A 55,439-nucleotide genomic window follows, 5' to 3' on the forward strand; every position below is an offset into this window, starting at 1 on the left:
CGGCGGCACGCGCACCGTCTGGCCGGGCTGCACGCGCGCATCCGATTTGACACGTCCGCCGTCGACGCGCACCTGGCCGGAGCGCAATAGCTTCTGCAGCGGACCGAAGCCGAGCCCCGGAAAGTGCACCTTGAACCAGCGATCGAGCCGCATGCCCGCTTCGTCAGGTTCAATCTTGATATGTTCTATGCCAGCCATTAGGAAATCTTTCGGAAATTGCAGCGCAGGCCGAGCCGGCGTTCTTGCCGCAGCCTTTAGAGCATTTTCACGCAAAACGGAAACCGGAATCGAAATCAGGCCAAAGCGCGCATGGTGGCGAGCCCCGCGATGACGGCCGCCATCGAAAATCCGACGCTCGCAGCGATATAAATACCCCCGGCGACGGTCTCGCCGCGCTCGAACAGCGAGATGGCATCCAGCGAGAACGCCGAGAAGGTGGTGAAGCCGCCAAGGAAGCCGGTGATCAACAAGAGGCGCAATTCCACCGAGGCGTTGAACTTGCGCGCGATCAGCTCGGCGAAGACGCCGATGACGAAGCAGCCGACGACATTGACGGCAAGCGTGCCCCAGGGGAATGCCGGCCCCATCAGTTTCAGCGCCCACCGGCCGACATAATACCTGAGAACGGAACCGATAGCGCCGCCGAAGGCGACAAGGAGAGCCTGGATCATGAGCCGGATTTACCGCGTTGCGAAAGTGATTCCAATCGAGCTCATATGAATTCTTACCATTTTGTAAAATGCCAATGATTTTCTTATGAGGGCACCAAGATCATGCCGATACGGTGACTGGCATGACCCAGCTCCTGTCCGTATCGGCCAATACCGCCGCCATTGCTTTCGAGTCGCTGCGAATCCCGCAGCGTGTCGCGACGAGCACTGCGGCGCGCGACGCACGGCGCGTTGCCGACCGGCAGTTGAAGGCCGAAGGCACTGAGGAAATAGACGAGCCCTCCAGCATCATCCAGTCGACCGAAGTGGCACTCGACCTGATGGCCAAGGGCAACCGCCAGCCGCAGGCCGGCCTGAAACAGGCGCTGCGATCCTACGAAGATTTCTGAGGCGATCGCCTTCCAAACGAAAGCCCGCGACCGCGATGGCAGTCGCGGGCTGTTCTGTTTTATCGACAGCGCCGCGCGTCCTTTAAGACGCGCGGCGCTGTAGCACTTTGAATCGCTGCTCTCACTTGCCCTGGCCGGAGAGCACCTGCAGGACCAGATCGACTTTGCCGGCCTTTTCGAAGGTCAGCGTCACAGGCACCGTGTCGCCCTGCTTGAACGGCGTCTTCACCTTCTGGAACATCAGATGCAGGTTGCCGGGCTCAAGCTTGATCGTCTCGCCCGCGGCGATGACGATACCGTCCTTCAGCTGGCGCATCCGCATGACGTTATCCTTGGTCTCCATCTCGTGGATCTGAACCTCGCCTGATACAGGCGACGTCACGGACAGTAAGCGATCGTCCGTCTTGCCGTTGTTTTTCACCGTGAAAAAGCCGCCGCCGACCGGCTGGCCGGGCAGCATTGCCTTGGCGAACCCGCCGGAGATTTCGAGATCGCCGGCCTTGACCGTTTCGCCAGCCGGTGTAGCAGCGCCCGTCGTCCCGTTCATGTTCATACCGGACATGTCCATGCCGGCCATATCCTCATGGTCGTGACCGTGGTCTTCGCCGGCCACGACCTTCAAAAGCGGTGCCGGGCTTTTCAGCCCATGCGCATCGCCGCCTTCTTTTGCCACTTGGTCCCAGGCCGTGACCATATCGCCGCACATCTGCGTCACCGGAAAGGCGAGCGAGGTGCCGGCCTCGACGCCTGATACTTTACCCTGGATGACGAAAGTGTCGTAGAAATCGTCGGCGAGATTGCCGTTCTTCCAGCGCACTTCGATCGCGCCCTTGTTCACCTTGTCGCCGTGATTGTCGTAGGTCTTCTGATAGTCGCCCTTGATCACCTCGAGCTCCCAGCCGGCTTTCGGTTGCGGTTTGGCGAAGACGAAGCCTTCCGGCAGCTTGACCCGCACTTCCGTGGTCGCCTTGCCGTCGCAGCCGTGCGGCACCTGCAGCGTGGCGAGAATGGTGCTGTCCTGCGTCGCTTGCTTGTCGAGGAAGCTCACATGGGCCTCGGCGCCGGCAATGGCGGTTGCGGAAAGAAGGGCGGCAAGCCCTAGCGTTTTGCCGAATGTCTTGCCAAAAGTCTTGATGGTCTTCATCGGATATCTCCTCGCCGGCCGCCGTATTTTCTCGGGCGGACCGGCATGCTGAATCATAGGCGGTGGAGGAAGATCAGACGAGAATGGGAGGCGCGCGCGAATTCGGCCGCCAGACGGCGCTTGCGCCTGAAACGGCCGATGTTTCGATCGGCGCGTTGATCAGCGCAGCGAGTTCGCGCTCAAGCCAAGAGTCCGCATCCGGCGTCGGCAGGATGGTGGAGGCCGACAGCCGGCAGGCTTCGCAATTCGGCTTGAAGGCGATGGTCTTGCCGTCGGCATCCTTGACGGTGACGCAGAGCGAGGCGAAGGTGCCGTCGGGCAGCACATAGGCCGCGGCATCGTAGCCTTCGGCAGCGACAGCCTGCGGCGCCTGATGGGCAAGGCCGAGCAAAAGCAGGCTCAATGCGCAAAGCATGCGCAGGAAGAGCGTCGCTTTCAGTCCGGTCTGCCGCATGAGATCCCCTTCAACAGAAGGCCGCGATAGCCGGTTTTAGCACGGAATGCAAAAGCAGATTTGCCTGAGATCAACGCTTGCTGGGAATAAGACGACAAAAATTTGCCCGGTCACGACATTTGGTCTTGCCAAGTGCTGCACCCACCGGATAATTGCGCCAACCTTGTTGGGAGAAGCCGGTGCGTTTTTTGCCGGTGCCGAAGGAGCAACCGCCCCGGAAACTCTCAGGCAAAAGGACCAGCAAGGGGCAGACGGAACTCTGGAGAGAAGCGTTCTCGAAACGCTCGCCGAAGGGATAACAATCTCAGGCACAGGGACAGAGGGGGCTCAGGAGAGAAGTGCGCAACCGCGCCTTCAGATTTGAGCCCGCGCCTTCTGGGGAAGGCGCAAACCCCGGAGGCGTCTTTTGGACGATACTGCTGCCCTGAAGAAAACCCCGCTGCATGCCCTGCATCTTTCGCTTGGCGCCCGCATGGTGCCGTTCGCGGGCTATGACATGCCGGTGCAATATCCCGCCGGCGTGATGAAGGAACATCTTCACACCCGCGCCGAAGCCGGTCTCTTCGATGTCTCCCATATGGGCCAGGTCATCGTGAAGGCGAAATCGGGCAGCTACGAAGATGCGGCGCTAGCGCTCGAAAGCCTGGTGCCGGTCGATATCCTTGGCCTTGCCGAAGGCCGCCAGCGCTACGGCTTCTTCACCGACGATACCGGCTGCATTCTCGACGACCTGATGATCACCCATCTCGACGACCACCTTTTCGTCGTCGTAAATGCCGCCTGCAAGGAAGCCGATGTAGCCCATCTCAAGGCCCATATCGGCGACCAGTGCGATGTCACCGTCCTCGACCGCGCCTTGATCGCGCTGCAGGGACCACGCGCGGTCGAGGTTCTTGCCGAACTCTGGGCCGATGTCGCGGCAATGAAATTCATGGACGTGCGCCACTGCCGCCTGCACGATGTTTCCTGTCTGGTCTCGCGCTCCGGCTATAGCGGCGAGGACGGCTTCGAGATCTCGATTCCATCAGACAAGGCCGAAGATGTCACCATGCGGTTGCTCGAACATCCCGATGTCCAGCCGATCGGCCTCGGCGCCCGCGATTCGCTGCGCCTCGAAGCCGGTCTCTGCCTCTATGGCAACGACATCGATACGACCACCTCGCCGGTCGAGGCAGCGCTGGAATGGGCCATGCAGAAGGCAAGGCGCGGCAACGGTGCGCGCGCCGGCGGCTTCCCGGGCTCCGGCCGCATCCTGTCCGAACTCGAAAACGGCGCCGCGCGCCGCCGCGTCGGCCTGAAGCCGGAAGGCAAGGCGCCGGTGCGCGGCCATGCCAAGCTCTATGCCGATGCTGAGGGCAAGGTCGAAATCGGCGAAGTCACTTCGGGCGGCTTCGGTCCCAGCGTCGAAGGCCCCGTCGCCATGGGATACGTGCCGGTCTCCCACGCTGCGCCAGGCACGCTCGTCTACGCCGAGGTGCGCGGCAAATATCTGCCGATCACCGTCAGCGCCCTGCCCTTCGTCACACCGACCTACAAACGCTAAACCTTTTCCAGAGAGGACGAACAATGCTGAAATTTACCGAAGAACACGAATGGCTGAAGATCGAAGGCGGCGTTGCGACGGTCGGCATCACCAACTATGCCGTCGATCAGCTCGGCGACCTGGTTTTCGTCGAGTTGCCGGAAGTCGGAGCGACCTTCTCGAAGAACGGCAATGCCGCGACCGTTGAATCCGTCAAGGCTGCTTCCGACGTCTATTGTCCGCTTGATGGCGAGATCACCGAGGTCAATCCGGCCATCGTTGCAGATCCGTCGCTGGTCAATTCCGATCCTCAGGGCGCCGGCTGGTTCTTCAAGCTGAAGCTTGCAAATGCTGCCGACGCCGATGGCCTGCTCGACGAGGCGGCCTACAAGGAGCTCACTGCGTAATGACGACGCCGACAGAATTCCAGTTCACCGACTACCAGCCTTACGATTTCGCCAATCGCCGTCATATCGGCCCCTCGCCGGCCGAGATGACCGACATGCTGAAGGTGATCGGCTATAACAGCCTCGACGGCCTGATCGACGCGACGCTGCCGCCCTCGATCCGCCAGAAGGAGCCGCTCGTCTGGGGCGCGCCGATGACCGAGCGCGAGGCGCTCGACAAGCTGCGCGAGACCGCCAACAAAAACAAGGTTCTGGTCTCGCTGATCGGCCAGGGTTACTACGGCACCATCACGCCGCCGGTCATCCAGCGCAACATCCTGGAAAACCCCGCCTGGTACACCGCCTATACGCCTTATCAGCCGGAGATCAGCCAGGGCCGCCTGGAAGCGCTCCTGAACTACCAGACGATGATCTGCGACTTGACCGGCTTGGACGTCGCCAACGCCTCGCTGCTCGACGAGGCAACCGCCGCCGCCGAAGGCATGGCGATCGCCGAGCGCGTCGCCAAGTCGAAAGCGAAGGCCTTCTTCGTCGATGCAGACTGCCATCCGCAGACCATCGCCCTCATCCGCACCCGCGCCGAGCCGCTCGGCTGGAGCGTCATCGTCGGCAATCCCTTCACCGATCTCGATCCCGTCGACGTCTTCGGCGCGATCTTCCAGTATCCCGGCACGCACGGTCACGTGCATGATTTCACCGGCCTGATCTCGCGCCTGCACCAGACCGGCGCCATCGCCGTGGTCGCCGCCGATATCCTGGCGCTGACGCTGCTGAAATCGCCCGGCGAAATGGGCGCCGATATCGCCGTCGGCTCCTCGCAGCGCTTCGGTGTCCCGGTCGGCTACGGCGGCCCGCATGCAGCCTATATGTCGGTCAAGGATGCCATCAAGCGCTCCATGCCCGGCCGCCTCGTCGGCGTTTCCGTCGATGCCCGCGGCAATCGCGCCTATCGCCTGTCGCTGCAGACCCGCGAACAGCATATCCGCCGCGAGAAGGCGACGTCGAACATCTGCACCGCCCAGGTGCTGCTTGCCGTCATGGCCTCGATGTATGCCGTCTTCCACGGCCCGAAGGGCATCAAGGCGATTGCCCAGCAGGTGCACCAGAAGGCCGTGCTGATGGCCAAGGGGCTGGAGAAGCTCGGTTACAAGGTCGAACCCGACACCTTCTTCGACACCATCACCGTCGACGTCGGCCACATGCAGGGTCTGATCATGCGTGCCGCCGTCGCCGAAGGCGTCAATCTGCGCAAGGTCGGCGAAACGAAAATCGGCATGAGCCTCGACGAACGCACCCGGCCGGCGACGCTCGAAGCCGTCTGGCGCGCCTTCGGCGGCAATTTCACCATTGCCGATTTCGAGCCCTCCTATCGCCTGCCGAAGGGCCTGCTCAGAACCAGCGATTACCTCGCCCATCCGATCTTCCACATGAACCGCGCCGAAAGCGAGATGACGCGTTATATCCGCCGGCTTTCCGATCGCGACTTGGCGCTCGACCGCTCGATGATCCCGCTCGGCTCCTGCACGATGAAACTCAACGCGACGGCGGAAATGCTGCCGATCACCTGGCCGGAATTCTCGGATATCCATCCCTTCGTGCCGGCCGACCAGGCGCTCGGCTACCGCGAGATGATCGACGACCTGATCGAAAAGCTCTGCGCCGTCACCGGCTACGATGCCTTCTCCATGCAGCCGAATTCGGGCGCTCAGGGTGAATATGCTGGCCTGCTGACCATCCGCAACTATCATATCGCCAATGGCGATACCCATCGCGACGTCTGCCTGATCCCGACCTCGGCACACGGCACCAACCCGGCCTCGGCCCAGATGGTCGGCATGAAGGTGGTCGTCGTCAAGGTGCGCGAAAACGGCGATATCGATCTTGACGATTTCCGCGCCAAGGCTGAGCAGCATGCGGCAAACCTCTCTTGCTGCATGATCACCTACCCTTCGACGCACGGCGTCTTCGAGGAGACCGTCAAGGAAATCTGCGATCTCGTGCATGAGCATGGCGGGCAGGTCTATCTCGACGGCGCCAACATGAACGCCATGGTCGGCCTGTCCCGCCCCGGTGACATCGGTTCCGACGTTTCGCATCTCAACCTGCACAAGACCTTTTGCATTCCGCATGGCGGCGGCGGACCCGGCATGGGCCCGATCGGCGTCAAGGCGCATCTGGCACCCTATCTGCCCGGCCATCCCGAAACCGACGGCCGTTCGGGTGCGGTTTCAGCCGCCGCCTTCGGCTCGGCCTCGATCCTGCCGATCTCCTGGAGCTATTGCCTGATGATGGGCGGCGAAGGCCTGACGCAGGCAACCAAGGTGGCGATCCTCAACGCCAACTATATCGCCGCCCGGTTGAAGGGCGCCTATGACGTGCTCTACAAATCGGAAACCGGCCGCGTCGCGCATGAATGCATCATCGACACCCGTCCGCTGGTCGATAGCTCGGGCGTCACGGTCGACGACGTCGCCAAGCGCCTGATCGACTGCGGCTTCCATGCCCCGACCATGAGCTGGCCGGTCGCCGGCACGCTGATGATCGAGCCGACGGAAAGCGAGACCAAGGCCGAACTCGACCGTTTCTGCGAGGCGATGCTGGCGATCCGCGAGGAAGCCCGCGCCATCGAGGATGGCCGCATGGACAAGGTCAACAACCCGCTGAAGAACGCCCCGCACACGGTGGAAGATCTCGTCGGCGAATGGGATCGTCCCTACAGCCGAGAACAGGCCTGCTTCCCGCCCGGCGCCTTCCGCGTCGACAAATACTGGTCGCCGGTCAACCGCGTCGACAACGTCTACGGCGACCGCAACCTGATCTGCACCTGCCCGCCGGTGGAAAGCTACGCCGAGGCGGCGGAATAGCGGTTAAGCCTGGTGAAGCGAAGAGCCGAGCAACCCGAGCCCCTTCCATCATGGGAGGGGCTTTTCTAATCCGATAGAAATGTGCGGCTAACCTTGCTCTCTAAGCGTCTATCGAAGCTCCGTTCGTCTGCGAGGGTAATTTCTCGAATAACACGCTACGCCCGGCGTAGCTCAACGTAAGAGCAGCTGTCTGGTTAGCAGCCGATCCAGGTCCAATTCCTCGGCAGGGGCACCAGTTTCCCAATTCCCCTGCTCTATCAGCGTCGAAGCGTGCGGATTTACGGTCTAGAAGCGCTCGCCGACCATATCCTCGCTTTTGGCCCACAATGCCCTAGCCGTCTCGGGGTCGAGCGCGTAGGTGCGCACGCCTTCGGAAATCGGACTGATCTCCGCATCCGTCACTTCGGAGACGTGGCAATTCTCACAATATCTGCCGCCGACCGCCTCTGCCGGGGCGACGAAACCTGCCCAGACCGAGGTAGCCGCACCCTGAGGAATCGTCTTCCACTGGAAGGGTGGCTTGCCGTCGGCGGTGAGTGCTGCGTTGATCTGCGCTATCATGCCTTCAATCATCTCAGGGTCGAGATGACGGCCGAGCTCGGTCTGGATGCCGCCGGGATGCAGTGCCGTTGCACGGATGCCGCGCTCCTTGAGGCGCCGGTCGAGTTCCACTGTGAACAGGATATTTGCAGTTTTCGACTGGGCATAGGCCGCCCAGGGCTCGTAGGTCTTGCTCTCGAAATTGAGGTCGTCGAGGCTGAAAGGTGCCATGCGATGGCCCGAGGATGCGACGATCACCACTCGGCCGCCCGATTTGACGAGCGGTACGATGCGGTTGACCAGCACGAAATGACCGAGATGATTGGTGCCGAACTGCGTTTCGAAGCCATCGGCGGTGCGGCCGAAGGGAGCGGCCATTACGCCGGCATTGGCAATGACGACATCGAAGGGGCGACCATCCGAGGTGAGCGCATCGGCGCAGGCGCGCACGCTTGTCAAAGAGGCAAGATCAAGCTCGACGATATCCAGGCTGCCGCCTGGCCGCACCGGCGCGCACGGCTTCCGTTGCCGCTCTCGCCTTTGCAAGGTCACGTGCCGTACCCGTCACCTGCGCTCCATGGGCCGCCAGCACGTGCGCGGTTTCCACGCCGAGACCGGCCGAAATACCCGTCACCAGAACGCGCTTGCCCTTGAGATCGACGCCGGCAAGCACCTCATCCGTGGTTGATGTCGCGCCAAAAAGTCCACTCATAATTATCTCCTTGATCATGGACGCACCGCTCCAGGCTGGTGGACCATTGCCCGCCGGCCTCAAATGAAATAAGAGGAGGGTGCCTCCGCTTATCAAGGAGACCTCTCGGAAATGGCCAAAAAAAGTGACGAGCTCACCGTCCGAAAGCCGCGTGCGGATGCCGAACGCAATCGTCTGCTGCTGATGGAAACGGCAAAGACCGTCTTTGCCGACAAGGGTTCCAGCGCCAACCTGGAGGAAATCGCCCGCATCGCTGGCGTCGGCATCGGCACACTCTATCGCCATTTCCCGACGCGCGATGCACTGGTTTCCGCCATCTACCGCAACGAAACGACGCAGCTTGCCGCTGCCGCCAAAAGCCTTGCCGAGACACATCCGCCTGTCGAAGCGCTCCGCCTGTGGCTAGTGCAGTTCGTGGATTATGTCGTGACGAAACACGGCATGTCCGAGGTGCTGGAATCTTTGGTCGGCGGCACCTCCGAGCTCTATGCCGATTCAGCCAGTTTGATCATAGGCGCCGTCAATCAGCTGGTGGATCGCGCAGTCGCCACCGGTGAAATCCATCTGGCGATGGACCCGCTCGATATCCTGCGCGCCCTGGCGGGCGGCGCGAGCATCAGCTGTGGCCCTGCCTGGCGGGATGCGGCAAGGCAACTCATCGATATTCTGATTGCGGGTATGAGAGCCAGTCGCTGAGGCTGCCGTATCATTCCTGCACGACCCTCTCAGATGGAGCTGCGCGAGAATGGCAACTCGACATGGAGGATTTCCGCGCACGCGGTGGAAGAACCTCGTCGGCGATTGGGATCGCCCCTATAGCCGCGAACAGGCTGCTTCCCGCCCGGCGCCTTCCGCGTCGACAAATACTGGTCGCCGGTCAACCGCGTCGACAATGTCTATGGCGACCGCAACCTGATCTGCACCTGCCCGCCGGTGGAAAGCAACGCCGAGGCGGCGGAGTAGCAGCCATTCGCCAAGCCCTTCCCACGAGTTGGCAGGGGCTTGCCGCTTCTGGGGCAGAAGGATCAAATTTAACCTTTCTTAGCAAGTCTCTGTTAGCAATTCAGAAAGGCAGCTTCCATCAACATGGATCACCGCCGGTCCCTTGTTTTGCGTGCAGGTTCTCATGCGTCCCTCGGCAGTGCCAGCAATCCTCCTCGCCGCCCTGATCCTGTCGGGATGCGCCGCAAGCTCCGGCGCCGAAGATGTGCTTACCCCTGTGCCGTCCGCGGAAACGACCAATGCAATCAGCAAGCCGAGCGGCCCGATACCTGCTGCCGCCGTCGGCGATACCGCCCCGCAGGCAAGCACGCCGCAGGAGGCGTTGAGCTGGACAGGGCCGGAGCCGCAGGCGCTCGTGCCGGCGGACAGGCCGGTCGGCATGCCGATGCCGACGGAACGGCCGGTGGCGATACTGATGCCCGCCAACCCGGAAGCCGATCCCGATAACAGCACCAAATCGCCGACACGCGGGCAAATTTACGGCCACCGCTTCCGCGACGCCAAGCCGATCAACTTCGGCTCCACGTCTCCGCGAAAGCTTGCCGTGCACGGCGTCGACGTCTCGCGCTGGCAGGGCGAGATCGACTGGGAGACGTTACAGTCACAGGGCGCCAATTTCGTCTACATCAAGGCGACGGACGGCGGCGATCACCTCGATCCGATGTTCAAGAAGAACTGGCGCCGGGCCAAGGAAGCCGGCCTGAAACACGGCGCCTATCACTTCTTCTATTGGTGCCGGACAGCCGGTGAGCAGGCCGACTGGTTCATCCGCAACGTGCCAAGGGAAGCCAACGCTCTTCCGCCTGTGATCGACGTCGAATGGAACGGCGAATCGAGCTGCAAGCGGCGCATTTCCCCCGCCCGCGTCCGGGAAAAGATGCAGGTCTTCATGGACAAGCTGGAGCGCTATTACGGCCAACGCCCGATCATCTACACGGCGCCGGACTTCTACCGCGATAATTTGAAGGGCCAAATGCTCGACTATCCCTTCTGGCTGCGCTCGGTGGCAGCTCACCCCTCCAAGGTTTATCCGGGCCGCAAGTGGCTGTTCTGGCAATATTCCGGCTCCGGCCTTTCCGAGGGCGTCGACGGCAAGATCGACCTCAACGTGTTCAACGGCAACGAAAGCGATTGGCACGACTGGGTGGCGACGCGATAATGACGCTGTCCATGGCTCTGCGCCCCTCCGATATCCTTCCGTGCCGATCCGGAATTGATGGATGGCGAGACGCGCTCAGCTATGGGTCTTTGCTAACGCAACGCCTTCAGCATTCCCTAAGCCCTTGCATGTAGAAGAATTTCATCCAGTTCTGGGGAAACGGCTGATGGGAATGTCGGGCATTACGAGCACCGCTCTTTCGGGGATGCGAGCACAGACGACGCGTGTCGGCGCAATTGCCAACAACATCGCCAACAGCAGCACGCCGGGCTATGCCAGGCTGAACACCAGCCTCACCTCCGTTGTGCAAGCCGGCGTCCAGGCCGTCATCAACCCGACCGCGTCAAATGTCGATCCGGCCACCGAACTAACTGATCTGATTGAAGCCGAACAGAGCTATAGGGCAAACGCGGTTGTCTTCGAAACCGGCGCCGACATGTGGGAAATGCTGATGAGCATCAAGCGCGACTGAACACGCCCGATTTCATCGGAGAGTTGCTGGCGGAGAATATTCCGCCGCTCTGAAGTTGTCAGGAATGCGCCGGCTCGCCCTGGCGCTGGGCGGCAAGGGCCGCCAGATCGGCAGGCTTCAGTTCGACGGATTCACCGCAGCCGCAGGCCGAGGTCTGGTTCGGATTGGTGAAGGTGAAGCCGGAGCGCAGCGTCGTCGTCTCGAAACCCATTTCGGTGCCGAGCAGATAAAGGGCTGCCGACGGCTCAACCCAGACTTTGGCGCCGTCGCGCTCGATCAAATCGTCCTTGGCATTGGGCTCGGTCACCAGGTCAATGGTATATTCCATCCCGGCGCAGCCGCCCTTCTTGATGCCGACGCGAATGCCTTTGGCATCCGATCCTGAGTTCTCGACGATCGCCTTGACGCGGGCCGCGGCACCGTCCGTCATGCTCATGATTGCAAAGCCCATCGGCTCATTCTCCTTCCGCAACCGGGGTCAAGATCCGGTGCATCGTGATTCAAATGTAGTCGTCCGAGGTAAACGGATCAATACCGCGGGACGTCAATACCAGCCGACGGCGACCTGCGCCTCTTCGGACATGCGATCCGGCGTCCACGGCGGATCGAAGGTCATGGCAACCTCGACACCCGACACCCCTTCGACGGCGCCGACGGCGTTTTCGACCCAGCCGGGCATCTCGCCGGCCACCGGGCAGCCGGGTGCAGTCAGCGTCATCATGATTTTCACCATCCGGTCGTCTTCGATGTCGATCTTGTAGATCAGACCGAGCTCGAAGATGTCGGCGGGAATTTCCGGATCGTAGACCGTCTTCAGCGCGCTAATGACGTCGTCGCTCAGCCGCGCCAGCTCATCGGCCGGAATGCTGGAATGCACGATGCCTTCGCGCACGTCGATCTTCTGTTCGCTTTCGTCCAGGCTCATCACGGACACTCCTCAAGCAAAAAACTTGCGCGCATATTCAAGCGCATCGGCCAAGGCATCGACCTCGGCGCGGGTATTATACATGCCGAAGGATGCACGGCATGTGGAGGTGACGCCAAAGCGTTTCAAGAGCGGCATGGCGCAATGCGTGCCGGCTCTGACCGCAACACCCTGCCGGTCGATCACCATCGAGACGTCATGGGCATGAATGCCGGCAAGCTGGAAGGAAAAGATGCTGCCCTTGTCGGGCGCCGTCCCGAAGACGCGCAGCGAGTTGACGGATTTCAGCCGCTCGACCGCATAGGCGGCAAGATCGGCCTCATGCCGGGCGATCGCCTCGCGGCCGATCTTCTCCATATAATCGAGTGCGTAACCGAGCCCGATCGCCTGCACGATCGGCGGCGTGCCGGCCTCGAAGCGATGCGGCGGGTCGTTATAGGTCACCATGTCCTCGGCGACCTCGAAGATCATTTCGCCGCCGCCCTGGAACGGCCGCATCTCATAAAGCCGCTCCTTCTTGCCGTAGAGCACGCCGATGCCGGACGGGCCGTAGAGCTTGTGGCCGGTCATGACGTACCAGTCGCAATCGATATCCTGCACGTCAACAGGTAGATGCACCGCGCCCTGGCTGCCATCGATCAAGATCGGGATGCCGCGCTCATGCGCAATCCGGCAGACCTCTTTGACGGGGACGATCGTGCCGAGCGCGTTCGACATATGGGTGATCGCGACGAGCTTGGTGCGCTCCGTCAGGCTTTTCTCGAAATCCTCGATATGGAAGGCGCCCTCGTCGTCAACGGGCACCCAGACGAGTTTGGCCCCCTGCCGCTCGCGGATGAAGTGCCAGGGCACGATGTTGGAATGGTGCTCCATGATCGTCAGCACGATCTCGTCGCCTTCACCGATCTTCGGCATGCCCCAGCCATAGGCAACGGTGTTGATCGCTTCCGTCGAATTCTTGGTGAAGACGATGTCGTTCACCGAAGGCGCATTGAGGAAGCGACGGACCTTCTCGCGCGCTGCCTCATAGGCATCCGTCGCTGCATTCGAGAGATAGTGCAGGCCACGATGCACATTGGCATATTCATGGCTATAGGCATGCGAGATGGCGTCGATCACCACCTGCGGCTTCTGCGCTGATGCGCCGTTGTCGAGATAGACCAGCGGCTTGCCATACACCTTCTCCGCCAGGATCGGAAAATCCCGACGGATGGCTTCGACGTCGTATTGCGTGGCCGGCACGATCTTGTCCATTTGATATATCCGATCAGGCGTGCTTTTCGAGCCAGGCCGAAATCACGCCTTCAAGCGCCTCGACCAGGTCCTCATCTTCCAGTTCCTCGACGATTTCGGCGACGAAGGCGTTGACGAGCATCGCCCGCGCCTTGTTCTCCGGAATGCCGCGCGCCATCATGTAATAGAGATGGTTGGCGTCGATATCGGTCACCGTGGCGCCATGGCCGCACTGGACGTCGTCGGCGAAGATTTCGAGTTCGGGCTTGACCGAGAATTCGGCATCGTCGGACATCAGCAACGTGTTGCAGGCCATCTTGGCATCGGTCTTCTGCGCATCGGGCGCGACCCGGATCATGCCCTGGAACACACCTTTGGCGCGGTCGAAGACGACGTTGCGGATCACTTCGGTCGAGCCGGTATTCGGCACGTCGTGGCCGAGCACCATCGTCACATCAGTATGCGTGTCGCCGCCGAGCAGATTGATGCCGCGCAGCGTCAGATCGGCGCCCTCGCCCGTCACCTTGATGTTGAGCTCCTGGCGCACCAGCTTGCCGCCGGCATTGATGACGAAAAGCCGAAGCTTGGCATCAGCGCCGAGATCGATGCGGATCTGGCCGAGATGCGTATCGTCGGCTCCCTGCTGCTGCAATATGATCCAGGTCAGCTCCGCGCCCTCGCCGACAACGATGTCACTGACGTGAGACAAAAAGGCTGCGTCGTCAGTCACCGCAAGGTGACGCTCGATGACGGTCGCCTTGACGTTGGCGCCGAAGGAAACAGGAAGACGCGTATGCGTCTGCCCGCCCGCATGGATGAACTGGATTTCGAGCGGGTTTTCAAGCTCGGTCTCAGCAGGCACGTCGATGACATAGCCGTCGCGCACGAAGCTGCCATTGATGCGGCCGACCGCGTCGTCGCTGCCGAGCGCATTCAGGCCGTCCGCGGCGGAGCCGTCGAGCAGACGTTCGGAATAGGGCGAAACGCCAAGACCGTCAGCGGCAGCCTTCTGGTTGGAATGGCCCTGAATCACCGCCAGCACCGTGGCATCAGCAATGATCGGCTCCAAAGCGTCCGAGCCGGCATCACCCGCCTGCGACGGGACAGTGCGCAAAAGATTCTTGAGGTCGGTATAGTGCCAAGCCTCGATCCGGCGCGTCGGCAGGCCGGCTTTCTTCAGATCGTCGAGAAGCCGGTCCCGCAGTGCTGTTACCGCACCATTGCCCGGCAGTTCACCGATCTGCCGGTTAAAGGCCTCGATCAGAGCCGCCTCGGCCGCGGTCAGGCGGCTTGTCGTCTGCATGTTCATGGACGTCGTCCTTTCCGCCCGAAACTCAGGCTGCCGCACCGATGATGTCGGCATAGCCGTTGGCTTCCAGCTCATGCGCCAGCGTCTTGTCGCCCGACTTGATCACCTGGCCCTTGTAGAGCACATGGACGGTATCCGGGACGATGTAGTCGAGCAGGCGCTGGTAATGGGTGATGACCACAACGGCGCGGTCCGGTGAACGCAGCGCGTTGACGCCGTCGGCGACGATCTTCAGCGCGTCGATATCGAGGCCGGAATCGGTTTCGTCGAGCACGCAGAGCTTCGGTTCGAGCAGCGCCATCTGCAGGATCTCGGCGCGCTTCTTCTCGCCGCCGGAGAAGCCGACATTCAGCGGCCGCTTCAGCATTTCGGTATTGATCTGCAGCTTGCCGGCAGCATCCTTGACGCGGCGCATGAAATCCGGCGTCGTCAGCTCGTCCTCGCCGCGCGCCTTGCGCTGCTCGTTCATCGCCACCTTGAGGAACTGCATGGTGGCAACGCCCGGGATTTCGACCGGATACTGGAAGGCGAGGAAGATGCCCTTGGCGGCGCGCTCGGAGGGATCAAGCTCAAGAATGCTCTCGCCATTGTAGAGAATGTCGCCCTCGGTGACTTCGTAATCGCTGCGGCCGGAAAGGACGTAGGATAGCGTCGACTTGCCGGAGCCGTTCGGCCCCATGATGGCAGCAACTTCGCCGGCCTTCACCGTCAGGTCCAGACCACGGATGATCTCGGTGCCGTCTTCGGCGATGCGGGCATGGAGATTTCTGATTTCAAGCATCTTTGGTTCCTGGGTTTTCTCTGCGTAGCTCATCAGAGCCTCGCGTAATTTCTAAGGGCGTCGACATGATGCTTGGCGCTATCGCCAAAAACAGATCACAGCGAAACCGCGTCTGCTACATCCTGAAGACATTCAATAAATTCTCCGACAGACAGAATAACCTCCCCTGGTTTTTCCACGCGCTGCCGGAGAAACACGTAAGGCTGCTCCGGCGGCGTTTCTGTCTCGTCTCTTTGCTCCTGGGGCTGTATCTTCGATAATATCTCCCCGCGCATATTTGCTAGGCGAGCAACAACGAACTCCTTGGTCATTTCGGTCATCTCAGCCCTCAGTTGTTGCGCCCTGTCATCCTCGGGACAAGCCCGAGGATGACGGAGACCGTGTTTAACCCACGCTGCCTTCCAGCGAGATGCTGATCAGCTTCTGCGCCTCGACGGCGAATTCCATCGGCAGCTCCTGCAGGACTTCCTTGACGAAGCCGTTGACGATCAGAGCGATCGCCGCCTCGGTCGGGATGCCGCGCTGCAGGCAGTAGAACAGCTGATCCTCGGAGATCTTCGAGGTTGTCGCTTCATGCTCGAACTGCGCCGTCGAATTCTTCGCCTCGATGTAGGGCACCGTATGGGCGCCGCACTTGTCGCCGATCAGCAGCGAATCGCACTGGGTAAAGTTGCGCGCGTTCGACGCCTTGCGATGAGCAGAGACCTGGCCGCGATAGGTATTGTTGGAAATACCGGCGGCGATACCCTTGGAAACGATGCGGCTCGACGTGTTCTTGCCGAGATGGATCATCTTGGTGCCGCTGTCGATCTGCTGATGGCCGTTGGACACGGCGATCGAATAGAACTCGCCGCGGCTGTCGTCGCCGCGTAGGATGCAGGACGGATATTTCCAGGTGATCGCCGAGCCGGTCTCGACCTGCGTCCAGGAAATCTTCGAGCGGTCGCCGCGGCAATCGCCGCGCTTGGTGACGAAATTGTAGATGCCGCCCTTGCCGTTCTTGTCGCCGGGATACCAGTTCTGCACCGTCGAATACTTGATCTCGGCATCGTCGAGCGCAACCAGCTCGACCACGGCGGCATGCAGCTGGTTTTCATCGCGCTGCGGCGCCGTGCAGCCTTCGAGATAGGAGACGTAGGCGCCCTCTTCCGCAATGATCAGCGTGCGCTCGAACTGGCCAGTGCCCTTCTCATTGATGCGAAAATACGTGGACAGCTCCATTGGGCAACGAACGCCCTTCGGCACGAAGACGAAGGAACCGTCGGTGAATACAGCCGAATTCAGCGTCGCATAATAATTGTCCGAGGTCGGCACGACCGAGCCGAGATATTTCCGGACGAGATCGGGATATTCGCGGATTGCTTCCGAGATCGACATGAAGATCACGCCGGCCTTCTTCAGCTCTGCCTTGAAGGTGGTAACGACCGAGACGCTGTCGAAAACGGCGTCGACGGCGATCTTCGGCTTCTCGACGCCGGCAAGGATCTCCTGCTCGCGCAGCGGGATGCCGAGCTTTTCATAGACCTTCAACAGCTCCGGATCGACGTCGTCGAGCGACTTTGGACCCGGCGTGCTTTTCGGCGCAGCGTAATAATAGATGTCGTTGAAATCGATCTTCGGATAGTTGACGCGCGCCCAGGTCGGCTCTTCCAGCGTCAGCCAGCGCCGATAGGCCTCGAGACGCCATTCCAGCATCCATTCCGGCTCCTGCTTCTTGGCCGAAATGAAGCGGATGATGTCCTCGGACAGGCCTTTCGGCGCCTTGTCCATCTCGATGACGGTCTCGAAACCGTATTTGTACTGATCCACATCGATCAGGCGCACCCGGTCGATTGTTTCCTGCACGGCAGCCATCTCATTCTCCAATCTCGCCGGATACAAGGTCCGGCAGCTTGTAGCGTTTAGGCAATTGTCTTGCCCTTTATGTAAGAGGCCAAAAGGGACTTTTCAGCCCGATTGGCAAGCGGAAATTTGCGTTTCCGCAAGTTTTGGCACGGGGCAAACGGCCTCGCCAGCCGACCTGCGTCGGTTGGCGATCTTCGCGAAAGCCGCAATCGCCCTGTCGATATCCTCTTCCGTTGTCGAAAAGCCAAGCGAGATGCGCAGTGCCCCGAGTTTGGCGTCACGGCCCATCGCCGTCAGCACATGGCTTTCGCCGAGCCGGCCGGATGAGCAGGCCGAGCCTGCCGAAAGGGCAACGCCTTCGAGATCGAAAGCGATCTGTCCGGTCTCGGCCTTCAGCCCCGGCAGAGTGAAGAAGACCGTATTGGCGACTCGCTCGCCGCCCTCGCCGTGGATCATCACATCGACTGCCGCCTCACGCATGCCGGCTTCCAAGCGCTCGCGTAGCGCACCGATCGCCGCATTGCGCGCATCGAGTTCGTCGGCCGCGGCTTCTGCTGCCGCGCCGAAGCCGATCAGCGCCAGCGAATTCTGTGTTCCTGAGCGGTGACCCCGCTCCTGCCCGCCACCCTGGATCAGCGGCCTGGGCATCAGCGCCTCGCCGCGCGCAATCAGTGCGCCGGCCCCCTTCGGCCCGCCGATCTTGTGCGAGGAAACAATCATGAAATCGGCGCCGATCTTTTCGATGTCAAGCGCGACGCGGCCGGCAGCCTGGACGGCATCGACCACGAAGAGGCCGCCATGGGCGTGGACGATCTTTGCCGCCGCCTCAACCGGCTGGACGATGCCCGTCTCATTGTTGACGAGCATGACGGCGACCATCGGCAGGCCGGCGGCCTTGTCATGCGCATCGAGCAGCTTGGAGAGTGCGTCGAGATCGACGACACCGGCTTCCGTCACCGGGATCTCCGTCATACTCTCCCTGGCGAAGCGGCCGCCTTCGCGCACCGCGGGATGCTCAATCGCCGAAAAATAAAGATGGCCAAGCCGAAGCGGCGTGCGGCCCATGCGGAAATCCGGCGTCAGCACCAGATTGGCGGCCTCGGTCGCGCCGCTGGTAAAGACCACATTGCCGGCATCTGTGCCGGCAAATGCCGCCACCTTGCGTCGTGCGCCTTCGATGGCGGCACGCGCCGCGCGACCCTCTCCGTGCACACTGTTCGGATTGCCAAACACGTCCATGGCGCGCATGATCGCCGCGCGTGCTGCGGGGTGCAGCGGCGCTGTGGCATTCCAGTCGAGATAAAGGCGTGGCGGCGCCATGATCTTCAGTCCTGCGCTTGACGAGCTTGCTTCAGCGGCCGCGGTTCATTTTTCTTGAAATTTCCGCCGGGCTTGCCTTATGACACGTTCCACGATGCGTGGATCGCCATGCAAGTTTCGAATTGTTCTAAACTGCGTTTTAGAAAAGCTGACAACACTAGTCAAGTCATGTTGTCGTCCAACACAGCGCGAACGCGAAATAAAACCCGGAGTACCAATGCCCGAAGTTATTTTCAACGGCCCAGCCGGCCGTCTTGAAGGCCGCTACCAGCCCTCCAAGGAAAAAAGCGCGCCCATCGCCCTGATTCTGCATCCGCATCCGCAGTTCGGCGGCACGATGAACAATCAGATCGTCTATCAGCTCTTCTACATGTTCCAGAAGCGCGGGTTCACGACGCTGCGCTTCAACTTCCGGGGCATCGGCCGCAGCCAGGGTGAATTCGACCACGGCGCGGGCGAACTCTCGGATGCCGCCTCGGCGCTCGACTGGGTGCAGAGCCTGCATCCCGATTCCAAGACCTGCTGGGTCGCCGGTTATTCCTTCGGCTCCTGGATCGGCATGCAGTTGTTGATGCGCCGGCCGGAGATCGAAGGCTTCATGTCGATCGCCCCGCAGCCGAACACCTACGACTTCTCCTTCCTGGCGCCCTGCCCGTCTTCCGGCCTGATCATCAACGGTGAGGCCGACAAGGTGGCGCCGGAAAAGGATGTCAATGGCCTTGTGGAGAAACTGAAGACCCAGAAGGGCATCCTCATTACCCATCGCACAGTTGCCAACGCCAACCACTTCTTCAACGGCCAGGTGGAAACGCTGATGGGCGAATGCGAGGACTATCTCGACCGGCGCCTCAACGGCGAACTGGTGCCGGAACCGGCCGCCAAGCGGATCCGCTGACACCACGAAATCCAGGCGTCATCGATGCCGTGACGGCCCGGAACACAACCGGGCCGGATGTGCCAGAACAGATCACCTATCGAGTTGCAATCCATATTGCAGTGCGGTAGGGTCCTCGCGATCCTAACAAAAGCGAGGTCCGCAATGACCAAGTCGTTCGGGGAAGTCCTGGATAAGTATAGGGGTATTGGTCCGGGGTTCGATTTTCTTCGAATAGGGCTCGCCTTTTCCATCGTATTGACCCATTCCTTTTTGTTAACCGAGAACACTGACTTCATCAGGGGGTCGGTATTCTGGTTTACTGAATACGCTCTTGTTCCGATGTTCTTCGCTTTGAGCGGATTTCTGATCGCCGGCAGCGCACAGCGCCTGAGCCTCCGGAATTTCCTGATCAACCGAGGCTTGCGCATCGTCCCGGCCCTTGCGGTCGATATCGTCGTCTGCTCGTTGATTATCGGGCCGATCATTACGGTCGTGTACCACGCCGAATATTTTACCGATCAGCGGTTTTTCAAATACTTCCTGAATATCGTCGGCTGGATCCATTACGAGCTGCCGGGCGTCTTCCAGGATAATCCGAGCCAGCGCGTCAACGGCGCTCTCTGGACGGTTCCCTGGGAAATCTTCTGCTACATCATCATGTCGTTCCTGATGATCACCGCCATCGTCAAGACGCGCTACAAGCTGCTCGCGGTGACGATCGCTTACATCGTCATCGGCCTTATTGTGCAGAAGATGCCCCATCTGTTGCCTGATACAATCAAGCCGATCGCGCGCTTCCTGTTCATGAGCCGAGGTTCCCAGCTGATAACGGCTTTCATGATGGGCATCGTCGCCTTTCAGTTCAAAGCGGTCATTCCGCATTCCCGATGGCTGTTCGCCGCCGCCTGCCTGGTTTGCATCGTTGCTATCCTCACCCTGGACAGCCGGGCGACGGAGTCGGTGATGAACCGGCCCCTGGTCATCACCTCTCTCGTTTACATCACCGTCTTCGTCGGCCTGTCCGAGGTGCCCATCCCGGCCTTTTTCAGGAAAGGCGACTACTCCTACGGCGTCTATCTCTATCACGACCCGTTTTTGCAGATCTGGATCAGCTCGTTCCCGTCGGTTTTCCTCTATCCGAAATATGGTGCGCTGGCGCTCTATCTCGTCGGTCTGCCATCGGCTCTCGCCGTTGCGGTGCTGTCCTGGCATTTCATCGAGAAGCCCATTCTTGGCCTTCGCAAGAAGTTCTCCTTCATCGCCCAGGTCAGGGGCGTCGAGGATGGCCATCAGGCTGGACGCGAATCCAACGTCCGGCCGGTCGCTGTAAAGAGTTAGAGGCCTTTCCTGGTCAGGAAAGGCTCTCAGGCTTTGCCGGCCGCATCTCGGCGGTGAGCTCGAAAGCCGAGTCCAGCACTCCATCGATGAGGATCGGCGCGCTTTCGCGCATGCCGATCTTCCTCAGCACACGCTGCGAAGCGATGTCGTCGGGATGCGTGAAGGCAATGAAGCCCTGCGCAAACTGCCTTTCGAAGAACCAGTCACCCAGCACGCTCGCCGCTTCCGTTGCCAGGCCCTTGCCCCACGCCTCCTCGCGCAGGGAATAACCGAGTTCGAATTGCTCGTTCCTGAACTTTGAAATCCCGGCACGGCCGAGAAACTGACCGTCTTCGGCCAGAAGCTTGTATTTGGTCGTGCCGTCGCGCGCCTGCTCCTCGAACCAGCCGCGCAGCCGCTCCTCAGCCTTCTCCAGGCTCCACGGCGCATTACCGGACAGATATCGAGTGGTGGCCATCGTCGAATGCAGCTGCTGCACCAGGGCAGCATCGCCTTCGTCCCACATGACGAAGCACATCCGGGACGTCTTGAGAATGACCGTCTCCGACATCATGCCTCCACGATGACGCCGCCGCTGACCGGGGCGGCCACCCCTGTCGTGCCGGGAAATGTCAGCGGCAGCCCGTGCAGCGACCGGACGGCGAGATAGGCCCAGGCCTCGGCTTCGATCGCATCGCCGTCAAAGCCCGCCTCCTCGGCGCTCAATACTCTCGATCCCAGCCCTCCGGCCATGGCCGAGAACTCCGCCATCACGGTGGCATTCAGCCGCCCGCCGCCGCAGACGATATAGATCGCTGGGGTCTCGGGCAGGAAGCCGGCAGATTTGATGATCGAGGCAGCCGCGACATGCGCCAGCGTCCGGGCGCCGTCTTCAAGGCTCGCCTCCTCCGGCCGAAGCGGCGCGAAATCGCCGCGGTCCAGCGACCGGCGGATATTGCCGCGGAAGAACTGGCTTTGCAGATAGCGTTCCGCCAGGCCGGCCACGACCTTGCCGCGCCCACCGATCTCGCCGCCGGGATCATAGGTTCTGCCGGTTTGCATCTCCACCCACTGGTCGATCAGCGTATTGCCCGGACCGCTGTCGAAGGCTGATATCCGGCCGTCGGTGCCGATAAAGGTCAAATTGGAGATGCCGCCGATATTGACGAAGCAGACCGCCTGTCCCTGCTGCTGGAATTTTCCCGCAAGTGCGGCATGATAGGCCGGCACCAGTGGCGCGCCCTGCCCGCCATGGACCATGTCGTTGGCGCGCATGTCGTAGACCACCGATATCCCGGTTCTCTTCGCAAGTTCCTGCCCATCGCCGATCTGGATCGTCAGTGCCTCATCAGGGCGATGGAGCACCGTCTGGCCATGGAAGCCGAGAACATCGACGCCAGCGGCGGAAAGCCCGAAACGCTCCAGGAATGCCGTTACGGCAGTTGCATGCCGCAAGGTAAGTTCAAGCTCGATGTCACGAAGCTCGGCGGGTCGTTGGCTCCTGTCGCTCAGCAGACATGCGATTTCCAGCGCCCGTTTGAGCCGACCGCGAAAATCGGCGTCATAGGGCACGCCCATGAACGGCCCGCGCTCGATGAAGCCGCGGCCGTCGGTCCTGATCAGCGCGACGTCGATTCCGTCCATCGACGTGCCGCTCATCAGACCGATCGCGGTCCTGATGACATCCATGAGGCTTCCTTCCCGCGATTCCCGGATGCACTTTGATAAAAACAGTGCTAAACGCGCCGCGACAGATCAACAACAACGAACTTGCGCGAGGCCGGATGGGCGAGCGCAGATATCAAGAGACGAAGGCCATGTCCGAGTTCAAGTCCGATTTCCTCCGCACGCTGAAAGAGCGCGGCTTCATTCATCAGGTCTCCGATGAAAGCGGCCTCGATAACCTGTTCGCGAAGGAAACTGTGACGGCCTATATCGGCTTCGATCCGACGGCGCCCAGCCTGCATGCCGGCTCGCTGATCCAGATCATGATGCTGCACTGGATGCAGAAGACCGGTCACCGCGCCATCTCGCTGATGGGCGGCGGCACCGGCATGGTCGGCGATCCCTCCTTCAAGGAAGAAGCGCGCCAGCTCATGACCGTCGATACGATCGAAGGCAACATCGCCTCGATCAAGCGCGTCTTCTCCAATTACCTGAATTACGGCGAAGGTCCGAAGGACGCGCTGATGATCAACAATGCCGAATGGCTGCGCTCGCTGAACTATCTCGAATTCCTGCGCGACGTCGGCAAGCACTTCTCGGTCAACCGCATGCTGTCCTTCGACAGCGTCAAGACGCGTCTCGACCGCGAACAGTCACTGTCCTTCCTGGAATTCAACTACATGATCCTCCAGGCCTACGACTTCGTCGAGCTTGCCAAGCGCTACGACTGCCGCCTGCAGATGGGCGGTTCGGACCAGTGGGGCAATATCGTCAACGGCATCGATCTCGGTCACCGCATGGGCACACCGCAGCTCTATGCGCTGACATCGCCGCTGCTGACGACATCGTCGGGCGCCAAGATGGGCAAGTCGGCGACGGGCGCTGTCTGGCTGAATGCCGACATGCTCTCGGCCTACGATTTCTGGCAGTACTGGCGCAACACCGAGGATGCCGACGTCTCGCGCTTCCTGAAGCTCTACACCACGCTGCCGATGGATGAAATCGCCCGGCTCTCGGCACTCGGCGGTTCGGAGATCAACGAGGTCAAGAAGATCCTTGCGACCGAGGTAACGGCAATCCTGCACGGTCGCGAGGCCGCTGAACAGGCCGCCGAAACGGCGCGCAAGACCTTCGAGGAAGGCGGCCTCTCGGAAAACCTGCCGTCGGTCGACGTGCCCGCCTCCGAGCTCGACGCCGGCATCGGCCTGCTGTCGCTGATCGTTCGCGCCGGCCTTGCCTCATCGAACGGCGAAGCCCGCCGTCACGTCCAGGGCGGCGCCATCCGCATCAACGACGAGGCGGTCAGCGACGAGCGCAAGATGATCGGCAGCGGCGAAATCACGACCGACGGCGTCATCAAGCTTTCGCTCGGCAAGAAGAAGCACATCCTCATCCGCCGCGCGGCGTAAGCGGCTTCAATTCCGAACCGATATCAAAGCCGGCGCCTGCGCCGGCTTCTTCTTTGCCTCACTATTCGGGTCGGCGAGCAAGATCATTCAGCTCAACGCCGGCATTTCGGGTCATCTCGTCTGGTTTCTTAAGAAGATAGCCGGGTGGATCGACGCTTGAAGCGGGCTTCACCCGCGACCACCAGCTGATCGAGAAGATCGGCGGCGTCATTTCCGCGTCCAGAGGAACCATCAGGACGTGGTCGGAACGGATGACCGCCTCCTGCGATTTCAGCCGCACGCCCTTTTCCGCGGAAAGCGACACGTCGGCAATCGTGACGGCCATCATGGCGGCCGACGCGAAAGAAACTGTCCGGGCGCACTGCATGGCATCCTCCGACATTGCACCGGCCGTTGCTTCCTGGCCGGGACCATTATATCAGATTTTTCTAAATCAAGTTGAGCGTCGATGACGGACTTGTCAATCGCGCTCGACAGATGAAGACGAACGCCACACCTGTCATGCTCGATGCCTGGTTATCGCCGGTATCGTGCCGGCGGCCCGCCACGACCTCTGCTGTGACTGCTTCCCCTCACTGGAATTCGAAGATCTGCCGGAAAACACCCGGCGCGATGATCGACAGCGGGTTGATCTGCAGGTTCGGCTGGTCGAACTTGCCTGTCAACTTGAAGGTGATGCCGATGAGGCCGCGATCGCTGCCATTGCCGAGGATAACGCCGATCAACGGCAGTTCGGCAAAGAGGCGGTTGAGGCCGTAGGCCGGCATGAAGGTGCCGGTCATGTCCATGTTGCCCTTGCGGTCGCGCACGATGCCCTGGAAGGTTGCGCCGATCTGGTCGCCGCGCAGCACGCCGTTTTCGATGCCGACCATGCCATTGCGCGAAACGACACGGGCAAAGCCGCGCTGGAAGCGCTGCGACGACGTATCGATATCGCGCTTGACGGCCTCGTTGAGGCTGCGCTGCTCACTTCCAACGGGCGTCGAGACAATCGAGCGCAGCCGTTGTTCGTTGACGATCGCGAAGCGGCGCACATCGAGGGAGCCGTCCCAGCCGCCCTCCGCCCCCAGCCGGATCGCCAGATTGAGCAGGCCGCCCTGCATGTGCTGGTAGAGATCGGCGAAACGCGATACCGCGCCGGCATCGCCGCTGGTGATGTTGATGACGCCGCCGTCCTGCATCTGGCTGACCACCGCCTCGCCGCTATCGGTAACGGCGGAAAAATTGAGCGTCTGCAGCTTGTCGCCGCGCAGTGATATTTGCGCCTGGAAATTGCCGACTTTCTCGTCGTTGAAGCCGATGACGTTTTTCAGCCTGGCGCGCACGGATACGCCGGTGTCGCCGGCATCCCCATCACCATCGTCACCCGAGCCCGATTTCAACCGCTGGATGACCGGCCGCGCATCGGCGCTGTCGCCGGAGACCGAGACGTCGAAATTGCCCTTGCCGCGTTTCACCGACAGGGCGAAATCGTCGAGCGAGGAGAGCTTGACGCTATCGAAATCGGCCGAGATCAGCCCGCCCTTGCCGATGTTCAACGATCCGCTGGCACCGAAACCGTCGCCCTTCAGGCGGAAGTTCTTGATCTGGGTATTGTCGGCCGGGCCTGACGTTTCGAATTCGGCCGTGGCGGCAATGCCGCTGCCCTTCGACCAGCCTATCCAAGGCAATTCGAGCAGCGACTTGGTGAGGTCGAGCTGGACGTCCTGCCGGTCGTCGTCGATCCGCGTCAACACCATCTTCACGCTGCCGCCGACGATGCCGGAGAGGCCGGGTATCAGCTTGTTGCGCTGGTCCTCGGACAGCGTCGCGGTGATCACCCGCTGCCGCGCCGCTGTATCGGATGCCTCGACCGGTTCGGTAAGATCGATATCGGCCGGGACGCCGTCGATCTGGGCCTTGGCGTCGAGCGTGATCCGTTTCGGATTGCCGTTCAGCGTGCCGTCGAGATTGCTGATCATCCGGCCGGAAAACGGCTTGGCAAGATCGACGTCGGTGAGCTTCATTGCCGCCGTCCATTCGGCCGGCGGCGGGTTTTGCGAGGAGAGCAGGCCGAAATGGGCCTTCACATTCGCCTCGATCCGGCCCTTGAGATCGTCGGGCGTAAAGCCAGCGCGCTGCAGCACCCGGATCGGCCTGTATGTCAGAAGCTCGCCGACGGCATCTGCCGGGCCGGACACCGCAAGATCGATATCAGCCATCAGTGGCTTATCGTAGGTGGCGGGCAAGATGAACGTCCCTTGGCCGAGAGCGACGGACCGGCCGGACGGGAAATAGGACGTGCCGTTCTTGATCGCGATCGTCGCAACCGGGCCGCTCAGGTCGAAATGCGCTGACGTGTCGCGGATCGGCGGAATGTCGCCGGCGACGTTCATCCGCGCGCCCGCAATGTCGAAGCCGATGCGGATCTGGTTGGCGTCGAGTTTCAATCCTTTGCCGCCGGCTGCCTCGTCCAACCTGCCGAACGGAATGAAGACGGAAATGGAAGCGTTGGTGACGGTGCCGCCAAAGAGATTGCCGTGCAACCAGGTGCGCACCTTGGGCGCCATCCAGAACGGCCAGAGCTGCTTGATGGCTGTCGTCTGCAGCTGCGCCGACTGGCCGGCGAAGCTGATTTCCGGCGATTTGTCGCCGAGTTTGACGTGCAGGGATCCGTAGAGCGCGCCGAGCGGGCTGGAAGCGGTTATGTTGGGAAACTGGAATTCACGGCCGGCGACCATGTAGCGCCCGGTCGCCTGGATGTCGAAGGAGAGCGGCGGCTCGCCGGAGCCGCCGGGGGCTGCCGTGCCGCCGCTGACGAGCAGGTCGATGCCGAAGCCTTTGCCCGCCTGCGGGTCGAGCTTATCGAGATCGATCAGCGCACCGTTGATGGGAAGCTTGGTCGCGCCGAATCGAGCGTTCGATCGGGCGATCTCGATCGTCTGCTTGGCGAAATCGTAGACGAGATTGATTTGCCCGCCCGACAGCTCCTGCGGATCGCCGTCGGCATAGATCTGGCCGGGATCGATGTCGATTGTCGCCGCAAGCGCCGGCTGCACGCCATCGCGCCCTCTGGTGGCCGACACCGTGAGGTCGGCAAAGGCGCTGAGCCCCTGCCGTATTGCGCCCTGATCGTTGCGTTTCAGCCCGAAGGGCGTGAGGTCGGCATGCTTCAGCGTCGCAACGACCTTCGACACGTGGCCGCCGTCCTTCTCGGCCAGCACATCGAGCTCCGCCACTTCGCCGTTGAGCGCGACTTCGCCGGTCAATTGCAGCGACGACGGACCGGCATGGGCAAAGACGAGATTGTCGATGACCAGCGACAGCGGGCCGTTGGCGGTATCGGCAAGCTTGATGTCGATGCCGGAGATGCGCATCGAATTCGTCGAGCCGCGCGTCACGATGCTGTCGAACATATCGAACTGCGAGAAGATCTTCTCCATCGCCGCCGGCACGGCGTCGATGCGCAGATCGTCGAGCTTGACGGGATTGCCGGAGGGCAGAAGCGCGGTATCGAGCGCGATATCCTCCGCTTCGATGTCCGTAACGGCGATGCGGCCGCGGAAAAGCTGCAGCGGATCGAGCCCCAGGCGCACCGAACCCGTCGTCGACAGGTGCTGGCCGCTCTCCTGGTCGATCATGTTGACGTTGCGCGCTTCCAGCGCCAGCCGGAAATCCGAGGTGAAGCGGATGACGGTGGAGCCGACCTCGGCGCGGTAGCGCGGTCCGGCCACGCCATTCAGCGCCGCCTGCGCCTGCTGCGACAGCGGCTTGTCGAACATGCCGCTCTCGACGGTGAAAACGATGGCAGCGAGAATAACGAGGATCAGTCCCAGGAATCCTGAGGTCAGCTTCGCCGTGCGGCGCATCGGCGAACGCGGCGGCGGGCAATGAACGATGATCGGATCCTCGGCCTGGGCGGACGGCAAGCGGTCCAGCGCAACGATATCCTTCTTGCGAAACGTGACCTTTTCGCCGCGGATGGCTGACATGCGCCCTCGGGCTCTCCCTTAACTGAAGAATTGAACCCGGCCATGCTGGACGGGTATCCGTCCACTATATAATTCGGGGAGAGTAAGTGTCATCCACAAACCCGGCAAAAGAAAGGTTTTCCCAATGGCGGTTCCCGGCATCGGTGTCTCGGCCCCTGATTTCAACCTTCCCCGCGACGGCGGCGGCCGCGTTTCGCTGGCCGAATTCCACGGCAAACCGCTCGTGCTGTTCTTCTATCCCAAGGACGACACCACGGGCTGCACCGCCGAATCACTGGCTTTCACCGCGTTGGCGGCCGAGTTCGAAGCGGCGGGTGCTGCCGTCATCGGCATGTCGCCCGATTCGGCCGCCTGCCATGACAAGTTCATCAAGAAGCACCGTCTTTCGGTGGCGCTTGCCTCGGACGAGGAAAAGACGACGCTGCAGGCCTATGGCGTCTGGAAGGAAAAGAGCATGTACGGCCGCAACTTCATGGGTGTCGAGCGTACCACCTTCCTGATCCGCCAGGACGGCACGATCGCCACCATCTGGCAGAAGGTGAAGGTGCAGGGCCATGCCGAAACCGTCCTTGAGGCCGTGAGGAACCTGACGGCGTGACTGGGGATCTCACGATATCCTCGCTGCGCGGCGGCGCCATCGATGCGATCAGTTCGGCCGATCTCGACCGCAAGACGGCAGTTGCGCAGGAAAGCGCCACCCGCTGGTTCGCCCGCCGGGTGTCGCTGCGCTCGCCGCTCGATGCGGCCCTGCCCGACAGGCCCGGCCGTCCCGAGAAACCGATGCTGACGCCGCCGACCCAGGTGGAGAAGCGCTCGCTGCATACGCTCAAAGGGCGGATCGCGCTGCTCCACGCCATCGCCCATATCGAGCTCAACGCCGTCGATCTGGCGCTCGATATCGTCGCGCGATTCGCGACCGAGCAGGTGCCGAATTCCTTTTTCGACGGTTGGATGCAGGTCGCCTTCGAGGAGGCGAAGCATTTCCGCATGGTGCGCGCCAGGCTCAACGATCTCGGCGCCGATTACGGCGATTTGCCTGCCCATGACGGGCTCTGGCAGGCGGCCCATTCGACCCGCAACGATCTGACGGCAAGGCTCGCCGTCGTGCCGCTGATCCTGGAGGCCCGCGGCCTCGACGTCACGCCGTCGCTGCAGGCGAAGATGCGCCAGACCGGCGATCTCGAAAGTGCCGATGTCCTCGACGTCATCTACAACGACGAGAAAGGCCATGTCGCCGTCGGCGCCAAATGGTTCCGCTTCCTCTGCGCCCGCGAGAAGCGCGACCCTGCAAAAGCCTTCCAGGAGCTGGTGCGGGCAAATTTCCGCGGACCGCTGAAGCCGCCTTTCAACGACCTTGCCCGCGCCGAGGCTGGGCTGACGCCGTCCTTCTACCGCTCGCTCGCATCGATCAGCCACGCTTGAAGTCACTGAAATTTATGATGCGCCGGCGACAATGAAAGCATTCATTAACCATAACGGTGTCTAATTTCCGAAAGAGGCGTAGAGCATCAATCGGGAGAGCCTGCGTGAACAGCGGACATCAGCACCGGGTATTCGGCAGACGGGCGCAGGAACATATCCTCATCCTGGCAAGCGGCGACAAGGTCCGCCATATGACGGTCCGGCCGTGGATGGCTGCGCTGGCCCTCTGCTTCGTCGGCGTCTTCTCGATCGGCTATCTCCTGGCCACGTCCTATCTCGTGCTGCGCGACGATCTGATCGGCGCCACCATGGCCCGCCAGGCGCGCATGCAGCACGACTATGAAGACCGCATCGCCGCCCTCCGCGCGCAGGTCGACCGCATCACCTCCCGCCAGCTTCTCGATCAGCAGGTGGTCGAAGACAAGGTCGACAAGCTGATGGAGCAGCAAATGGCGCTCACCTCGCGCCATGGCAAACTCGACAATCTGCTCGACCGGGCCGAAAGCTCCGGCCTGACGGAAAAGGACGGCGCCCTGCCCGCGCCGACTTCCCCCGTTCAGTCTTCTTATGCGCCCGATATTAAGGACAAGCGTGCATCGCTTAACCCTGGCGGCATCGAGGCGATCGAGAAACAGCTGGCGAGCGGCGCGCCCGCCGATGCGACGCCGGACAATTCGACGCTCGCCTATGTGCCGGCCACTGACACGGTCGGCGACCGCGCCGACCGCATCTTCTCCAAGGTGACGCTGTCGCTGAAAGATGTCGAACAGGATCAGCGCAGCCGGGTCGAACAGCTGACGAGCGATGCCGGCAATGCCGCCAACGCCATCGAGACCGTGCTGACCCGCTTCAAGATTCCGATGCCCGAGAGCGCTGCCAGCAAAGACGATGACGATGCGGTCGGCGGCCCCTATGTCGAGCCTGAAAGCAACGACGGCTTCAACAATTCGCTGGTTGCGCTCGATGGCGCACTGACCCGGCTCGAGGCAGTGCGCAGCACCGCCGAATCCCTGCCGTTCCGCAATCCCGCTATCGGCAAGGACGTGACCAGCCCCTTCGGCAACCGCCGTGATCCGTTCCTCGGCCGCCTCGCGCTCCATTCCGGCATCGATTTTCGCTTTTCGCCGGGCGAAAGGATCCGCCCGACGGCGCCCGGCAAGGTGATTTCGGCCGGCTGGACCGGCGGCTACGGCAACATGGTCGAGGTCGATCACGGCAACGGCATCTCGACGCGCTACGGGCATATGTCGGAGGTTCTGGTCAAGGTCGGCGACACAGTCGATCGCAACGACGTCATCGGCCTTGCGGGCAGCACCGGCCGCTCGACGGGCACCCACCTGCACTATGAAGTGCGACAGGACGGCAATCCCGTCGATCCAGTATATTTCATGAATGCCGGCCTTAAACTCGCCACCTATATCAAGTAACTCCTGCCCGGTAACCAACGCTTCACTCTGCAATGGGTGCGGCGTCTCTAATTCTTGACTTGCCGGCCATTCGGGGCTATGTCGCGCTGCATTGCGGCACGCAATCCCGCCGACTCGTTCAGAGTTCGGCCGAACCTGAATGGAAACAGTTTTCCCTTTGACGACATTTGCTGACCTTGGCTTGAGCCAAAAAGTGCTATCCGCTGTTACGGATGCGGGCTACACGATCCCCACGCCTATTCAGGCGGGAGCCATCCCGTTTGCGCTCGAGCGCCGCGATATTTGCGGCATCGCGCAGACCGGCACTGGCAAGACGGCATCCTTCGTGCTGCCGATGCTGTCGCTTCTCGAAAAGGGCCGTGCGCGTGCGCGCATGCCCCGCACGCTGATTCTCGAACCGACGCGCGAACTCGCCGCTCAGGTCGCCGAGAATTTCGAGAAATACGGCAAGAACCACCGCCTCAACGTCGCCCTCCTGATCGGCGGCGTTTCCTTCGAAGACCAGGACCGCAAGCTCGAGCGCGGCGCCGATGTGCTGATCTGCACGCCCGGCCGCCTGCTCGACCATTTCGAGCGCGGCAAGCTCCTGATGAGTGGCGTCGAGATCCTTGTCATCGACGAGGCCGACCGCATGCTCGACATGGGTTTCATCCCCGATATCGAACGCATCGCCAAGATGATCCCGTTCACCCGCCAGACTCTGTTCTTCTCGGCAACCATGCCGTCGGAGATCCAGAAGCTCGCGGACCGCTTCCTGCAGAACCCCGAGCGCATCGAGGTCGCAAAGCCGGCTTCCGCCGCAGCGACCGTGACGCAGCGTTTCGTCGCCTCGCACGGCAAGGATTACGAAAAGCGCGCCGTCCTGCGCGAACTCGTCCGCGCCCAGACCGAACTCAAGAACGCCATCATCTTCTGCAACCGCAAGAAGGATGTCGCCGATCTCTTCCGTTCGCTCGAACGCCACGGCTTCTCGGTCGGCGCCCTGCATGGCGACATGGACCAGCGTTCCCGCACGATGACGCTGCAGAGTTTCCGTGACGGCAATCTCCAGCTTCTGGTCGCTTCCGACGTCGCCGCCCGCGGCCTCGATATCCCTGATGTCAGCCACGTCTTCAATTTCGATGTGCCGATCCATTCCGAGGATTACGTCCACCGCATTGGCCGCACCGGCCGTGCCGGCCGCTCGGGTGCCGCCTTTACTCTCGTCACCAAGCGCGACACGAAGTTCGTCGACGCCATCGAGAAGCTGATCGGCGAAAAGGTCGAATGGCTGAGCGGCGACCTGACGTCGCTGCCGCCGCCGGCAGAAGACAGCCGGGACAGCGAACGCCCGCGCCGCAACAGCCGCGAGCGTGGCGCCAGAGATGGTGCAGGCCGAGATCGTGCGCCGAGAGAGAATGGCGACAAGGATCGTGGACGCGGACGCGGCAATCGCGCCGCCGCGAGTCATAAATCTGACAACGACATACGGGATAATGGCGTCGACGTGATTGAAGCAGCACCAGTAAAGGCCGACATCGTGAAGAACGAGCGCAAAGCAGAGCAGAAGCCGCAGAACAATGCGCGTAACAGTCGGCCTTACCCGGCAAATGATGACAGCCGCGACCGCCGCCGTCATCGCGACCACGACGACGGCCCGACCCCGGTCGGCTTCGGCGACGATATCCCGGCCTTCATGCTGATCGCCGGCAGCGCCAAGGTCTGAACATCCAATGGGCAGGCCCGGCCTTGATTTTCCGGGCTTCGGCGTCGGCCTGGTAATTCTGCGCGGCGCCAAAATCCTTCTCTACAAGCGCTTGCGCGCACCTGAAGCCGGCTACTGGAATATTGTCGGCGGCAAGGTCGATCACATGGAGCCGGCGGAGCAAGCCGCTCGCCGCGAGGCCGAGGAAGAAACCGGCCTCGTGATCGGTCGTATCGAACGGCTCGGCATGACCGAGCAGATCATCGACGCCGACCGCCAGCACTGGATCTCTCTGCTCTATGTCACCCGCGACATCGAGGGCGAGCCGCAACTCACCGAACCGGACAAGCTTTCGGATTTCGGCTGGTTTCCCCTGACCGATTTGCCCGAGCCGCTGTCGGCCTTCACCAAGGCCGCGATAGCAGCCTTGCCGGCTGCAGCACGGGGCGAATAGCTATTCGGCGCGAAGCGACGCCTCATAGGCAAGCCGCACCCATTTCGCCATCAGATCGGGATCGTCATAGGCCTCGTCAGGGATCGACCAGTAGGGCATTTTTACCGGCTTGCCCTTCTTGCCCTCATAGGTCCATTGCGTGGCCCCGGCGGCGGCAAATTCAGGTGCGCTCGTCTCGTCGGCCTTCAACAGCATTTCGTCGCGCACTTCAAGCGCGATGATCCGTCCAAGATGATAGATGCCTTTACCGCCGAACATGCACTTGATCGTGACTGGCCCGAGCCCCTGAAACATTTCCTCGATCCCGGCATTGTCCATCCTCTATCCCCTTGAAATCTCGATCGCTGTGAAAATCACAGCGCGTGATAATCCCGGTTCATATAGATCAGCGCCGGGTGTTTTTCGCTGAAGCGGACGGCCGCGACCTCACCGAAGACGACATTGTGCGTCGGCATTTCCTTGATGTCGGTCACCCGGCAATCGAAGGCGGCGAGCGCATCGAAGAGAACCGGCGCGCCGGTGACGAGTGTGTCGAAACGGGCGCTGGCGAAGCGGTGGTCGTCATTGGTAAGCGCGGTGCGCCCGGAGAAAGCGTCGGCAACGGCCTGGTGATGGGCGCCAAGCGTGTTGAGCACGAAGACGCCGCTTCGGAAGAAGATCTCGTTCTTCGGATTGGTGTTGTTGAGGCAGATCAGCACCGAGGCCGGATTGTCGGAGACCGAGCAGGCGGCGGTAATGGTAACGCCGCGGCGCACGCCTTCCAAGGCCGTCGTCACGAGCTGTACATGGCCGGCATAACGGCTCATGGCGTCGCGATACAGGCCGGGGTCGATATGCTGCCTGTTCAACACCTGCTTCTCCGTGCGCGCGCTTTTTGCCTGGATTGTCTTGCCATCGCGCCAATATGGCGAGCATCGGTTACCTTTTCTACAATAGGACCGGTGAAAAGCGCCGTGTTGCGCTTGTTTTTCTTTGACGATCGCGGCCTTGCGGATAAAAGGGCATGGACGATGGCTAGGGATCTCCGCCTTTCATGATCAACCTGCGTGGCATAGCAGCTTTTCTGGCGCTGCTGGGAGCGGCGGCTGAAAGCCATGCGGCCGGCGTGACGATCGGCGTCGTCGCCCCTCAGAACGGCCCGCTCGCCCTCCTCGGCGCCCAGATTGCCGCGGGCGCCGGCTTCGAGATCCAGCAGTCGGGAAATACTCTGGTCGCCATCAACGAGACCTGCGAAGACAATAGCGGTGCTGCGGTTGCCGATGCGCTTGTCAACGCCAAGGTGCAGGTCGCGATCGGCTTTCTCTGCAGCGAAACGCTCGAAGGCGCGCTGCCGAAGCTGAAGGACGCCAATATTCCCGCGATCACCGTCTCCGTGCGCTCCCGCATCCTGATGGAGGATGCGTTGAAGAACGGCTGGCCGCTCTTCCGGGCGGCGCCCGCCGACGGTGCCGAGGCGGCAAAGATCATCGAGGTGATCCTGAAGGACTGGGCCGCTGATCCGATCGCCCTGATCGAGGACGGCACCATTCATGGCCGCGAACTGACGGAATCGGTGCGCAATGCGCTGGAGCAGAACGGCCTGAAGCCGGTCTTTACCGATACCTACCGTCCGGGACAGGAGCAGCAGATTGCCCTGGTCCGCCGCCTGAAACGGGCCGGCGCCACCAGGGTCTTCATCGGCGGCGACCGCAACGACGTCGCCGTTATCGCCCGCGACGCCAAGGCCGAGAACATCCAGCTCTCCATCCTCGGCGGCGATGCCATGCGCGCTGCCGACCAGCCGCTGCCGCTGAATTCAGGCGTGCGCGCCGTCGCCCTGCCCGAATACGCCATGCTGCCGGAAGGCACGGCTGCTGCCGGCGCGCTGCATGCCAAAGGCGTCGAGCCGGAAGGTTATGTCCTGCCTTCGCTGGCCGCCGCCCTCATTGCCGGCCAGGCCGGGCAAGCCGCCGTTGCGGCGGGCAAACCCCTCCAGGAGACGCTTCTCGGCACGACATTCCAGACACCGGTCGGCACTATTGCCTTCACCGGTGCGCATGAACTTTCGCAAAATCCCTACCGCCTGCTCGAATGGCGGGGCAACGGCTTTTTTCCACCCGCCGCGCCGACGCAATGAACGGCGCGCCTGCTTTGAATTCAGGCCCCGCACTCTGGCGGCCCATACGGAGTAAGATTTGATGACGCTGCCCATTCGCATTGCCCCCTCGATCCTCGCAGCGGATTTCGCCAGGCTCGGCGAGGAGGTGCGCGACGTGACGGCCGCCGGCGCCGACTGGATCCATCTCGACGTGATGGACGGGCATTTCGTGCCCAACATCTCCTTCGGCCCCGATGTCATCAAGTCGCTGCGCTCCTATACATCAGCCACCTTCGACTGCCACCTGATGATCTCGCCGGTCGACGATTATCTCGAAGCCTTCGCCAAGGCCGGCTGCGACCGCATCACCGTCCATGCCGAAGCCGGACCGCATCTGCACCGCTCGCTGCAGACTGTCCGCAACCTCGGCAAGAAGGTCGGCGTGACGATCAATCCGGCGACACCGCTCAGCGCCGTCGAGAACGTGCTCGACGATGTCGACCTCATCCTGATCATGTCGGTCAATCCCGGTTTCGGCGGGCAGAAGTTCATTCCGGCGATGGCGGGAAAGATCGCGGCGGCGAAGTCACTGATCGGTGATCGGCCGATCGAACTCGAGGTCGACGGCGGCGTCACGGTGGAAACGGCGCCTGATATCGCGCGGGCGGGCGGCAATGTCCTCGTCGCCGGCTCGGCAATTTTCAAGGGCGATACGGTCGAGGATTACCGCCGGACCGTCGCCGATCTGCGTCAGGCAGCCGAAGGGGCACGAGCATGAAGAAGCGTCTCATCATCGGCGGCATCATTGCCGCAGCATTTGCCGGCCTGCCCGGCCTGTCACTTGCCGGCGACATCGCCAATATCCAGCCGATCGGTTTTTCCGCTGACGGCAAGGTTTTCGGATTCCAGGAATTCGGCATCAAGCAGAGCGTCCCCTACTCCAACACTTATTTCGTCGATACCGAAGACGGCCACTATCTCGAGGGCACACCCTTCCGCACCGAACTGACCGATAAGGACGCCAATCTCTCCAAGGCGCGGCGGCAGAACCTGACGGCGGCGCGCAGCCAGATGGACAAATACGATCTGTTGACCAATCCCGGCCTGATCGCCGCCTTCAATCCACCGACCGAACTCGGCTCGCCTTCGAAGACGATCCGCTACACGACGCTTGCGACGGACGGTCCGCCGAAGGCGCCCTATACGCTCTCGCTCGGCGAGATGCCGGTGCCGACGCCGAAGGATTGCGCCGCGATCGATAGACGCGTCATCGGCTTCAGCCTGCAGATGATCGAGAAGGAAGGCGCTCCGAACCGGCAGGCGGCGCGCCAGGCCACCACGGTTCCGGCCGAGCGCACGTGCTCGGTCGAATACCGGATCGGCGGCGCGATGGTCTATCAGCCGGAAGGCGGAAACCAGGTTCACATCGCCCTCGTCCTGGCCTTCGATGCGACAAGGAACGGACGCTGGATCGCCGTTCCTGTTCATCCCTAAGCATGGATCGCCCCCCGATAGATCGTCTAAGAGCTGCATGGCCGCCCTACCCCGATCTGATCGCCGGCGCGTTGCTTTGGGGCATGCAGATGCTTGCCGCCGCCATGTTCGGCCTTTACCTGCGCAACGGCCTGCAGACGAGCCGCCTTGCCGAGGTCGCAGCACTTTATTTCGCCGGCGGCCTGTTGGCCTGGCCGTTCGCCTTGCCGGTTGCCCGCTTCTTTGCTTATGGCAGGCAGCCGGAAGCGCGTTTTGCCGCTTTTTTCGTGACGCTGACCGCAGCTACGATCCTGATGACCGCCTTCCTCTTCGCCATGGAATACCGGATCTTCTATTCGCGCTGGCACGCGCCCTTCGGCAGTATCGTCTGGGCCTTCCAGTTCGTCTTCACCAGTATCAGCGCCGTCTACCAGTTCCTGGTGATCGGCCTGCGCCTCTTCCTGCCGCTCGGCCTCGTCTGTCTTGTCGCAAGCAGCTATCATCTTGCCAAACGCATGCGTTGAGATTGCCGCCCGTCTTTGCTACAGGGGCGCTAACAAACCTCTTGAAGTGAAGGCAGCCGCCCATGATCCCGCGTTATTCTCGGCCCGAAATGGTCGCCATCTGGTCTCCCGAAACCAAGTTCCGCATCTGGTTCGAGATCGAGGCGCATGCCTGCGACGCGCTGGCCGAACTCGGCGTCATCCCGAAATCGGCGGCAAAGACGATCTGGGAAAAAGGCGGCTCCGCCACCTTCGATGTCGACCGCATCGATGAGATCGAGGCTGTCACCAAGCATGACGTCATCGCCTTCCTCACCCACCTCGCCGAGATCGTCGGCCCGGATGCGCGCTTCGTTCACCAGGGCATGACTTCGTCCGACGTGCTCGACACCTGCTTCAACGTCCAGCTGGTCCGCGCCACGGACATCCTGCTTGCCGATATCGACCGGCTGCTCGAAGCGCTGAAACGCCGCGCCTTCGAACACAAGGACACCGTCACCATCGGCCGTTCGCACGGCATCCACGCCGAGCCTACCACCTTCGGCGTCAAGCTGGCGCTCGCCTATGCCGAATTCGAGCGCTGCCGCCAGCGTCTCGTCGCCGCGCGCGAGGAAGTCGCGACCTGCGCCATATCGGGCGCCGTCGGCACCTTCGCCAATATCGATCCGCGCGTCGAGGAACATGTCGCCAAGGCGCTTGGCCTGAAGGCCGAGCCGGTCTCGACACAGGTCATCCCGCGTGACCGCCACGCGATGTATTTCGCCACGCTCGGCGTCGTCGCCTCGTCGATCGAGCGGCTGGCAACCGAAATCCGCCACCTGCAGCGCACCGAGGTGCTCGAAGCCGAAGAATATTTCTCGCCCGGCCAGAAGGGCTCTTCGGCCATGCCGCACAAGCGCAACCCGGTTCTGACCGAAAACCTGACCGGCCTTGCCCGCATGGTCCGCTCCTACGCCATGCCGGCGATGGAAAACGTCGCCCTCTGGCATGAACGCGATATCTCCCATTCCTCGGTCGAACGCATGATCGGCCCTGATGCCACCGTGACACTCGATTTCGCCCTGTCGCGGCTCGCCGGCGTCATCGAAAAGCTGCTGGTCTATCCCGAGAATATGGAAAAGAACCTCAACAAATTCCGCGGCCTCGTCCATTCGCAGCGTGTTCTGCTGGCACTGACCCAGGCCGGCACTTCCCGCGAAGATGCCTACCGCCTCGTCCAGCGCAACGCTATGAAGGTCTGGGAACAGGGCAAGGATTTTCTGGAAGAGCTGCTGGCGGATGCGGAGGTCCGCGCTGCGCTTTCGGAAGAGGATATTCGGGAGAAGTTCGATCTCGGCTACCATACCAAGCATGTGGGTACGATCTTCCGCCGGGTCTTTGGGACGGCTTGAGGGTCGCGGTCAACGCAGTGACGGCGCCCCTGCTCGGCGCCGTCTTCAACATATCTCGCTGTTGTTATTTATTAGCTGGTTTCTCCTTACCCGCAGCCTCAACATAATTGGGAAAGCGATACAGGCGACGAGGACAGAAGGAAGGCAGTAGGCCAAAACGAACAACAAAAAGACGAGCTCTTTTTCTCCGAAGCCAGACAACGACAGAAACACTGCTGCAATCAAAGACAGCGTGCCAATAAAAACAATAAACGCCCAGAAACACGGCCGCGAATTCATTTCGATATATTTAATTCGATAGGAAATAAACAATATAAAAATGAAGGGGAGCGAAAAAATAAACTTCGCGATCAAAGTGCCCATGGCCAGATCTCCGAAGAAAAATGGCAGATGACCAACCGTTATTCCAAGCAGATAGGCCTGAAAAAACAGCTCAGTCTGGGGCTCTCTTAGTTCGGAATCGACCATCTTCCCTACGCAATACGAACTCATCGTCTTGGAACTGTATTTAGCGATTCAATTTTTCTCAAGTGGCCGCTGTTTCTGCTTCGACGCCTTGGCAGCCACAGAGCGCTTAGGTGCCTCCGCCTTTTTCGACGGCGTCGCTTTTGCCGCCTCCGATGTCCTGCCAGCCTCCGTCTCGCCCCTGCCCTTTGCGGCCTTGGCGACCAGTTCGTCGAGACGTTTCAGTTCTTCCTCGTCGAGATTCTCGATGCCGATGAAACGGTTTTCGGCATGGCTGGTCAGGATGATTTCGTTGAGCTTGGCCTGGATCGCCCGCGTGTCGCGTGTCTGGGCGTTCTGCAGCACGAAAACCATCAGAAAGGTGATGATCGTCGTGCCGGTATTGATGATCAGCTGCCAGGTTTCCGAATAGTCGAAGAAGGGGCCGAGTGCCGCCCAGATAACGACGACGATCAGTGCCAGGATGAAGATGACGGGTTTGCCCGCCCATTCCGATACTTTTGTTGCGAAGCGGGCGAACAGATGCTTCATCGTCACCTCTGCAATCCTCCCTCGAAGCCTCCGGACCATGATGTCGACGACATCATGCTCTCGGCTAAACAAACTCCGAGGTCGGATCGAGGTTCCCCCAGGGATCCGAGATTCCCCCTGGGGGGCCGGGATTCCCCGCAGGCAAGGCTGTGGTTATGCTGTGACTTCCCGCGCAATCAGCTTGCGATAGAGATGCCAGGTCGCATGGCCGAGGATCGGGATAACAAGCGCAAGCCCGGCAAAGACCGGGATCGTGCCGATGACGAGCAGCGCGGCGACGATCAGGCCCCAGAGCAGCACCGGCACCGGATTGAGAATCGTCGCGCGGATCGACGCCGTGACGGCGGCGACTGCCCCGACATCGCGGTCGAGCAGCAGCGGAAAGGTGATGACGGTCATCGCCAGCACGACCAGCGCAAAGACGAAGCCGATGAGATTGCCCCAGATGATCAACTGCATGCCCTCCGACGTGCCGAAGACCTGGCGGAAAAAGTCCGCCATGCTGCGCGGAAAGACCTCGCCGAGCAGATTGCTATAGAGCGTCTGCGCCGTCACCAGCCAGACGACGAAGAGGCCCAAGAGCATCAGCCCGACCGCCACAATCGACGGCAGCGCCGGCGAATGGCGCACCTCGAGTGCATGCGTCCACGACGCGTCGAGGCCGGCCTCGCGCCGGCGGCTGATCTCATAGAGGCCGATCGCCGCGATCGGGCCGATCAGCACGAAACCCGCCATCAGCGGGAAGACCATCGGTAAAAGGTTGGCGCCCGAAGTCCATAGCGTCAGGAAGACGCCGGCGATCGGGTACATCAGGCACAGGAACACATAATGGGACGGTTTCTCCATGAAATCTTCATATCCGCGCTTCAGCGCGTCGAAAACGTCAGCGATACCGATGCGATTGACAACGGGCCGCGCGAAGCTTTCGCTTGCACCCGTCATGACGTGAAATGCCGCCATGGCTTTCTCCTCCTCAGCCGAGACCTGATCGGCGGCGGACAGCATCGGCGGGCAAGCCGACACGAAATCCGCAACCGGCACTGGAGGAATATAGCAACTTTCACGGCCCGTGTCGCTCCCTCCCTTGACATTCCCCTCTTGACATCTTGGACCAGCTTTCTCACATCGGCGGCATCATGAAAGCCTCAGACGCAGATATCCTCATCATCCCCGGTTACACTAATTCCGGCCCGGGCCACTGGCAGAGCCGCTGGGAGGCAAAGCTCAGCACGGCGCGGCGCGTCGAACAGGCCGAATGGACGAAGCCGGTGCGCGAGGACTGGATCGCCCGCATCGCCGAGGAGGTGAACGCCTCGACCCGTCCGGTCGTTCTCGTCGCCCACTCGCTGGGCGTACCCTCGGTGATCCACGCCATCCCGCATTTCCGCAACCGGGTGGCCGGTGCCTTCCTCGTCGCCCCGCCCGATGTCGCCAATCCCGATATCCGCCCAAAGCACCTGATGACCTTCGGTCCCTATCCGCGCGATCCGCTGCCCTTCCCGTCGATCACCGTCGCCAGCCGCAACGATCCGTTCGGCAGCTACGATCATGCCGACGATGTCGCCAGCAGCTGGGGCTCCTTCCTCGTCGATGCCGGCGAGGCCGGTCATATCAATGCCGATTCCGGTCACGGCCCATGGCCCGAAGGCACCATGGTCTTTGCCCAGTTCCTCGGCCGGATCCCTGCCTAATCGAGGAAAAGGCGCCATCCCGCTTGTTGAGCAAGTGCTTTCTAAGTCTTTCTTAATGGAATGACAGCAGACTGCACCGAGGTGAAGTAAGCGAGAATGCCCGTGAAGAAAGCCCATCCAGAAGCCGGTGATCCGCACGGCTATGCCGCAGCGGCCGAGACAGGCATCGGCAATGGGGCAGCGGCCGACGATTCCGATCTGGCCGAGTGCGAAAGCCGCTGGAACCATGCGCTCGTTGGCTCCGGCCTTGGCGTATGGGATCACAATTACCGTCTCGACACGAAATATTACTCGCCGACATGGAAAACCATTCGCGGCATGGCGCCCGACGAGGAAGCCGACGGCGATTACGAAGCTTGGCTGCAGCTCGTTCATCCCGACGATCGCGATTTCGTCGTCCATGCGATCGACCGGCAGAACGCCGGCGATCCCAATTACCAGATCTTCGAGTATCGCGAGCGTCACAAGGACGGTCACTGGGTCTGGATCGAGTGTCGCGGCGCCTGCGTCGAATGGGACGAGAACGGCGTGCCGACGCGCATCATCGGCACGGATACGGATATCACCGCCCGCAAGCAGGCCGAGGAGACGCTGTCGCGTTTGTCGCGCCGGCTCGATCTGGCGCTGGAGGTTTCCCGCATCGGCGTCTTCGAGGCCGATATCGAGCATGATAGCGTCGAATGGGACGATCGCCTCATCGCCATTTACGGGCTGCAGGGCGCCTCGCGCCAGATCGCCAGCGACGCCTGGGCGAAAAGCCTGCATCCCGACGACCGCGAGCGCGTGCTTGGCTTATCCGACCGCAGCGTCGAAAGCGGCCGCGATTTCCAGCAGGAATACCGCATCATCCGCGGCGACGGCGTCGAACGTGTCATCCGCGCCCGCTCGGCCTTCTTCATCGATGGCAACGGCCACCGCAAGCTGATTGGCGCCAACTGGGACGTCACCGAGGAAGTCGCGCTCCGCAACGAGCTGCAGCGCGCCAAGGATCTGGCCGAGGCGCGCAACCGCGAGCTCGAAGCCGCCAAGGAAAGCATCGAGCACCTGGCGCTGCATGATTACCTCACCGGCCTTCCGAACCGCCGCTATCTCGACAAGATGCTGGGCGAGCGTTCGACCGAATGCCAGGCCAAGGGCTTGGCATTGGCGATCCTGCATATCGATCTCGACCGCTTCAAGCAGATCAACGACACGCTCGGCCATCGGGCCGGCGACGCCATGCTGCAGCATGCTGCAAGCGTGCTGAGGAATTCCGTCCGCGCCGCCGATTTTGTCGCTCGCATTGGTGGCGATGAATTCGTCATCCTCTGCGCCGTCGATCCCGCGTCGAAGAAGATCGGCGGCCTTGCCGAACGTCTTATCCGCGAATTGCGCAAACCTGTCAGATATGAGGGGCACGACTGCCGTTTCGGCGCCAGCGTCGGCATCGCCATCGACAGCGGACCGAAGCTCGACCCTAAGCAGATCCTGCTCGACGCCGATATCGCCCTCTATCGCGCCAAGGGCCTCGGCCGCAATCGCTTCGAATTCTTCTCGGCCTCGGCCCGCCGCGACATCATCTCCGCCAAGCATCTCGCCGACGAGATCCTGATCGGCCTCGAACGCAACGAATTCGTGCCCTTCTACCAGCTGCAGTTCGATGCCCGCACGCTGGATGTCACCGGTGTCGAAACGCTTGCCCGCTGGCAGCACCCGGTGCACGGGCTGCTGACGCCCGACCGCTTCCTCGATATCGCCGAGGATCTCGACGTCGTCTCGACCATCGACGCCCTGATCCTGGAGCGCGCCATTGCCGACCGGAAGGCGTGGCTGAAGGACGGGCTGCCGATCCCGAAAATATCGGTCAACGTCTCCGCCAGGCGGCTCGCCGATCCCGATCTGGGCAAGAAGCTTCGCGCCCTGAAGATCGAGCCCGGCACATTCTCCTTCGAACTGCTGGAATCGATCTCGCTCGACGATTGCGACGAGGCGGTGGCCGCCAACCTGAAAAAGCTGCGCAAGCTCGGCATCGACATCCAGATCGACGATTTCGGTACTGGCCATGCCTCGATCGTCAGCCTGCTGCGATTGAGCCCGAAGACGCTGAAGATCGACCGCGAGCTGATCCGCATGCTGCCGCAATCGGCCGAGCAGCGCAAACTCGTCGGCTCGATCATCGATATCGGCCGCTCGCTGAACATCCTCGTCATCGCCGAGGGTGTCGAAACGGCGGATCATATCCGGATTCTCGAAGAACTCGACTGTGACACGCTGCAGGGCTACGCGCTCGCCCGGCCGATGCCGGCCATGCAGATCCCCTCCTTCATCCGCGCCGGAAGCTGGCGCCACGGGCAAACCGCCGCTCGCGCGCTGCAGACGCAGCTTCGCCGCGCGCTGCCAGGCAGAGCCGCCAAATAAAAACCTGCATAAGCGGCCCGCCATTTCGCCTTCATTCCACCGTAGATGAAAAGGCGCTAAACTCCTCTTGCGAATTCATTCGATTCTCTTGGCAGTATTCCGTAAAATTGGAAACCGGGACCGCGAAATCTGGAAACCGGGGCCACGAAATCTGGAAACCAGGGAAGGAGCGACAGGCGGATTGTGAAACCCTCTCTTTTCCTTTAAGGGGACGCCACGAGATCGATCCACTCGCGCTATCCCAAGAGCGCCAACAATAGAGAATGACCACGATGAACCGTCGCCGCCGTATCTACGAGGGCAAGGCAAAGATTCTGTATGAAGGCCCGGAACCGGGCACTTTGATCCAGTTCTTCAAGGACGATGCCACTGCCTTCAACAAGAAGAAGCACGAAGTCATCGATGGCAAGGGCGTCCTCAACAACCGCATCTGCGAATATATCTTCAGCCATCTGAACAAGATCGGCATCCCTACTCATTTTATCCGCCGGCTCAACATGCGCGAGCAGTTGATCAAGGAAGTAGAGATGATCCCGCTGGAGATCGTCGTGCGCAATGTCGCGGCCGGTTCTCTCGCCAAGCGCCTCGGCATCGACGAAGGCGTCGTGCTGCCGCGCTCGATCATCGAATTCTATTACAAGTCCGACGCGCTCGACGATCCGATGGTCTCCGAAGAGCACATCACCGCCTTCGGCTGGGCAAACCCCGCCGAACTCGATGACATCATGGCGCTTGCCATCCGCGTCAACGACTTCATGACCGGCCTCTTCCTCGGCGTCGGCATCCAGCTCGTCGATTTCAAGATCGAATGCGGCCGCCTCTTCGAAGGCGATATGATGCGCATCATCCTCGCTGACGAAATCTCGCCGGACAGCTGCCGGCTCTGGGATATCGAAACCCACGAGAAGATGGACAAGGACCGCTTCCGCCGCGACCTCGGCGGGCTGCTCGAAGCCTATTCCGAAGTTGCGCGCCGTCTCGGCATCATCAATGAAAACGAGCCTGTGCGCGGCACCGGCCCGGTTCTCGTCAAGTAAGGCAGGAAAGACAAAGTGATCAAGGCTCGTGTCACCGTCACGCTGAAAAACGGCGTTCTCGATCCGCAGGGCAAGGCTATCGAGGGTGCGCTTGGCGCCCTCGGCTTCTCGGGCGTCGGCCATGTAAGACAGGGCAAGGTCTTCGACCTGGAGCTGGAAGGAGCTGACAAGGGCAAGGCCGAGGCCGACCTCAAGGCCATGTGCGAAAAATTGCTCGCCAACACGGTGATTGAGAACTACGCAATCGCGATCGACTGATGATCACAGACCCGTCGTCCGGCGGACTTTGAGGATTTGGCGTCATGATGAAAGCAAAGCTGGAGACGGAAGTCTCCAAGTATATGAGCTATGTTTTACGTCATGCGCCTGATGCCGCGGGTTTGACGCTTGATAGCGAGGGTTGGGTGTCGTTCGATGAGCTCGAAAAGGTGTTGGCGTCGAAATACAACGTTTCCCGCGCCGATATTATCGAGATTGTCGACAACAATCCGAAGAAGCGTTTCACGATCGCCGATGGCAGAATTCGCGCAAACCAAGGTCATAGCGTCGACGTCGATCTCGCATTGAACCAGGTTGAACCGCCCGCCGCTCTTTTTCACGGCACGTCTCTGACGAATTGGCAGTCGATCGAGCGCGAAGGCTTGAAGAAAATGCAGCGGCACCACGTTCATCTGTCGGCGGATGTCGAAACGGCAAAAATGGTCGCAGCCCGCCGCAAGGGTGAACATCTCATCCTGCGTGTGGACGCGGCCCGCATGTTTTCAGAGGGTCATTCTTTCTTTGTCTCCGACAATGGAGTATGGCTCGCCGAAAGCATTCCAGTTCAGTATCTTTCGTTAGACGCAGGGACCCCATGAAATCAGCCGTCGTTCAACTTCCGGGCCTCAACCGTGACCGCGACATGATCGCCGCCCTGACCAAGATCTCCGGCAAGCAGCCGGTGACGATCTGGCAGACGGAAACAGAGATCCCCGACGTCGATCTGATCGTCATCCCCGGCGGCTTCTCTTATGGCGATTACCTGCGTTGCGGCGCGATCGCCGCCCGCATGCCGGTCATGCAGGCGATCATCGACAAGGCCGCAAAGGGCGTGAAGGTGCTCGGCGTCTGCAACGGCTTCCAGATCCTCGTCGAGGCCGGTCTGCTGCCCGGCGCGCTGATGCGCAACTCCTCGCTGAAATTCGTCTGCCGTGAGATCAAGCTCGAAGTCGTCAACGCCGAGACGGACTTCACCCGCGCCTACGCGCAGGGCCAGGTCATCCGCTGTCCGGTTGCCCATCACGACGGCAATTATTTCGCCGACGAAGCGACGCTGGCCGCGATCGAAGGCAATGGCCAGGTGGTGTTCCGTTATGCCGAGGGCACCAATCCGAACGGCTCGATCAACGACATCGCCGCCGTCATGAACGAAAAGGGCAACGTGCTCGGCATGATGCCGCATCCCGAGAACCTGATCGAAGCTGCCCATGGCGGCTCGGACGGCCGTGGCCTCTTTGCCTCGGCGCTCGACGTCATCGCCGCCTAAGCCAGTGCCTTGCCCAAAAACACACAGCGGTCGTGGGCAACGGCATACACCCAAAAATCCTTCCGTCCGGATCTGGAGCACGATTGATGCGCCCTCGCCTCGCAAACGCCGCCCTGTTTACCGCTGTCGCAACCATGGTCGCAGCCTGCCAGACGCCGGCGCCGACAGGCCCGAACCGCGCCGCGCTGCCGACCATGGAACGCGTGGCGCTCGCTGCCAATGCCTGCTGGTTCAAATCGGGCGATCCGGCCTTTGCAGCCTATAAGCTCGCGCCGGAGCTCAATTCCTTCTCCGGCCGGCCGCGCATCCTGCTTGTCCACAAGGGCAGCCCGGAAAGCCGGCCGCTGCTCGTCGTTCAGGCCGAAGGAAGCCCGTCGCGCCTGCAGGCCTTCGGTCCGATGATGTCGGAACCGGTCGCCGGCCGCATCACCACCGACGTCAACCGCTGGTCAGGTGGCAACAAGGCCTGCAACTGACCGACCCGGTCAGTTCCGAAAGCACGTTTCAGTCCCAAAAGAACGACTTGCCGACTTCGCGCGCTGCATCTGACTGCGACACCCCGATATCCTTGAGTTCGCTCGCCGTCAGCCCTCTCAGCGCGCGCCGGCCTTCCCGCTTCTGATGCCAGAGAAGGACTGCGGCCCAGATCCGGTCCAGGCGCGTCGTCGCCTCGGCAGGCGCGTCGGGGAGGACGACCTGCCTCCTGTCCTCATAAGAGACAATCGGTACAATTGGCATTTTGATCTCAGGCAAGGCAGACATTCCAGGAATCCTCTCGGTTTGCCATTGGAATTGACTCATACGCTTGACCGATACAATGTGCCAATATATACAATTGTCACCATGACAAATTGGCTTCCCGATATTTCCCGCGGTTCCGGTCCGGTCTATCTCCGGCTTGCCGACAGCATCGAATCCGCCATATCAAGCGGCGCCCTGCCCGCCGGCAGCAAATTGCCGCCGCAGCGCAACCTCGCCTATGATATCGGCGTGACGATCGGGACGATCGGCCGTGCCTATGCGCTGGTACATGAGCGCGGCCTGGTCGCCGGCGAAGTGGGGCGCGGCACCTATGTGCTGAACCGCTCCGAGACGCCGCCCGGAGAGCAAATCGATCCGCTGACCGTCTCGCTCGGCGGCACCCGCATCCAGGATGCGCCGGCCAACAAGATCCGCTTCGACACGACAGCCGCGCCGGATCTCGGTCAGGGCAAGGTCATAGCGGGCATCCTTGCCGAGATCGGCGTGCAGCATCTATCCGAAATCTCTTCCTATTCCCGGAGTTTCCCGCGCAACTGGTTTGAGGCCGGCCGCTTGTGGCTTGCCCGCAGCGGCTGGACGCCGGACGCTGAAAACATCGTGCCGACTCTCGGCGCTCATGCGGCGGCGATATCAGTCGTCGCCGCCGTCTCGGCGCCGGGCGATAAGATCGTCTTCGAGGATCTCACCTATACCCAGGTCAGCCGTAGCGCCCGCCTTCTCGGCCGCCGCACGCTGACGGTCGATTCCGATGAGCTCGGCGTGATCCCCGAGGATTTCGAGCGGCTCTGCCAACAGCAGCATCCGAAGATCGCCTTCCTGATGCCGACCGTCCACAATCCGACGCTGGCGATCATGCCCTATGACCGGCGCGCTGCAATCGCTAGAATCGCCAGGAAGCACGGCGTCTGGCTGATCGAGGACGACCTCTACGGCGGCATGGCCGACGACGACACGCCGCTGCTCGCCTCGATTGCACCCGATCGCACCTTTCTCGTCAACGGCCTGTCGAAAGCGGTCGCCGCCGGCGTGCGCGGCGGCTGGGTTGCCTGCCCGCCGCATTTTGCCCAGCGCATCAAAGTGACGCACAGGATGATCACCGGCGGCCTGCCCTTCATCCTGGCGGAGACCTGCGCGCGCCTTGTCGAAAGCGGCATGGCGCACGAGATCCGCAAGGCAAGTGTTGAGGAACTCTCCCGGCGGGTCCGGCTCGCCCGCGAACAGTTGCAGGGCTTCGATTTCGAATCACACCCGCACGCGCCCTTCCTCTGGCTGAAACTGCCGGAGCCCTGGATGTCGGGCACCTTCAAGAATGCCGCCTTCCGCGATGGCGTGCTCGTCGACGACGAGGACGAGTTCAAGGCGGCGCGCGGGGAGAGACCCTATCATCGCGTCCGCGTCGGTTTCTCTTCGCCGAAGACAGGGCAGGAACTGATCTCGGGACTGATGATCCTGCGCCGGCTGCTGGAAAATGGCGGCTCAGCCTATGATGGGGAAATATGATGTGTTGCAAATACACGTCATAGTCTAAAAAAACATCGCACCCGTGTCGCGCCGCTTTACCCCTCGAACCGTCATGCTACCTCTTGTCATCCCGTCGGGTGAGGGAATCAAAGGACAGCATATGACCATCGACTTCGGAAAAGTCGCTCTGCTATTGTTGGGTATAGCGTCAGTGACAGCGGTGGCCGGCTCGGCAAGTGCAGGCGAGCAGATATTTGACGAATTACGCTTCGGCGCTTCGGCCTCGGTGCAATCGGGCCATACCAGGGAAGACGGCGTCTTTCCCGAAATTACCGCTCTCTTCGATCCTTTCGGCTACGACACGGCGGTCGGCTGGCAGCAACAATTGTTGCATCCCCGCATCCATCTCGGCACCTCGATCGGCACGTCGGGCGAAGCCACTCAGTTCTTCACCGGTTTCACCTGGACGGTCGATTTCAACGAGAAGCTCTTTGCCGAAGCCGGCTTCGGCGGCGTCATCCACACCGGCGATCTCGAGGGCGATGACGACGGCCCCGAACTCGGCTGTCGCGTCCTCTTCCACGAATATCTGGGCGCCGGCTATCGTTTCAACGCTCACTGGAACGTCATGGCCCAGTTCGCCCATTCCTCGCATGCCGATCTCTGCGACGGGCCGAACGACGGCATGACGCGCGCCGGCTTGCAGGTCGGCTACAAGTTCTGAGTGGTTGCTCTTTTGGATAAGTCTGCCCGCCCTCTGTCGACGGCGGGCATTTTCCTGTCGCGCGTCGCCGCTACATAAGCTAAAGACAGCGCAAAACGCGCCAGGGACTTTCCGCTCATGACCATTCCAAACACCATCCCGATCACGCCGGAACTCATCGCAAGCCATGGCCTCAAGCCGGACGAGTACCAGCGTATTCTGGATCTGATCGGCCGCGAACCGACATTTACCGAGCTCGGCATCTTCTCGGCCATGTGGAACGAGCACTGCTCCTACAAATCCTCGAAGAAATGGTTGCGCACGCTGCCGACCAAGGGGCCGCGCGTCATCCAGGGCCCGGGCGAAAATGCCGGCGTGGTCGACATCGATGACGGCGATTGCGTCGTCTTCAAGATGGAGAGCCACAACCACCCCTCCTATATCGAGCCCTATCAGGGGGCTGCTACCGGCGTCGGTGGCATCCTGCGCGACGTTTTCACCATGGGCGCGCGCCCGATCGCCGCGATGAACGCGCTGCGCTTCGGCGAACCGGATCATCCGAAGACCCGCCACCTCGTCTCCGGCGTCGTCTCCGGCGTCGGCGGCTACGGCAATTCCTTCGGCGTGCCGACGGTCGGCGGCGAGGTCGAATTCGACGCTCGCTACAACGGCAACATCCTCGTCAACGCCTTTGCCGCCGGTATTGCGAAGTCCAACGCCATCTTCCTGTCCGAAGCCAAGGGCGTCGGTCTTCCGGTCGTCTATCTCGGCGCCAAGACCGGCCGTGACGGCGTCGGCGGTGCGACGATGGCGTCGGCCGAATTCGACGAATCGATCGACGAGAAGCGCCCGACCGTTCAGGTCGGCGACCCCTTCACCGAGAAGTGCCTGCTGGAAGCCTGCCTCGAGCTGATGCAGACCGGCGCTGTCATCGCCATCCAGGACATGGGTGCGGCCGGCCTCACCTGCTCGGCCGTCGAGATGGGCGCCAAGGGCGATCTCGGCATCCTGCTCGAACTCGACAAGGTGCCTGTCCGCGAAGAGAGGATGACGGCCTACGAGATGATGCTGTCGGAAAGCCAGGAGCGCATGCTCATGGTGCTGCAGCCGGAGAAGGAAGAGGAAGCCAAGGCGATCTTCGTCAAGTGGGGCCTCGATTTTGCCATCGTCGGCTGGACGACCGACGACCTGCGCTTCCGCGTCATGCACCTGGGCGAAGAAGTCGCCAACCTGCCGATCAAGGATCTGGGCGACCAGGCTCCGGAATATGATCGACCCTGGCGCGAATCCGGCAAGCATGCCCCCCTGCCCGCCAATCTTGTCGCCGCACCCGAAGATTATGGCCAGGCGTTGCTGCAACTCGTCGGCTCCGCCAACCAGTCGAGCCGCCGTTGGGTCTATGAGCAATACGACACGCTGATCCAGGGCAATTCGCTGCAGCTTCCGGGCGGCGATGCCGGGGTCGTGCGCGTCGACGGCCATCCCTCCAAGGCGCTCGCTTTCTCCTCCGACGTCACCCCGCGTTATGTCGAGGCAGACCCCTTCGAAGGCGGCAAGCAGGCGGTCGCCGAATGCTGGCGCAACATCACCGCGACAGGCGCCGAACCGCTCGCCGCTACCGACAATCTGAACTTCGGCAATCCCGAAAAGCCCGAGATCATGGGCCAGCTCGTCGAGGCCGTGAAGGGCATCGGCGAGGCCTGCCGCGCGCTGGATTTCCCGATCGTGTCAGGCAACGTCTCGCTTTACAACGAGACCAACGGCGTCGCAATTCTGCCGACCCCGACGATCGCAGGCGTCGGCCTGCTGCCGGACTGGCGCAAGATGGCTCGCATCGGCACTGCCAACGACGGCGACAAGGTGATCATGATCGGCGTCGACGGCAGCCATCTCGGCCAGTCCGTCTATGTGAGAGACGTGCTTTCCAGCCGCGAAGGTCCGGCACCGGAGGTGGATCTGTTTGCCGAGCGCCGCAATGGCGATTTCGTTCGCTCCGTCATCCGCAACGGCCAGGCGACCGCTTGCCACGACATCTCCTCGGGTGGCCTTGCCGTGGCGCTCGCCGAAATGGCGATGGCCTCGGGCAAAGGCCTGACGATCGATCTGAGCGAAGGCAGAGGTGCACCACATGCGCTGCTCTTCGGTGAGGATCAGGCGCGCTACGTCCTCACCTTGCCTGCCGATGTTGCCGATTTCGTCTGCGTCAATGCAGAAGGTGGCGGCGTTCCTTTCCGCCGTCTCGGCACGGTCGGAGGAACGGCGCTCGTCGTCGGCGATCTCATCTCGCTGCCGATTCAGCAATTGCGCGATGCCCATGAATCATGGTTCCCTGACTTCATGGAAGGCCGCGGCGAACTTGCCGCTGCGGAATGATGCGCAAGGAGTAACGATCATGGCCATGAAACCCGGCGATATCGAAGACATGATCAAGGCTGGGATTCCCGGTGCCAAAGTGACGATCCGCGATCTGGCGGGCGACGGCGATCACTACGCCGCCGAAGTCGTCGCCGAAGCCTTTCGCGGCAAGAGCCGCGTGCAACAGCACCAGATGGTCTACGAGGCGCTGAAGGGCAATATGGGCGGCGTGTTGCATGCGCTGGCGCTGCAGACCTCGGCGCCGGAATAGAGCCGACGCAATCCGGACGGACGATGGCCGGCCCTCAGCCGGCCATTCTCTTTTCGTCGGGATCGGCAAAGACCGAGGCCGGCATCGGCCCAGATGTCAAAAGTGTGAAGTCGAAGGGCGCCTGCAGATCAGGCCCAAGCACATATTGCCGGTGGACGCGCAACTGGTCCGTGCGGATCTTGCGGTAGTGCTCGCGCGTCAGCATCTGCTTGACGCGGATCAGGATCATCTTCGCCTGAGGCGCATCCGCATGGCCGGAGACGGCGACGACCGGCACCTTGTAAAAATTGATCGAATCCGTCAGGCACTGCACATCGAGCCAGGAAATCTCGGGACAGCGGGCGATCAGCCCGACACGGGCGCGAAGCAGCTTTGCCGATGACATGAGCGCACATTGCAGGATGGCGCTGCCGAGGGTGGCAAACACCACGCGCTTGCCTTTGAATATCTCCGGCTCTCTTTCCAGCAATATGCCGATGACATGGGCGGCGACGCTCGATCCCATGCTGTGCGAGGAAATCACATATTCGTCCGCCTCTTCGTCAAGCGCCTTGCGCACGCCAGCGGCCCGGTCTTCCAGCCAGCTGTTGAAATCGGCCCGGTCCATACGGCCGAGCGCCACGGCCATTTTCCAATCGGCAAAGAGATGCAGCGTATGGAAACGCTCGGAAAACGGCAGGAAGGCGAAGATGAAGAAACAAAGCGCCAGCGGCCCGCTCCAGAGCATGTGCCACGGCGAAAAGCTAAGAGCGTAGGGCAGGATGGCGATCTGCGCCGTCAGCGCGATCGCCAGCGCGGTCAGCAGGAACGGGAAAAGGAAGAACAGGCCGAAGCGCCAGGCATGGCGGAAATAGCCCCGCATCCCGCCTTCGAGCATGATCTCGGCGCAGCTTCGGAAGCCCGCTATGATCTGGCTCAGCGTGTTGCCGGCACGCAGTCTGCGCACCAGTGCATCGTGATCGACCATATGGATCCGGCTCTTCGTCTGCCAGCCGGGGGATCCGGCCCCTGCCTCCGGCGCTGTGGCCTTCTCACCCGTCGTGACCACGAAACTGACCGGATCGCTCCTCCCGTCCGCTGCCCCTGTCTCAACCGAATAGCCCCAGACGGCTGCACTCTGCCTCGCCGAACGCTCGTAGCGCGCCCTGTGAGCAACGCCGTCAAGCGGCTCGAAGCCCGGGAAATGCAGGACGACCCGCTTCTCGATCAGTTTCATTCCGCTCTTCCGGCCGGGCAAATGGCCGGCATGTTGCTGCGATCCGGCTGCTGTGCCGCTGATATCGGCAAAAAAAGGCAGCTATGATCTCGAAGCCGTCTTGCTAACCGAACTCTTCCGGAATTCAATAGCATCCATGTCGATTCCACCACGAACGGAGGGGTTTTGTGGCCGACCTAGTCAAAGAATTGATATCGGGCGTCGTCGACAGCGTGCTGAAGGAGATCCTGAAGAAAACCACCGGCCGCGCCACGATGAAGCGCAAGAGGCGTAAGACGCGCCCCGCCGCGACGACGACAGCTGCGCGCAAGGCGATCTCGGCCAAACCCAAGCCTCCCCGCAAACAAGTCAGCAAGCGCCGCACCGCCGCCGGCCGCAGCCGTCAACGCCGTAGTTGAGGTACAATGAAAATGTGAGCAGTTTTCGGACGAATTATGCTCCGGCAAAGTGCCGTCACACTCACGTTCTGCATCGACCTTCCGAGCGTCGCCAATACCCCGACTCAAGATGCTGCGGCAACGCAAAAGCCGACGCTTCGCCTATCCCGCCTCCACAACGTCATTGAAGGCCCGAACCGATGAAACGCATTTTGAAAATCATTCTCGCGGCCATCGTCGCGATCTGTCTCATCGCCGTTGCCGGCGTCTATGCCCTGTCGGAGATGCGTCTCTCCAGGACCTATGACGTCGCAGCGGCCGATTTCACCGTCAAGACGACGCTGTCTGCGGAAGAAGCCGAACGCCGCGCCCGCACGCTGATGTGCGGCGGCTGTCATCATGATGCCGGCAACGTGCTCATCGACGAGCCGGGCGTCGGCCGCATCGTCGCGCCGAACCTGACCCGCTTCGTGCCCATGTACAGCGATGCTGAACTCGTGCGCCTCATCCGCCACGGCATCAAGAAAGACGGCACCGGTGTCTTCATCATGCCGGCAAGCAACTTCGCCAATATCACCGATGACGACATGGCGGCGATCATTGCCTGGCTGCGCAGTCTGAAGCAGCTTCCCGACGCGGTGGTGGGAACGACGCAATGGGGACCGCTCGGGCGAATCGGCCTGGCGCTCGACAAAATCCCCTTCGAAGCCGATCTGGTGCCCGCCGTCATCACCCCTGCCGCCACGCGTCCGGCCGATATCGGCGAATATGCCTTCAGGACCGACTGCAGCCATTGCCACAATCTCGATACGGCAAAGCAGTCGGAAGCGTTCCTGGCACCGGCGCTTAAGCCCCTGGCGCAATCCTATTCGGCTGCCGATTTCAAGACGCTGCTGCGCACCGGCAAGGGTGTCGGCGGCCGCGATCTCGGCGTGATGACGCAGGTTTCACAATGGGATTTCAGCCACTTCACCGATGCTGAAATCGAGCAGATTCGGACCTATCTCGCCCACCGACCGTAACGCGACGGCAACAACCCGGCAACGGCCTGCCCGAATTGGTCTTTTTTTGGTTCGGGCGGCTGGAATTCCTGCTGTCGCATGCTATTTAAAGGCAACGATTGAAACGGTGGGCCTTTAACCCGCCTGTTGAAAGGATTAGGTCCCATGAGCGGTATTCACGAATTCATCGACAACGAAATCAAGAGCAACGACGTCGTCCTCTTCATGAAGGGCACGCCGCAGTTTCCGCAGTGCGGTTTCTCCGGCCAGGTCGTGCAGATTCTCGATTACATCGGCGTCGACTACAAAAGCGTCAACGTGCTCGCCGATTCGGAAATCCGCCAGGGCATCAAGGAATATTCCAGCTGGCCGACAATCCCGCAGCTTTACATAAGGGGCGAGTTCGTCGGCGGCTGCGACATCGTCCGGGAAATGTTCCAGGCTGGTGAACTGCAGCAGCACCTCCAGGAAAACGGCATCGCGGTGCGCGCCGCCGCCTCCTGACCGGTCACCGGGCGTCCGCCCGGTTTCCAAATCTGTATCTTGAGTCCGAGGCGCTGCGGCAAGCAGCGCCTTAGCCTGTTTATGGGAATTTCATTGTGACAGATTCATCACAAGCCGTGTCCGCGGGCCGCCTGCCCATGGGCAAGCGAGAATTTATCGCGCTCGCCGCCTTCCTGATGGCCGTCAACTCTCTGGCGATCGACATCATGCTGCCGGCCTTGCAGCAGATCGGCGCCAGCCTCGGCGTCGAGAGCGAAAATCACCGGCAATTCGTCGTCTCCACCTATCTGCTCGGCTTCGGCTGTGCCCAGCTGTTCTACGGGCCGCTCTCTGACCGTTTCGGTCGCCGCACGCCGCTTTTGATCGGTCTCGTCATCTATATCCTGTCCGCCATCAGTATCGTCTTCGTGCCGTCCTTTGCAGGGTTGCTCGCCCTGCGCTTCGTGCAGGGCGTCGGTTCGGCCGCAACCCGCGTCATCACTGTCTCCATCGTTCGCGATATCTATGGCGGCCGGCAGATGGCCGAAGTCATGTCGCTGATCATGATGGTCTTCATGATCGTACCGGTCATTGCGCCCGGCACCGGCCAGATCGTCATGTTCTTCGGCAACTGGCACCTGATCTTCCTCTTCATAGCCACCATGGCGACTGGTATTGCCGTCTGGGCCTATCTCCGCCTGCCGGAAACATTGCATCCCGCCAATGTCCGTCCCTTCACCGCCCG

At 61.5% G+C, this 55,439-nt stretch carries 58 protein-coding genes, 1 pseudogene and 1 riboswitch (2 of these 60 running past the window's edge); of the genes and pseudogenes, 35 read left to right on the plus strand and 24 right to left on the minus strand.

What is annotated here, in order from left to right:
- Both ACIPSK_RS15760 and crcB read right to left on the minus strand, forming a co-directional pair.
- Positions 1-198, minus strand: the 5' portion of a protein-coding gene (locus ACIPSK_RS15760) for an RluA family pseudouridine synthase (protein ID WP_017964438.1). It extends 795 nt beyond the left edge of the window; the window shows 198 of its 993 coding nt (coding positions 1-198); it begins with the start codon at positions 196-198; the stop codon falls past the left edge of the window.
- A 95-nt stretch (positions 199-293) separates the two neighbouring features.
- Entirely contained in the window at positions 294-671 is a 378-nt protein-coding gene (gene crcB / locus ACIPSK_RS15765; protein ID WP_162117089.1) for a fluoride efflux transporter CrcB, read from the minus strand.
- A 122-nt stretch (positions 672-793) separates the two neighbouring features.
- Here crcB and ACIPSK_RS15770 point away from each other — a divergent pair, with 122 nt between their 5' ends.
- Complete coding sequence (locus ACIPSK_RS15770; protein ID WP_024321788.1) at positions 794-1,060, plus strand: hypothetical protein; 267 nt, start codon at positions 794-796, stop codon at positions 1,058-1,060.
- 121 nt (positions 1,061-1,181) lie between these two features.
- On the opposite strand, the gene ACIPSK_RS15775 is transcribed toward ACIPSK_RS15770, so the two are convergent.
- Both ACIPSK_RS15775 and ACIPSK_RS15780 read right to left on the minus strand, forming a co-directional pair.
- Complete coding sequence (locus tag ACIPSK_RS15775) at positions 1,182-2,204, minus strand: DUF1775 domain-containing protein (protein ID WP_162117088.1); 1,023 nt, start codon at positions 2,202-2,204, stop codon at positions 1,182-1,184.
- A gap of 73 nt (positions 2,205-2,277) precedes the next feature.
- A complete protein-coding gene (locus ACIPSK_RS15780; protein ID WP_017964442.1) occupies positions 2,278-2,658 on the minus strand; it encodes a hypothetical protein in 381 nt (126 codons plus the stop codon).
- Positions 2,659-2,815: 157 nt separating this feature from the next.
- A riboswitch (glycine riboswitch) is annotated at positions 2,816-2,908 on the plus strand.
- Positions 2,909-3,064: 156 nt separating this feature from the next.
- On the opposite strand from ACIPSK_RS15780, the gene gcvT reads away from it, so the two are divergent.
- From gcvT to gcvP, 3 genes are read left to right on the plus strand one after another with little or no spacing between them, the layout of a single operon-like run.
- Positions 3,065-4,201 (plus strand): glycine cleavage system aminomethyltransferase GcvT, encoded by a 1,137-nt coding sequence (gene gcvT / locus ACIPSK_RS15785; protein WP_162117087.1) that lies wholly within the window; start codon positions 3,065-3,067, stop codon positions 4,199-4,201.
- A 23-nt stretch (positions 4,202-4,224) separates the two neighbouring features.
- Positions 4,225-4,587: a glycine cleavage system protein GcvH gene (gene gcvH, locus ACIPSK_RS15790; RefSeq protein ID WP_017964444.1), complete on the plus strand. Its 363-nt coding sequence runs from the start codon at positions 4,225-4,227 to the stop codon at positions 4,585-4,587.
- Positions 4,587-7,451, plus strand: coding sequence for an aminomethyl-transferring glycine dehydrogenase (gcvP, locus tag ACIPSK_RS15795; RefSeq protein WP_162117086.1), 2,865 nt, complete (start codon positions 4,587-4,589; stop codon positions 7,449-7,451). Before gcvH ends, gcvP begins: the two co-directional genes overlap by 1 nt.
- Before the next feature lie 285 nt (positions 7,452-7,736).
- On the opposite strand, the pseudogene ACIPSK_RS15800 reads toward gcvP, so the two are convergent.
- Positions 7,737-8,703, minus strand: a pseudogene (locus tag ACIPSK_RS15800) (SDR family NAD(P)-dependent oxidoreductase).
- Positions 8,704-8,814: 111 nt separating this feature from the next.
- Here ACIPSK_RS15800 and ACIPSK_RS15805 point away from each other — a divergent pair.
- From ACIPSK_RS15805 to ACIPSK_RS15815, 3 genes are all read left to right on the plus strand, one after another.
- Positions 8,815-9,399, plus strand: coding sequence for a TetR/AcrR family transcriptional regulator (locus ACIPSK_RS15805; RefSeq protein WP_162117085.1), 585 nt, complete (start codon positions 8,815-8,817; stop codon positions 9,397-9,399).
- A 430-nt stretch (positions 9,400-9,829) separates the two neighbouring features.
- Positions 9,830-10,864, plus strand: a complete 1,035-nt coding sequence (locus tag ACIPSK_RS15810) for a GH25 family lysozyme (RefSeq protein ID WP_162117084.1) — start codon at positions 9,830-9,832, stop codon at positions 10,862-10,864.
- Between the two features lie 166 nt (positions 10,865-11,030).
- Positions 11,031-11,336 carry a flagellar basal body rod protein FlgC gene (locus ACIPSK_RS15815; RefSeq protein ID WP_162117171.1) on the plus strand — a complete coding sequence of 102 codons (306 nt, stop codon included), beginning with the start codon at positions 11,031-11,033 and terminating at the stop codon, positions 11,334-11,336.
- A gap of 58 nt (positions 11,337-11,394) precedes the next feature.
- Here ACIPSK_RS15815 and sufA read toward each other — a convergent pair whose 3' ends face one another.
- From sufA to ACIPSK_RS15855, 8 genes are all read right to left on the minus strand, one after another.
- Positions 11,395-11,787: a Fe-S cluster assembly scaffold SufA gene (gene sufA / locus ACIPSK_RS15820; RefSeq protein WP_017964450.1), complete on the minus strand. Its 393-nt coding sequence runs from the start codon at positions 11,785-11,787 to the stop codon at positions 11,395-11,397.
- A 93-nt stretch (positions 11,788-11,880) separates the two neighbouring features.
- A complete protein-coding gene (locus ACIPSK_RS15825) occupies positions 11,881-12,261 on the minus strand; it encodes an SUF system Fe-S cluster assembly protein (RefSeq protein ID WP_003559708.1) in 381 nt (126 codons plus the stop codon).
- A gap of 12 nt (positions 12,262-12,273) precedes the next feature.
- Positions 12,274-13,515: a cysteine desulfurase gene (locus ACIPSK_RS15830; protein WP_162117083.1), complete on the minus strand. Its 1,242-nt coding sequence runs from the start codon at positions 13,513-13,515 to the stop codon at positions 12,274-12,276.
- A gap of 13 nt (positions 13,516-13,528) precedes the next feature.
- Positions 13,529-14,803: a Fe-S cluster assembly protein SufD gene (gene sufD, locus ACIPSK_RS15835; RefSeq protein WP_162117082.1), complete on the minus strand. Its 1,275-nt coding sequence runs from the start codon at positions 14,801-14,803 to the stop codon at positions 13,529-13,531.
- A 25-nt stretch (positions 14,804-14,828) separates the two neighbouring features.
- Positions 14,829-15,584, minus strand: coding sequence for a Fe-S cluster assembly ATPase SufC (gene sufC / locus ACIPSK_RS15840; RefSeq protein ID WP_020486090.1), 756 nt, complete (start codon positions 15,582-15,584; stop codon positions 14,829-14,831).
- Between the two features lie 95 nt (positions 15,585-15,679).
- On the minus strand, positions 15,680-15,904 hold the full coding sequence (locus tag ACIPSK_RS15845) for a hypothetical protein (protein WP_017964454.1): 225 nt from the start codon (positions 15,902-15,904) through the stop codon (positions 15,680-15,682).
- A gap of 64 nt (positions 15,905-15,968) precedes the next feature.
- Positions 15,969-17,438, minus strand: coding sequence for a Fe-S cluster assembly protein SufB (gene sufB, locus ACIPSK_RS15850; protein WP_162117081.1), 1,470 nt, complete (start codon positions 17,436-17,438; stop codon positions 15,969-15,971).
- 93 nt (positions 17,439-17,531) lie between these two features.
- Positions 17,532-18,749, minus strand: coding sequence for a cysteine desulfurase family protein (locus tag ACIPSK_RS15855; protein ID WP_162117080.1), 1,218 nt, complete (start codon positions 18,747-18,749; stop codon positions 17,532-17,534).
- A 217-nt stretch (positions 18,750-18,966) separates the two neighbouring features.
- Here ACIPSK_RS15855 and ACIPSK_RS15860 point away from each other — a divergent pair, with 217 nt between their 5' ends.
- Complete coding sequence (locus ACIPSK_RS15860; protein ID WP_003559715.1) at positions 18,967-19,644, plus strand: alpha/beta hydrolase; 678 nt, start codon at positions 18,967-18,969, stop codon at positions 19,642-19,644.
- A gap of 144 nt (positions 19,645-19,788) precedes the next feature.
- Entirely contained in the window at positions 19,789-20,964 is a 1,176-nt protein-coding gene (locus ACIPSK_RS15865) for an acyltransferase family protein (protein ID WP_162117079.1), read from the plus strand.
- A 13-nt stretch (positions 20,965-20,977) separates the two neighbouring features.
- Here the strand turns inward: ACIPSK_RS15865 and ACIPSK_RS15870 are convergent, their stop codons facing one another.
- A complete protein-coding gene (locus ACIPSK_RS15870) occupies positions 20,978-21,517 on the minus strand; it encodes a GNAT family N-acetyltransferase (protein WP_162117078.1) in 540 nt (179 codons plus the stop codon).
- Entirely contained in the window at positions 21,514-22,632 is a 1,119-nt protein-coding gene (locus ACIPSK_RS15875) for an anhydro-N-acetylmuramic acid kinase (protein ID WP_017964459.1), read from the minus strand. The genes ACIPSK_RS15870 and ACIPSK_RS15875 overlap by 4 nt, the downstream gene beginning before the upstream one ends.
- Positions 22,633-22,760: 128 nt before the next feature.
- Here ACIPSK_RS15875 and tyrS point away from each other — a divergent pair, with 128 nt between their 5' ends.
- Positions 22,761-24,017: a tyrosine--tRNA ligase gene (gene tyrS, locus ACIPSK_RS15880; RefSeq protein WP_162117077.1), complete on the plus strand. Its 1,257-nt coding sequence runs from the start codon at positions 22,761-22,763 to the stop codon at positions 24,015-24,017.
- A gap of 61 nt (positions 24,018-24,078) precedes the next feature.
- Here the strand turns inward: tyrS and ACIPSK_RS15885 are convergent, their stop codons facing one another.
- Positions 24,079-24,399, minus strand: a complete 321-nt coding sequence (locus ACIPSK_RS15885) for a hypothetical protein (protein ID WP_162117076.1) — start codon at positions 24,397-24,399, stop codon at positions 24,079-24,081.
- A 190-nt stretch (positions 24,400-24,589) separates the two neighbouring features.
- Positions 24,590-27,988 carry a YhdP family protein gene (locus tag ACIPSK_RS15890; protein WP_162117075.1) on the minus strand — a complete coding sequence of 1,133 codons (3,399 nt, stop codon included), beginning with the start codon at positions 27,986-27,988 and terminating at the stop codon, positions 24,590-24,592.
- 124 nt (positions 27,989-28,112) lie between these two features.
- Here ACIPSK_RS15890 and ACIPSK_RS15895 point away from each other — a divergent pair, with 124 nt between their 5' ends.
- The 5 genes from ACIPSK_RS15895 (at position 28,113) to ACIPSK_RS15915 (ending at position 32,975) form a co-directional block, all read left to right on the plus strand.
- Positions 28,113-28,586: a peroxiredoxin gene (locus ACIPSK_RS15895; RefSeq protein ID WP_162117074.1), complete on the plus strand. Its 474-nt coding sequence runs from the start codon at positions 28,113-28,115 to the stop codon at positions 28,584-28,586.
- Positions 28,583-29,410 carry a DUF455 family protein gene (locus tag ACIPSK_RS15900; RefSeq protein WP_162117073.1) on the plus strand — a complete coding sequence of 276 codons (828 nt, stop codon included), beginning with the start codon at positions 28,583-28,585 and terminating at the stop codon, positions 29,408-29,410. The genes ACIPSK_RS15895 and ACIPSK_RS15900 overlap by 4 nt, the downstream gene beginning before the upstream one ends.
- Positions 29,411-29,514: 104 nt before the next feature.
- The gene (locus ACIPSK_RS15905; protein ID WP_162117072.1) at positions 29,515-30,837 is read left to right on the plus strand and encodes a peptidoglycan DD-metalloendopeptidase family protein; all 1,323 of its coding nucleotides are present in this window, start codon (positions 29,515-29,517) and stop codon (positions 30,835-30,837) included.
- A gap of 139 nt (positions 30,838-30,976) precedes the next feature.
- Positions 30,977-32,542, plus strand: coding sequence for a DEAD/DEAH box helicase (locus ACIPSK_RS15910; RefSeq protein ID WP_210254183.1), 1,566 nt, complete (start codon positions 30,977-30,979; stop codon positions 32,540-32,542).
- A 7-nt stretch (positions 32,543-32,549) separates the two neighbouring features.
- Positions 32,550-32,975 (plus strand): NUDIX domain-containing protein, encoded by a 426-nt coding sequence (locus tag ACIPSK_RS15915; RefSeq protein ID WP_162117070.1) that lies wholly within the window; start codon positions 32,550-32,552, stop codon positions 32,973-32,975.
- Here the strand turns inward: ACIPSK_RS15915 and ACIPSK_RS15920 are convergent, their stop codons facing one another.
- Together ACIPSK_RS15920 and ACIPSK_RS15925 are read right to left on the minus strand one after the other, a co-directional pair.
- Entirely contained in the window at positions 32,976-33,293 is a 318-nt protein-coding gene (locus tag ACIPSK_RS15920) for a TfoX/Sxy family protein (RefSeq protein WP_162117069.1), read from the minus strand.
- 35 nt (positions 33,294-33,328) lie between these two features.
- Positions 33,329-33,826, minus strand: a complete 498-nt coding sequence (locus ACIPSK_RS15925; RefSeq protein WP_162117068.1) for a flavin reductase — start codon at positions 33,824-33,826, stop codon at positions 33,329-33,331.
- 182 nt (positions 33,827-34,008) lie between these two features.
- On the opposite strand from ACIPSK_RS15925, the gene ACIPSK_RS15930 reads away from it, so the two are divergent.
- From ACIPSK_RS15930 to purB, 5 genes are all read left to right on the plus strand, one after another.
- On the plus strand, positions 34,009-35,091 hold the full coding sequence (locus tag ACIPSK_RS15930) for a branched-chain amino acid ABC transporter substrate-binding protein (RefSeq protein WP_162117067.1): 1,083 nt from the start codon (positions 34,009-34,011) through the stop codon (positions 35,089-35,091).
- Positions 35,092-35,152: 61 nt separating this feature from the next.
- Positions 35,153-35,830 carry a ribulose-phosphate 3-epimerase gene (gene rpe, locus ACIPSK_RS15935; RefSeq protein ID WP_162117066.1) on the plus strand — a complete coding sequence of 226 codons (678 nt, stop codon included), beginning with the start codon at positions 35,153-35,155 and terminating at the stop codon, positions 35,828-35,830.
- Complete coding sequence (locus tag ACIPSK_RS15940) at positions 35,827-36,546, plus strand: DUF2259 domain-containing protein (protein ID WP_162117065.1); 720 nt, start codon at positions 35,827-35,829, stop codon at positions 36,544-36,546. The genes rpe and ACIPSK_RS15940 overlap by 4 nt, the downstream gene beginning before the upstream one ends.
- A 2-nt stretch (positions 36,547-36,548) precedes the next feature.
- On the plus strand, positions 36,549-37,049 hold the full coding sequence (locus ACIPSK_RS15945; protein WP_162117064.1) for a hypothetical protein: 501 nt from the start codon (positions 36,549-36,551) through the stop codon (positions 37,047-37,049).
- Positions 37,050-37,111: 62 nt separating this feature from the next.
- Positions 37,112-38,419, plus strand: coding sequence for an adenylosuccinate lyase (gene purB, locus ACIPSK_RS15950; RefSeq protein ID WP_162117063.1), 1,308 nt, complete (start codon positions 37,112-37,114; stop codon positions 38,417-38,419).
- A gap of 45 nt (positions 38,420-38,464) precedes the next feature.
- Here the strand turns inward: purB and ACIPSK_RS15955 are convergent, their stop codons facing one another.
- From ACIPSK_RS15955 to ACIPSK_RS15965, 3 genes are all read right to left on the minus strand, one after another.
- Positions 38,465-38,887: a hypothetical protein gene (locus tag ACIPSK_RS15955; protein WP_162117062.1), complete on the minus strand. Its 423-nt coding sequence runs from the start codon at positions 38,885-38,887 to the stop codon at positions 38,465-38,467.
- 48 nt (positions 38,888-38,935) lie between these two features.
- Positions 38,936-39,415, minus strand: coding sequence for a low affinity iron permease family protein (locus ACIPSK_RS15960; protein ID WP_162117170.1), 480 nt, complete (start codon positions 39,413-39,415; stop codon positions 38,936-38,938).
- Between the two features lie 153 nt (positions 39,416-39,568).
- On the minus strand, positions 39,569-40,375 hold the full coding sequence (locus tag ACIPSK_RS15965) for a DUF2189 domain-containing protein (protein WP_162117061.1): 807 nt from the start codon (positions 40,373-40,375) through the stop codon (positions 39,569-39,571).
- 176 nt (positions 40,376-40,551) lie between these two features.
- On the opposite strand from ACIPSK_RS15965, the gene ACIPSK_RS15970 reads away from it, so the two are divergent.
- From ACIPSK_RS15970 to ACIPSK_RS16000, 7 genes are all read left to right on the plus strand, one after another.
- The gene (locus tag ACIPSK_RS15970; protein WP_162117060.1) at positions 40,552-41,106 is read left to right on the plus strand and encodes an RBBP9/YdeN family alpha/beta hydrolase; all 555 of its coding nucleotides are present in this window, start codon (positions 40,552-40,554) and stop codon (positions 41,104-41,106) included.
- Positions 41,107-41,202: 96 nt separating this feature from the next.
- On the plus strand, positions 41,203-43,503 hold the full coding sequence (locus ACIPSK_RS15975) for a bifunctional diguanylate cyclase/phosphodiesterase (RefSeq protein WP_446532946.1): 2,301 nt from the start codon (positions 41,203-41,205) through the stop codon (positions 43,501-43,503).
- A gap of 272 nt (positions 43,504-43,775) precedes the next feature.
- Entirely contained in the window at positions 43,776-44,540 is a 765-nt protein-coding gene (purC, locus tag ACIPSK_RS15980; protein WP_003540062.1) for a phosphoribosylaminoimidazolesuccinocarboxamide synthase, read from the plus strand.
- Between the two features lie 15 nt (positions 44,541-44,555).
- Complete coding sequence (gene purS / locus ACIPSK_RS15985; protein WP_012757626.1) at positions 44,556-44,798, plus strand: phosphoribosylformylglycinamidine synthase subunit PurS; 243 nt, start codon at positions 44,556-44,558, stop codon at positions 44,796-44,798.
- A gap of 44 nt (positions 44,799-44,842) precedes the next feature.
- Positions 44,843-45,397: an RNA 2'-phosphotransferase gene (locus tag ACIPSK_RS15990; RefSeq protein WP_017964480.1), complete on the plus strand. Its 555-nt coding sequence runs from the start codon at positions 44,843-44,845 to the stop codon at positions 45,395-45,397.
- Positions 45,394-46,065: a phosphoribosylformylglycinamidine synthase subunit PurQ gene (gene purQ / locus ACIPSK_RS15995; protein WP_162117058.1), complete on the plus strand. Its 672-nt coding sequence runs from the start codon at positions 45,394-45,396 to the stop codon at positions 46,063-46,065. Before ACIPSK_RS15990 ends, purQ begins: the two co-directional genes overlap by 4 nt.
- Positions 46,066-46,151: 86 nt before the next feature.
- Positions 46,152-46,541 carry a hypothetical protein gene (locus ACIPSK_RS16000; protein WP_017964482.1) on the plus strand — a complete coding sequence of 130 codons (390 nt, stop codon included), beginning with the start codon at positions 46,152-46,154 and terminating at the stop codon, positions 46,539-46,541.
- 28 nt (positions 46,542-46,569) lie between these two features.
- On the opposite strand, the gene ACIPSK_RS16005 is transcribed toward ACIPSK_RS16000, so the two are convergent.
- Positions 46,570-46,827: a DUF1127 domain-containing protein gene (locus tag ACIPSK_RS16005; RefSeq protein WP_162117057.1), complete on the minus strand. Its 258-nt coding sequence runs from the start codon at positions 46,825-46,827 to the stop codon at positions 46,570-46,572.
- An 81-nt stretch (positions 46,828-46,908) separates the two neighbouring features.
- Between ACIPSK_RS16005 and ACIPSK_RS16010 the strand changes: the two genes are divergently transcribed.
- The 4 genes from ACIPSK_RS16010 to ACIPSK_RS16025 all read left to right on the plus strand — a co-directional run bounded on the left by ACIPSK_RS16010 (position 46,909) and on the right by ACIPSK_RS16025 (position 51,617).
- Positions 46,909-48,327 carry an aminotransferase-like domain-containing protein gene (locus tag ACIPSK_RS16010; protein ID WP_162117056.1) on the plus strand — a complete coding sequence of 473 codons (1,419 nt, stop codon included), beginning with the start codon at positions 46,909-46,911 and terminating at the stop codon, positions 48,325-48,327.
- Between the two features lie 121 nt (positions 48,328-48,448).
- Positions 48,449-49,012 (plus strand): acyloxyacyl hydrolase, encoded by a 564-nt coding sequence (locus ACIPSK_RS16015; protein WP_162117055.1) that lies wholly within the window; start codon positions 48,449-48,451, stop codon positions 49,010-49,012.
- Positions 49,013-49,129: 117 nt separating this feature from the next.
- Complete coding sequence (gene purL / locus ACIPSK_RS16020; protein ID WP_162117054.1) at positions 49,130-51,364, plus strand: phosphoribosylformylglycinamidine synthase subunit PurL; 2,235 nt, start codon at positions 49,130-49,132, stop codon at positions 51,362-51,364.
- A gap of 19 nt (positions 51,365-51,383) precedes the next feature.
- Positions 51,384-51,617 carry a BolA/IbaG family iron-sulfur metabolism protein gene (locus ACIPSK_RS16025; protein ID WP_003540079.1) on the plus strand — a complete coding sequence of 78 codons (234 nt, stop codon included), beginning with the start codon at positions 51,384-51,386 and terminating at the stop codon, positions 51,615-51,617.
- A 34-nt stretch (positions 51,618-51,651) separates the two neighbouring features.
- Here ACIPSK_RS16025 and ACIPSK_RS16030 read toward each other — a convergent pair whose 3' ends face one another.
- A complete protein-coding gene (locus ACIPSK_RS16030) occupies positions 51,652-52,833 on the minus strand; it encodes a hypothetical protein (RefSeq protein WP_162117053.1) in 1,182 nt (393 codons plus the stop codon).
- Between the two features lie 167 nt (positions 52,834-53,000).
- On the opposite strand from ACIPSK_RS16030, the gene ACIPSK_RS16035 reads away from it, so the two are divergent.
- The 4 genes from ACIPSK_RS16035 to ACIPSK_RS16050 form a co-directional block, all read left to right on the plus strand.
- Positions 53,001-53,231, plus strand: coding sequence for a hypothetical protein (locus ACIPSK_RS16035; RefSeq protein ID WP_162117052.1), 231 nt, complete (start codon positions 53,001-53,003; stop codon positions 53,229-53,231).
- Between the two features lie 179 nt (positions 53,232-53,410).
- Positions 53,411-54,232, plus strand: a complete 822-nt coding sequence (locus ACIPSK_RS16040; RefSeq protein WP_162117051.1) for a c-type cytochrome — start codon at positions 53,411-53,413, stop codon at positions 54,230-54,232.
- Positions 54,233-54,376: 144 nt separating this feature from the next.
- On the plus strand, positions 54,377-54,715 hold the full coding sequence (gene grxD, locus ACIPSK_RS16045; RefSeq protein WP_162117050.1) for a Grx4 family monothiol glutaredoxin: 339 nt from the start codon (positions 54,377-54,379) through the stop codon (positions 54,713-54,715).
- Between the two features lie 137 nt (positions 54,716-54,852).
- Positions 54,853-55,439, plus strand: partial view of a multidrug effflux MFS transporter gene (locus ACIPSK_RS16050; protein WP_162117169.1) — the 5' portion only. 619 nt of this gene lie beyond the right edge of the window; the window shows 587 of its 1,206 coding nt (coding positions 1-587); it begins with the start codon at positions 54,853-54,855; the stop codon falls past the right edge of the window.

It is taken from the genome of Rhizobium sp. LARHSG275 (assembly GCF_052871115.1).

Excerpts from the sequence above, each read along its gene's own strand:
- ACIPSK_RS16025 (WP_003540079.1), top strand. The coding sequence starts at position 51,384 with ATGGCCATGAAACCCGGCGATATCGAAGACATGATCAAGGCTGGGATT.
- purC (WP_003540062.1), top strand. The coding sequence starts at position 43,776 with ATGAACCGTCGCCGCCGTATCTACGAGGGCAAGGCAAAGATTCTGTAT.
- ACIPSK_RS16040 (WP_162117051.1), top strand. The coding sequence starts at position 53,411 with ATGAAACGCATTTTGAAAATCATTCTCGCGGCCATCGTCGCGATCTGT.
- ACIPSK_RS15865 (WP_162117079.1), top strand. The coding sequence starts at position 19,789 with ATGACCAAGTCGTTCGGGGAAGTCCTGGATAAGTATAGGGGTATTGGT.
- ACIPSK_RS15885 (WP_162117076.1), bottom strand. The coding sequence starts at position 24,399 with ATGTCGGAGGATGCCATGCAGTGCGCCCGGACAGTTTCTTTCGCGTCG.
- ACIPSK_RS16010 (WP_162117056.1), top strand. The coding sequence starts at position 46,909 with ATGACAAATTGGCTTCCCGATATTTCCCGCGGTTCCGGTCCGGTCTAT.
- ACIPSK_RS15870 (WP_162117078.1), bottom strand. The coding sequence starts at position 21,517 with ATGATGTCGGAGACGGTCATTCTCAAGACGTCCCGGATGTGCTTCGTC.
- gcvH (WP_017964444.1), top strand. The coding sequence starts at position 4,225 with ATGCTGAAATTTACCGAAGAACACGAATGGCTGAAGATCGAAGGCGGC.
- ACIPSK_RS15825 (WP_003559708.1), bottom strand. The coding sequence starts at position 12,261 with ATGAGCCTGGACGAAAGCGAACAGAAGATCGACGTGCGCGAAGGCATC.
- ACIPSK_RS15890 (WP_162117075.1), bottom strand. The coding sequence starts at position 27,988 with ATGTCAGCCATCCGCGGCGAAAAGGTCACGTTTCGCAAGAAGGATATC.
- ACIPSK_RS15910 (WP_210254183.1), top strand. The coding sequence starts at position 30,977 with ATGGAAACAGTTTTCCCTTTGACGACATTTGCTGACCTTGGCTTGAGC.
- ACIPSK_RS15975 (WP_446532946.1), top strand. The coding sequence starts at position 41,203 with ATGCCCGTGAAGAAAGCCCATCCAGAAGCCGGTGATCCGCACGGCTAT.
- sufA (WP_017964450.1), bottom strand. The coding sequence starts at position 11,787 with ATGGGCTTTGCAATCATGAGCATGACGGACGGTGCCGCGGCCCGCGTC.
- ACIPSK_RS15855 (WP_162117080.1), bottom strand. The coding sequence starts at position 18,749 with ATGGCGCCGCCACGCCTTTATCTCGACTGGAATGCCACAGCGCCGCTG.
- ACIPSK_RS15920 (WP_162117069.1), bottom strand. The coding sequence starts at position 33,293 with ATGGACAATGCCGGGATCGAGGAAATGTTTCAGGGGCTCGGGCCAGTC.
- crcB (WP_162117089.1), bottom strand. The coding sequence starts at position 671 with ATGATCCAGGCTCTCCTTGTCGCCTTCGGCGGCGCTATCGGTTCCGTT.
- ACIPSK_RS15815 (WP_162117171.1), top strand. The coding sequence starts at position 11,031 with ATGGGAATGTCGGGCATTACGAGCACCGCTCTTTCGGGGATGCGAGCA.
- ACIPSK_RS15960 (WP_162117170.1), bottom strand. The coding sequence starts at position 39,415 with ATGAAGCATCTGTTCGCCCGCTTCGCAACAAAAGTATCGGAATGGGCG.
- purB (WP_162117063.1), top strand. The coding sequence starts at position 37,112 with ATGATCCCGCGTTATTCTCGGCCCGAAATGGTCGCCATCTGGTCTCCC.
- ACIPSK_RS15940 (WP_162117065.1), top strand. The coding sequence starts at position 35,827 with ATGAAGAAGCGTCTCATCATCGGCGGCATCATTGCCGCAGCATTTGCC.
- ACIPSK_RS15965 (WP_162117061.1), bottom strand. The coding sequence starts at position 40,375 with ATGGCGGCATTTCACGTCATGACGGGTGCAAGCGAAAGCTTCGCGCGG.
- ACIPSK_RS15895 (WP_162117074.1), top strand. The coding sequence starts at position 28,113 with ATGGCGGTTCCCGGCATCGGTGTCTCGGCCCCTGATTTCAACCTTCCC.
- sufB (WP_162117081.1), bottom strand. The coding sequence starts at position 17,438 with ATGGCTGCCGTGCAGGAAACAATCGACCGGGTGCGCCTGATCGATGTG.
- ACIPSK_RS15830 (WP_162117083.1), bottom strand. The coding sequence starts at position 13,515 with ATGGACAAGATCGTGCCGGCCACGCAATACGACGTCGAAGCCATCCGT.
- rpe (WP_162117066.1), top strand. The coding sequence starts at position 35,153 with ATGACGCTGCCCATTCGCATTGCCCCCTCGATCCTCGCAGCGGATTTC.
- ACIPSK_RS15875 (WP_017964459.1), bottom strand. The coding sequence starts at position 22,632 with ATGGATGTCATCAGGACCGCGATCGGTCTGATGAGCGGCACGTCGATG.
- ACIPSK_RS16005 (WP_162117057.1), bottom strand. The coding sequence starts at position 46,827 with ATGTCTGCCTTGCCTGAGATCAAAATGCCAATTGTACCGATTGTCTCT.
- ACIPSK_RS15770 (WP_024321788.1), top strand. The coding sequence starts at position 794 with ATGACCCAGCTCCTGTCCGTATCGGCCAATACCGCCGCCATTGCTTTC.
- ACIPSK_RS15845 (WP_017964454.1), bottom strand. The coding sequence starts at position 15,904 with ATGACCGAAATGACCAAGGAGTTCGTTGTTGCTCGCCTAGCAAATATG.
- ACIPSK_RS15915 (WP_162117070.1), top strand. The coding sequence starts at position 32,550 with ATGGGCAGGCCCGGCCTTGATTTTCCGGGCTTCGGCGTCGGCCTGGTA.
- gcvP (WP_162117086.1), top strand. The coding sequence starts at position 4,587 with ATGACGACGCCGACAGAATTCCAGTTCACCGACTACCAGCCTTACGAT.
- ACIPSK_RS15970 (WP_162117060.1), top strand. The coding sequence starts at position 40,552 with ATGAAAGCCTCAGACGCAGATATCCTCATCATCCCCGGTTACACTAAT.
- ACIPSK_RS15805 (WP_162117085.1), top strand. The coding sequence starts at position 8,815 with ATGGCCAAAAAAAGTGACGAGCTCACCGTCCGAAAGCCGCGTGCGGAT.
- ACIPSK_RS15775 (WP_162117088.1), bottom strand. The coding sequence starts at position 2,204 with ATGAAGACCATCAAGACTTTTGGCAAGACATTCGGCAAAACGCTAGGG.
- ACIPSK_RS16000 (WP_017964482.1), top strand. The coding sequence starts at position 46,152 with ATGCGCCCTCGCCTCGCAAACGCCGCCCTGTTTACCGCTGTCGCAACC.
- ACIPSK_RS15780 (WP_017964442.1), bottom strand. The coding sequence starts at position 2,658 with ATGCGGCAGACCGGACTGAAAGCGACGCTCTTCCTGCGCATGCTTTGC.
- ACIPSK_RS16030 (WP_162117053.1), bottom strand. The coding sequence starts at position 52,833 with ATGAAACTGATCGAGAAGCGGGTCGTCCTGCATTTCCCGGGCTTCGAG.
- ACIPSK_RS15810 (WP_162117084.1), top strand. The coding sequence starts at position 9,830 with ATGCGTCCCTCGGCAGTGCCAGCAATCCTCCTCGCCGCCCTGATCCTG.
- ACIPSK_RS15955 (WP_162117062.1), bottom strand. The coding sequence starts at position 38,887 with ATGGTCGATTCCGAACTAAGAGAGCCCCAGACTGAGCTGTTTTTTCAG.
- ACIPSK_RS16015 (WP_162117055.1), top strand. The coding sequence starts at position 48,449 with ATGACCATCGACTTCGGAAAAGTCGCTCTGCTATTGTTGGGTATAGCG.
- grxD (WP_162117050.1), top strand. The coding sequence starts at position 54,377 with ATGAGCGGTATTCACGAATTCATCGACAACGAAATCAAGAGCAACGAC.
- ACIPSK_RS15990 (WP_017964480.1), top strand. The coding sequence starts at position 44,843 with ATGATGAAAGCAAAGCTGGAGACGGAAGTCTCCAAGTATATGAGCTAT.
- sufD (WP_162117082.1), bottom strand. The coding sequence starts at position 14,803 with ATGAACATGCAGACGACAAGCCGCCTGACCGCGGCCGAGGCGGCTCTG.
- tyrS (WP_162117077.1), top strand. The coding sequence starts at position 22,761 with ATGTCCGAGTTCAAGTCCGATTTCCTCCGCACGCTGAAAGAGCGCGGC.
- ACIPSK_RS15930 (WP_162117067.1), top strand. The coding sequence starts at position 34,009 with ATGATCAACCTGCGTGGCATAGCAGCTTTTCTGGCGCTGCTGGGAGCG.
- purQ (WP_162117058.1), top strand. The coding sequence starts at position 45,394 with ATGAAATCAGCCGTCGTTCAACTTCCGGGCCTCAACCGTGACCGCGAC.
- ACIPSK_RS15860 (WP_003559715.1), top strand. The coding sequence starts at position 18,967 with ATGCCCGAAGTTATTTTCAACGGCCCAGCCGGCCGTCTTGAAGGCCGC.
- sufC (WP_020486090.1), bottom strand. The coding sequence starts at position 15,584 with ATGCTTGAAATCAGAAATCTCCATGCCCGCATCGCCGAAGACGGCACC.
- ACIPSK_RS15945 (WP_162117064.1), top strand. The coding sequence starts at position 36,549 with ATGGATCGCCCCCCGATAGATCGTCTAAGAGCTGCATGGCCGCCCTAC.
- purL (WP_162117054.1), top strand. The coding sequence starts at position 49,130 with ATGACCATTCCAAACACCATCCCGATCACGCCGGAACTCATCGCAAGC.